The sequence below is a fragment of the Muricoccus pecuniae genome (assembly GCF_014199205.1).
Lineage (GTDB): Bacteria > Pseudomonadota > Alphaproteobacteria > Acetobacterales > Acetobacteraceae > Roseomonas > Roseomonas pecuniae.
In genome coordinates, this window is record NZ_JACIJD010000021.1 from 1 (window position 1) to 55,506 (window position 55,506).

The following is a 55,506-nucleotide window of genomic DNA, read 5'->3' on the forward strand; positions in this document are numbered from 1 at the left end:
AAACGGATACATCACCCACGCGGGGTGGAGCAGCCCGGTAGCTCGTCAGGCTCATAACCTGAAGGTCACAGGTTCAAATCCTGTCCCCGCATCCAGACAAGGCCCTCACGACGTATGTCGTGGGGGTTTTTTGTTGCGTGTCGACGGGAGCTACTTGAGGGGGCTGCCACTCCGGACTGCCCGTACGGTTGGACGAGCGTAAACAGCCCGGACACAACCTGCCCACGTTGGGATGCTTCACGACGGCGAGCTGAACGCCATTAACCCAGCCAGCACCAACGGGATTGCCAATGCAGCCAGCACGGTCTGGGCGGCAGTGATGCCCGCCATCAGTGGCGCATCGCCGCCAAGCTGGCGCGCCAGAATATAGGCGGACGACGCGGTAGGCATCGTCTGGAACAGAAGCACTACCACCAACGGCGCTCCTTCAAGCCCGAAGGATAGCGCTGCCAGCAGGGCTGCCAGCGGCATCGCCAGGAACTTCGCGATGGACGAACTCGCGATCGCTCCCGCCCAGGACCGCGCGGCCCCGAAATCAAGGGCTGCGCCAACGCAGAGAAGGCCCAATGGCAGCGATGCCGCGCCCAAGCTGCGCAGTGCCGGGTCCAGTCCGGCTGGGAGACCGATGCCGGTTGCCTGCAGGAGAATTCCACCGGCACAGGCGAGGATGAGCGGGTTGGTGGCGATTAGGCGGCCGATCCCGGTCGCGCTCATTCGTGCATTGCCGAAACGGGCAAAGGCGAGGATGCAGAGCACGTTGACCGTGGGCACAATGGCCGCGTTGCAGATGGCCGCGAGGGCTACCCCCTGTGCCCCGAACAGCCCCGCCGCCAAGGTGATCGCGATGTAATTGTTGAAGCGTATGCCGCCCTGGAACACCGAGGTGAAGGCCGGCCCGTTCATGGGCAGAAGCGGTCTCACCGCCACAAGAAGCAGCGCGACGGCGAGAGTGGACAGCACCAGCGTTGCTGCAAGCTGGAAGACCGGCAATGCATCCAGCCGGGCCCCTGCGAGGCCATGGAGAAAGAGCGACGGGAGCAGGACAAAGTAGCAGAGGCGCTCGGCTGCGGGCCAGAAGCTCTCCTCCAAGAAGGCGTAGCGGCGCAAGAGGTGACCGAATCCGATCAGCAGGACAACCGGCATGAGGGCGAGCAGCACGGCGCCACTCACGGCCTCTTCCCCATCTTCGACAAGATCATGCCTCCACGACCCCCTGCTGACCCGGAACATGATCCCGGATCGTATTTCAGGTGTCGAGTTCGGGGCGCTGGTGTCCCCCCTCGTGGGTGGACAAGGCCTGCAACCGGTGAAGGAACCAGACCTGATTCTGCTCCATGAGGGCGAGCAGCCGGTGCGCTTCGGCGAGCAGGTGCGTCTGGCGCAGCGCCGTCATCTGAGAGATGGACCCACGCCTGCGCTCGATCCGGGCAGCGTTCTCCCGCACCAGCCTCGACGCCCGCTCACGGCTGCTTTCTTCCGCCGGCATGTCGCGTCACCAGTGATGGAATCGACGATGGCGGGCACCGGCGTCCGGGCCCGCCAATCTTTCATCGAGCAGCCCCGGTACTAGCCCGGGAAGGGAGCGCCGCCCACTGGGGCGGCGCCTTCTCTCAAATCCCCGCCTTGACGCCCTGGGCTGCCCGCGCGGCGAACTTGCGAACGATCGGCTCAAGGTTGTCCTCGCACCACTGCGCCATGCGCTCCTCCTCTTGGAGGGACTGCTTGAGCGCGGTGGGGGCGCGCGTGTCGCCCGCGATGTCGGCGAGGACGAGGAGCGACTTGTAGGAGGCGATCTCGAAGTGCTCGAAAGCATAGTTGGCGAGCGAGTTCTTCAGGATCTCGTCCTGCATGGGCGCGTGCGCGAGCGCCGCCATGTTGCCCATCAGGCCCGTGATGAAGTCCTTCACGGAGGAGTTCGACGTGCCGAGGCTCTCCAGGATAGCGTCCAGCCGCTCGCGCTGCTGCTCGCTCTCGGTGATGTGCCGGCGGAGAGCCTGCTCGACCTCGGGGTAGTTCTCGATGCGCTCGACCTGGCGTGTGAGCAGTTCGATTGCCTGCGTCTCCAGGGCGCGGGCATTGACCAGACCGGTCACGTAGAGATCACGGGAGCTTTCCTGCATGATGGCTGTCCTTTGCTGTGAGTGTAAAAAATCTCGGCCGACGTTACGGGCCGCTAGGCGGCCTGCTTCTCGCCTTCCAGGGCGGCGGGCAGGATCGAGCTGCGTGTCACCTCGGTGAGCTGCTCGTCCTGAGCCTTTTCCTCCGCCAGAGTCGCCGCGAGGAGGTCAGCTACCTGCTTCTCGCCCATTGCCTTCGCGAGCTCGACCATCGTGCCGTAAGCAGCGATCTCGTAGTGCTCGATGCGCTGCTGGCTGGCAACGATCACGAGATCGAGCACTGGCCCTTTGTCCTGCTCTTCCATCTCGTGCTGCGCCTCCTCCACGAGGCCGCGCATCGCCTCGCAGACCTTACGGCCGGGGCGCGCGTTGAGGGCGCCGAGTGCCTGTTCGACACGATCGCGCTGTTCCTCTGTCTGCCCGATATGCGCCTCGATCCCCTCTTTCAGCTTGGGCTCGGACACCTTCCTCAGCGTCTTGCGCAGGATCTGGATGGCTTGTTTCTCGGCGCTGAAAGCATCTTTGAGCTGGTCGATCAGCATGGTCCGCAGCTCGGTCATATTGCCAAAGTCTCCTGATCAAGGCTTCGCTCGACAGCGAGCCTAACGAACGCCGCTTCGCAGCAGCGGTTTGGAGTGGCCGGAAATAAGAACGTGTTGCTTGTACCTTCGAATGGCAGCCGCTTCGCTGTCACTGGCAGGATTCTGATCTGCTATTCTGAAAACGTCTAAATTTTCGCCTCGCTGCGCCAATATTCAAAGTTCCTTGCCGGCGATGCTGGGCCGCTCTCCAAAGATTCTCGCAACCACCGTTGTCGGCAGGCCTGAAATCCTGCCCCGTCCGCCGGTGCCTCAGGGCGCCCCCGACGAGTTCTACCGCGCTCGCCTTCGGCTAACCTGCTCGTGAAGCATCGATGAGACTTGGCATCCTCATCGCCGGCCTTGCGTTAGCACGCCGCGCGATGCCGCCGCATCGCGAAAACCCTCTGCTGAAATGGTTCTCCTCCGCGATACGCAAGCACTTGTGATGTGGTCATTCCCTGGGACGATGTGCTCAAAGGTCTGTGTCTTGCATCCTAGGTTAAGCTGTCGCCGGAGGTGTCGCCGCAAGAGAGGGTTCGCTCATCGGTGTGCTCTAGCCAAAAGGGAGTCCTCATGTTCTTCGCCAACCCTCGCCTTCAGTATCCGGTCCGCGTCGATAAGCCCAATCCAGTTTTTGCGCGCGCGCTGCAGCAGGCTATCGGCGGCGTCGAGGGCGAGATCAGGGTGATGATGCAGTACCTCTTCCAGTCGTGGGGCTCCCGCGGCCCGATGAAGTACCGCGACATGCTGCTCAACACGGGCACCGAAGAGATCGGCCATGTCGAGATGCTCTCCACGGCCGTCGCAATGAATCTTGAGGGCGCGCCGCTCTCCTTCCAGGAGGAGGCATCGCGCGATCCGATCGGCGGCGCGGTGCTCAACGGCATGAACCTCCGCCACATCCTCTCGACGGGGCTTGGCGCCACGCCGGAGAACTGCAACGGCGTGCCGTTCAACGCGAGCCACGTCTACGCAAGCGGCAATCTCGCTGCCGACATGTACGCGAACGTCGCGGCCGAGGCGACGGGCCGTGCGCTTGCCACGCGCCTCTATGGCATGACGGACGATGCCGGCATGAAGGACATGCTCTCCTTCCTGATCGCCCGCGACACGATGCACCAGCAGCAGTGGCTCGCGGTGATCGAGGAGCTGGGTGGGATGGAGGCGCAGCTTCCCATCCCGAACAGCTTCCCGCAGTCCCAGGAGAAGAGTGAGTTCGCCTACGCCTTCTTCGTCCACGACGCCGACGGCAAGGTGCCCGAGGGCCGCTGGACGAGCGGCCCTTCCCTCGACGGCAAGGGCCAGTTCGAGCCGATGCTCTCCAAGCCGCTGGGCGAGGTTCCCCAGCTCGCCCCCGCACGCCCCGATGGTGGCGCGCAGACCGAGCAGACCTCCACCACGCCCCCGGCCGGCGTCACCAATCCGTGAGAGCGGCCCAGCCCGTTCTCGCTCCCGGCCGCGTCACCGACGCGGCCGGCTTTCTCCCCCTGAGCTGAGGAGTGTTCCCCATTCCCCCCTTGTCGCACGGCGGTACGGCACCGAAGCCCCTACTCATTTGCTTCTCTCATCTCCGGTGGGACTTCGTGTTCCAGCGACCGCAGCATCTCCTCTCCCGCGCTGTCGCCTCGCATCGCGTGCTGTTCATCGAGGAGCCGATCTACCAGCCCATGGAGGCTGGCCTCCCCCGGATGCAGCTGCGCCGCACCGCGCAGGACGTGCTCGTGGCGACGCCGCTGCTTCCCCAGGGGCTGGACGAGGTCCGGGCGGATGCCGCCCAGCGTGACCTGCTCGACGCGCTGCTCGATGGTCCCGAGGGCGGGAAGGACATCGCGATCGCCTGGTACTACACGCCGATGGCGCTCTCCTTCTCCGGGCACCTGCAGCCGGCCGTCACCGTCTATGACTGCATGGACGAGCTCTCCGCCTTCCGCGGCGCGTCCCCGGGCCTGCGCCTGCTGGAGCGCCGCCTGATGCAGCGCGCGGACCTCGTCTTCACCGGCGGCCGCAGCCTGTACGAGGCGAAGCGCGGCCTGCATCCCAGCACCCATCTCTTCGCGAGCGGCGTGGACGTGCACCACTTCGCCCCCGCCCGGAACGGCACGCCCGAGGGCGGCGAGCCGGAGGACCAGGCCGGCCTCCCGCATCCCCGCCTCGGCTGGTTCGGCGTCATCGACGAGCGGATGGATCTCGGCCTCGTCGGCGCGGTCGCCGAGCGCCGGCCGGACTGGACCGTCATCATGGTCGGCCCGGTGGTGAAGATCGATCCCGCCAGCCTTCCGCGCGCGGCCAACATCCACTGGCTCGGCGGCAAGGGGCACCAGGATCTCCCGCGCTACCTCGCGAACTGGGATGTCGGCTTCATGCCCTTCGCCATCAACGAGGCGACGCGCTACATCAGCCCGACCAAGACGCCCGAATATCTCGCGGCCGGCGTGCCCGTAGTGTCCACCCCGGTGGCCGACGTCGTGCGCGACTACGGCGAGGCGGGGCTGGCGGAGATCGCGAGCACGCCCGACGAGGTGGTCTCGGCCGCCGAGCGCCTGATGGCGCGTCCGCGCGCCTCCTGGCTGCCGCAGGCCGACCAGCGCCTCGCCCAGATCTCCTGGGACTCCCTCTGGGCCCGCATGGCGGGTCTGATCAATCAGGTCTCTTCCCGGCGCTCTGCGGCCGGCTCGCAGACCCGTGCAATGACGAGCTCGAATGCTGCCCCCGATGTTTGATTGGCTGATCGTTGGTGCCGGCTTCGCGGGGTCCGTCCTCGCGGAGCGGCTGGCCTCGGTTCGCGGCGAGAAGGTCTGCGTGATCGACCGCCGCGACCATATCGGCGGCAACGCCTATGACGAGCTGGACGCGGCGGGGATCCTCATCCACCGCTACGGCCCGCACATCTTCCACACGAACAGCGAGGCGGTCTTCGCCCATCTCTCGCAGTTCACGAAGTGGCGGGCCTATGAGCACCGCGTGCTCGCGCGGCTGGCGGACGGCATGCTCGTGCCCATGCCGATCAACCGCACGACGGTGAACCGGCTGAACGCGCTGAGCCTGACCACGGAGGATGAGGTCGAGGCCTTCTTCTCCGCCCGTGCCGAGGCGGTGCCGGAAATCCGCACCTCCGAGGACGTGGTCGTCTCGCGCGTCGGGCGGAAGCTCTACGAGACCTTCTTCCGCGGCTACACGCGCAAGCAATGGGGTCTCGACCCCTCGGAGCTGGACCGTTCCGTGACCTCCCGCGTGCCGACGCGGGCGGACAACGACGACCGCTACTTCACCGACACCCACCAGTTCATGCCGCTGGATGGCTACACCGCCATGTTCGCGCGGATGCTGGAGCATCCGAACATCACGGTGATGACGGGCACGGACTATGCCGCGGTGAAGGACAAGCTCTCCTTCCGGCGGATGGTCTGGACGGGGCCGGTGGACGAGTTCTTCGATTTCCGCTTCGGCAAGCTGCCCTATCGCTCCCTCGTCTTCCAGCACGAGACGCATGACCGGGAGTGGTTCCAGCCCGTCGGCACGGTGAACTTCCCCGGCGAGGAGGTGCCCTTCACGCGGGTGAGCGAGTACAAGCACCTCACGGGCCAGGTTCACCCGAAGACGAGCGTGACCTACGAGCTCCCCGCGGCCGAGGGCGACCCCTACTACCCCGTGCCGCGGCCCGAGAACGCCGCGCTCTACAAGCAGTACGAGGCGCTGGCGGACGCGACGGAGAACGTGTGGTTCGTCGGCCGCCTCGCCACCTACCGCTACTACAACATGGACCAGGTGGTGGCGCAGGCGCTGGCGACCTTCAAGCGCATCGAGACGGCGGTGCCCCGCACAGGCGACGAGGCCTCCGCCGTGGCCGCGGCCGACTAGGAGGGCTGGGCGTGCCGGACAGCGTGCAGGAAGGGCTCTTTCCGAGCTTCTTCCTGGGTGGCTTCGAGTGCTCGACCCATCGCCGGCACGACCGGAAGCGGCTCGACCTCGTCGCCTCCACCCGCCACGACGACTTGGCGGAGGAGGACTACGCCGCGCTGGCCGTACACGGCATCCGCGGCGCGCGCGACGGCGTCCGCTGGCATCTCGTCGAGGCGGAGCCCGGGCGCTACGACTGGTCGAGCGTGCTGCCGCAGATGCGCGCGGCGCGGAAGGCCGGCGTGCGCGTGGCCTGGGACCTCGCCCATTACGGCTATCCCGACCACATCGACCCCTGGTCCGAAGGGTTCGTGGAGGGGCTGGCGCGCTACGCCGCCGCCTTCGCCCGCCTCGCGCTGGAGGAGGAGGGGCAGCCGCCGGTCGTCTGCGCGGTGAACGAGATCTCCTTCTGGGCCTGGGGCGGCGGCGATACCGGGCATTTCAACCCGGGCACGAAGCACCGGGGCGAGGAGCTGAAGCGCCAGCTCATCCGCGCCTCGCTCCGCGCCGCCCGGGCCGCGCGGGAGGCAGTGCCGGGCACGCGCGTCATCGCGGTCGATCCCCTGATCCGCGTCGTGCCGGTCCGTCCCGAGGACCGCGAGGGCGCGGAAGGCCATAGCGGCTCGCAGTGGCAGGCCTGGGACGCGCTGGTCGGCCAGTGCTGGCCGGAACTGGGCGGGGGGCCGGACGGCTTCGACGTGATGGGCGTGAACTACTACTGGAACAACCAGTGGGAGCATGGCGGCCGGACGATCGAGCCCGGCGACCCCCGCTTCCGCCCCTTCCGCGAGATCCTGGCCGATGCCTGGAAACGCTATGGGAAGCCGATTTTCCTGGCGGAGACGAGCATCGAGGGAACGCCGCGCGCGGCCTGGTTCCGCTATGTCTGCGCCGAGGTGCGCGCGGCGATGCGGGCCGGCGTGCCGGTCGGCGGCATCTGCCTTTATCCCGTCGTGAGCCATCTCGGCTGGGACGACGACCGCTACTGCCCGAACGGGCTGTTCGAGCTGGAGGCGCCGGGCGGGGTGCGGCCGCGCCACGCGCCGCTCGCCGAGGAGCTGCGCCGCCAGAGGGCGCTGTTCGATGAGATGGCGCGCGGCCACTCCGTGCCCGAGGATCCGGACGCTCTCTCCGAACTCTCCGTCGTGCTGCGGCAGGTGGAGGAGGAGCGGCAGGTCATCCGCGAGGCCGAGAGCGCGGAGGTCTCGCGAATCGCCTGACGGCTTCCCGGTTTTTCCCGGTCCGCCGGGCCGGGAAGGGAACGTTCCGGCTGACGCCGCTGCGCCGGATCGGCGGAATGTTCAAGTGTGATCTACAGAAAATCCCTTTCCCTCTCTTCACAAAACCCGGCGGGGCGCCGTATGAGCGCGGATGCCATTGCCCTCTCCGGTTCCGCACCCGGCCGTCGGAGGTGCGGCGAGGCATCCACATAGGGTGTTTGTATGTCAAAGAAGTTCCTGACGGACGTCATTCAGCAGTCCGCCGACCTGACCGGTGTCGCCGCCGGCCGCCTCGCGGCCGACATCATCGCCGCGATCAAGGAGCAGATCGTCGAGAACGGCCGCTTCTCCCTGCCCGACTTCGGCTCCTTCACCGTGCGCGAGACGCCCAAGCGCACCGCGCTGAACCCCCGCACCGGCGAGAAGGTCGCGGTGAAGGCCGGCGCCACGGTGAAGTTCAAGGCCGCGCCCTCGTTGAAGGTCGCCGCCTTCGCCGGCGCGAAGAAGGCCAAGCGCAAGGCGGCGCGCACCAAGGCCGAGTAGGCCCGCCACCATGCCTTCCCGCGGGCCCTCCAGCGGGGCCCGCAGGCCTCGCGCGCCACGCGCGCCGGAGACCTCGCTCTACGAGGCGGTGAAGGCGCATCTGGAGGGGCTGGGCTACGAGCCGAAGGGCGAGGTCTGCGGCTGCGACGTCGTCGCCCTTCGCGCGGGCGAGCCGCCCTTCCTCGTGATCGCCGAGATGAAGACGGGCTTCACCCTGGAGCTGCTGCTCCAGGGCGTGGACCGCCTCTCCCTGGCCGACGAGGTGTGGCTGGCGATCCGGGCCGCCCGGCGCGGCCATGCCGCGGACCGGCGGGTCCACCGGCTCTGCCGCCTCCTCGGCTTCGGCCTGCTGGCCGTCGATCCCCAGGCCTCGCGCGTGGAGGTCCTGGCCGAGCCCGAGCCCTACCGCCCCCGCCGCAACGCCCGTCGCCGCGCCCTGCTGCTGCGCGAGCACAGGCGCCGCAGGGGCGACCCGAACCGGGGCGGCGCCTCCCGCGTCCCGATCATGACGGCCTACCGGCAGGGGGCGCTGGACATCGCGCGAGCGCTGCGGGAGGGGCCGGGGAGGGTGCGAGACCTCTCGGGAAGGGTGCCGGAGGCGGCGCGCGTCCTGCAGCGCAACGTCTATGGCTGGTTCGAGCGCGTCGAGCGAGGAACCTACCGCCTGACCCCGGCGGGTCTCGCGGCGCTCGATTCCGCGCAGGGCTGAGCGGCCCGCTCAGGCGAGCGGCAGCGGGCCGTCATTCTTCACCTCCTCCATCACCGCATAGGTCCGTGTCTCCCGTACGCCGGGGAGGCTGAGCAGCACGTCGCCGAGGAAGCGCCGGAAGGCGGCCATGTCGGCCATGCGCGTCTTCACGAGATAGTCGAAGCCGCCGGCCACCATGTGGCACTCCAGCACCTCCGGCGCCCGGTTCACCGCTTCCGCGAAGCGGGTGAAGATGTCCGGGGTGGTCTTGTCCAGCAGCACCTCGACGAAGACGAGCAGGCCGAAGCCCAGCCGCTGCGGGTCGAGCCGCGCCCCGAAGCCGGTCACGAAGCCCTCCTTCAGCAGCCGCCGCATCCGCTCGCTGGTCGCGGTGGGGGAGAGGCCGATTCGGTCGGACAGCTCCAGATTCGTGATCCTCCCGTCCCGCTGCAGGATATCGAGGATTCGGCGGTCGATTCGGTCGATCTGCTGCATGTTTCGCGCCTCTGACGCCGTTGCGGTGTGGATTATCGGGCAACTCGGCCGGAATCCTCCATACTGATGCGCCGCGCCTGACCTTAGGCTGTGCCGGCCGGCACCCTTGGCCGGCAAAGGGACCCCGACGTGAGCAGCAGCCCCCTGTCCTCCGCCGTCCTCGAGCGCGGCACGCAGCCCTTCGGCGCCCTGGCCGGCCCGGTGCGGCCCCAGCCGCCCCTGCGCGCCGCGATCACCGCCGCCTACCGCCGACCGGAGACGGAGTGCCTCTCGCCGCTGATCGAGGCCGCCACCCTGCCGCCGGGCATGGCCGCGGCCGCCGGGCGCACCGCCCGCGCCCTGGTGGAGGCGCTGCACGCCCAGCCCGCGCGCGGTGGGGTGGGGGGCCTCGTGCGCGAGTTCTCCCTCTCCAGCGGGGAGGGGGTGGCGCTGATGTGCCTCGCCGAGGCGCTGCTCCGCATCCCCGATGCCGCCACCCGCGACGCGCTGATCCGGGACAAGATCGCGGGCGGCGACTGGCGCTCGCATGTCGGGCGCTCGCCCTCGCTCTTCGTCAACGCCGCCACCTGGGGGCTGGTCGTCACGGGCAAGCTGACGGCGACGGTGAACGAGACGGGGCTGGGCGCGGCGCTCACCCGCCTGATCGCGCGCGGGGGCGAGCCGCTGATCCGCCGCGGCGTGGGCATGGCCATGCGGCTGATGGGCGAGCAGTTCGTCACGGGCCAGACGATCGCGGAGGCGCTGGCCAACAGCCGCGCGATGGAGGCGAAGGGCTTCCGCTACTCCTACGACATGCTCGGCGAGGTGGCGACGACGGCGGAGGACGCCGCGCGCTACCTCCGGGACTATGAGGGGGCGATCCACGCCATCGGCCGCGCTTCGGCCGGGCGCGGGCTCCATGCCGGGCCGGGCATCTCCATCAAGCTCTCGGCGCTTCATCCCCGCTACAGCCGCGCGCAGCGGGAGCGGGTGATGGCGGAGCTGCTGCCGCGCGTCCTCGGCCTCGCCGAACTCGCGCGCCGCTACGACATCGGCATCAACATCGACGCCGAGGAGGCGGACCGGCTCGACCTCTCCCTCGACATCCTGGAGGCGCTCTGCCTCGCGCCCTCGCTCGCCGGGTGGAACGGCATCGGCTTTGTCGTGCAGGCCTACGGCAAGCGCGCGCCCTTCGTGCTCGACTGGATCATCGACCTTGCCCGGCGCAGCCGCCACCGGGTCATGCTGCGCCTGGTGAAGGGCGCCTACTGGGACAGCGAGATCAAGCGCGCGCAGGTGGACGGACAGTCGGACTTCCCGGTCTTCACGCGCAAGATCCACACGGACGTTTCCTACCTCGCCTGCGCGCGGAAGCTGCTGGGCGCGCCCGACGCGGTCTTCCCACAATTCGCCACGCACAACGCCCAGACGGTCGGCGCCATTCACGCCATGGCGGGGGAGGCGTTCGAGAGGGGCGACTACGAGTTCCAGTGCCTGCACGGCATGGGCGAGCCGCTCTACGAGGCTGTCCGCGCGCGCATCGGCCGCCCCTGCCGCATCTACGCCCCCGTGGGCACGCATGAGACGCTGCTCGCCTATCTCGTCCGCCGCCTGCTGGAGAACGGCGCCAACTCCTCCTTCGTGAACCGCATCGCCGATCCCGCCGTGCCGGTGGAGGACCTCATCACCGATCCCGTGGAGGCCGCGCGCGCCGTCCATCCCGTCGGCGCACCGCATCCACGCATCGCCCCCCCGCGCGACCTGTTCGGGGAGGAGCGCCCGAACTCCGCCGGGCTGGACCTGAGCGACGAGGACACCCTCGCCTCGCTCTCCGCCACCCTCGCCGCGGGCGCCGGTGCGCCGCTGCGCGCGGGCGCGCCCCTGCGCGCGGGCGGGGAGGGGCCTGGCCGCGAGATCCGCAACCCCGCCGACCGGCGCGACCTCCTGGGTCATGCGGTGCACGCGACGCCCGAGGCGGTGCGCGAGGCCCTCTCCCGCGCGGAGGCCGCCGCGCCCGCCTGGGCCGCGACCCCGCCCGCCGGGCGCGCCGCCATCCTCGCCCGCGCCGCCGACCTCATGGAAGCGCGCATGGCCGAGCTGATCGGCATCATCGTGCGGGAGGCCGGGAAGTCGCTCCCCAACGCGGTTGGCGAGGTGCGGGAGGCCGTGGACTTCCTGCGCTACTACGGCGCGGCCGCGCGGGGCTTCGACAACGCCACGCATCGCCCGCTCGGTCCCGTGGCCTGCATCTCGCCCTGGAACTTCCCGCTGGCGATCTTCACGGGGCAGGTGGCGGCGGCGCTGGCGGCGGGGAACGCGGTGCTGGCCAAGCCCGCGGAGGAGACGCCGCTGATCGCGGCCCGCGCCGTGGGGATCCTGCACGAGGCCGGCCTGCCGGCCGACGCGCTCCAGCTCCTGCCCGGCGAGGGCGATGTCGGCGCCGCGCTGGTGGGCGACCCCCGCATCTGCGGCGTGGTCTTCACCGGCTCCACGGAGGTGGCGCGGCTGATCCAGCAAGGGCTCGCCGGGCGCCTGGGGCCGGATGAGCGGCCCGTGCCGCTGATCGCCGAGACGGGCGGGCAGAACGCGCTCGTCGTGGACAGCTCCGCCCTGGCCGAGCAGGTGGTGGCCGATGTCATCGCCTCGGCCTTCGACAGCGCGGGCCAGCGCTGCTCCGCCCTGCGCGTGCTGTGCGTGCAGGAGGATGTGGCGGAGCGCGTGCTGTCGCTGCTGGGCGGCGCGCTGGCAGAACTCCGCCTCGGCAATCCCGACCGGCTCTCCACCGACATCGGCCCCGTCATCACCGGGGAGGCGCGGGAGGGCATCCTGCGCCATATCGGGGCGATGCGCGCGAGGGGCCACGCGGTGCACTCCCCCCCGCTGCCCACGGAATGCGCCCACGGCACCTTCGTTGCCCCCACCATCATCGAGATCGGCGCCATCTCCGACATCGGGCGCGAGGTCTTCGGCCCCGTGCTGCACGTGCTGCGCTATGGTCGGGACGGGCTGGACGCCTTGGTGGATGAGATCAACGCCACCGGCTACGGCCTGACCTTCGGCGTCCATTCCCGCATCGACGAAACGATCCGCCGCGTCACGGCGCGGGCGGGGGCCGGCAACATCTACGTCAACCGCAACCTCATCGGCGCGGTGGTGGGGGTGCAGCCCTTCGGCGGGCACGGGCTCTCCGGCACCGGGCCGAAGGCGGGTGGGCCGCTCTATCTCCGCCGGCTTCTCGCGGCCTGCCCGATGGGGACGGGATTCGCGGAGGCGGGGATGCCCGCCGGGCCGGAGCCGGCCGCGCTGCGCGCCCTGTGCGACCTGGCCGGGGCCCGCCATCCCGATCTGGCCGAGGCGCTGGCCCGGATGGCCGCGCTCACCCCTGCCGGGGCGGAGATCACCCTTCCCGGGCCGGTGGGGGAGGACAACCGCTACGGCCTGGCCCCGCGCGGCACGCTGCTCCTCATGCCCTCCACGGAGCGGGGCCTCCTCCTGCAACTCGGCGCCGCGCTGGCGACGGGGAACAGGATCCGCCTGCACGCGCCCGAGGCGCTGCTGGCGGCGCTGCCCGGGGCGCTGCGGCCTCTCGTCTCCGTCGTGCCGCATCCGGACGCCGCGGGCTGTGCCGCCGTGCTCTTCGAGGGCGAGGCGGAGGCGCTGCTCACCCTCAACGGGGCGCTCGCCGCGCAGGAGGGACCGATCGTGCCGGTGCTCGTCGCGCCCTATGCCCTGGAGATGCTGGTGCTGGAGCGCTCCGTCAGCACCAACACCGCCGCCGCCGGGGGTAATGCGAGCCTGATGGCGATTGGCTGATCAGGCATAGGTCTGCGGCCGCCGCCGGGCGGCCAGGGCCTCCAGCACCGCCAGCTGGCGCGGCAGGCAGACGCGGCGGAGGTCGTAGCGCTCCTCCACCGTGCGGCGCGCGGCCGCGCGCAGCGGGGCGAAGCGGGCGGGGTCGGACAAGGCCTCGACCAGCCGCCGGGCGAGGGCGTCGTGGTCGAAGAGGTCCGTCAGCAGCCCGTTCCTGCCGTCCTCCACCACCTCCCGCACCGGCGGCGTGTCCGAGCCGATGAGGAGGACGCCGCAGGCCATCGCCTCCAGCACGCTCCAGGAGAGGACGAAGGGCACGGTGAGGTAGACATGCGCGGCCGAGACCCGGAACAGCGCGTGCAGCGCCGGATGCGGGATGCGGCCGAGGAAGTGCACCCGCGCGGGGTCGAGCGGCCCGACCTCGGCCAGCATCGCCTCCCGCCAGTTCGCCGCACCCTCGGGCGCGCGGCCGTAGCTCGCCTCGTCCCCGCCGACGATCACCACCCGCGCCGCAGGGCGGGCGGCCAGCAGGGCGGGGAGGGCGCGCATGAAGGTGGGGAAGCCCCGATAGGGCTCCAGACCCCGCGCGACATAGGTCACCACCTCGTCCCCGGGGCGCAGCACGGTGCCGTCGGGCAGGTCGAAGCGCGCCTCGGGATCGGGGCGGCAGACCGCGGTGTCGATGCCCTCGTGGACGAGGCTGATCCGCTCCTGGAACCAGCCGGGGAAGCGCGCGCGCTGCCAGCGCGTGGGCGCCATGCCCCAGTCCGAGGCCCCGATGGCGGAGGCGAGCGGCATGTTCATCGCGCGCACGCGCACGGCGTCCTGCACGGTGGAGGGCTTGCCGGGCTCGTAGCCGACATCGGCGCCCGTCGCGCTGTAGAAGAACTCGGCGTAGAGCAGCAGCGCCGCCTCGGGGAAGATGTCCTTGAGGAAGAGCGTGTCGCCCCAGCCGATATGGCTGAAGGTCACGTCCGGCACGAAGCCGCCCCGGCGCAGCTCCAGCGCGTGCCGCGCCACCAGCTCCGCCCGCGCGACGGCCGCCGCCGCCGGGCGCGCGCGGGGCGGCACGGCCTCGGCTGGGGGAGGGGGCGGGTCGTAAACCCGCAGAGTCACGCCCTCCGGCACCGGGAACTGCCGGGCCCCGATGCCGACGACCTTGTTCCCCGGCCGCGCGGCGAGGGCGGGCAGGAGATGCGCGTACTGCCCGGGGAAGTTCGGGTGGACCAGCAACACCTTCATCGGGGGAGACGAACCTTCCGGGGAGGCCTGGCGGCGCCGGGAGCGGGCCGGGGGCGGGGAATCATTGCCCCTCCGATCCTAGCACGCCTCCCCCGGCCGGCCACGCCCCCCTCCCCACGGGGCCGGCCCGCTACAGGCCGGTCGTGGGATAGGGCGGCACGCCCATCTCGTCCGGCGGCGCCCCCTCGCGGGCCGAGAGCGCGCGGTCGAGGTAGTGCGCCGCGCTGATGAGGGCGAGATGGGTGAAGGCCTGCGGGAAGTTGCCGAGATGCTCCCCCGCCGGCCCCAGCTCCTCGGCGTAGAGGCCGAGATGGTTGGCGTAGCCGAGCATCTTCTCGAAGAGGAAGCGCGCCTTCTTCACGTCGCCCGCCCGCGCCAGGCACTCGACATACCAGAAGGAGCACATGTTGAAGCTGCCCTCGATGCCGTCCAGCCCGTCCACCGAGGAGTCCTCGTAGCGGCGCACCAGGCTGTCATCCACCAGGCGCCTTCCCACAGCGTCGAGGGTGGAGAGCCAGCGCGGGTCGGTCGGGCTGATGAAGCGCATCAGCGGCATCAGCAGGCAGGCGGCGTCCAGCGTCGTGCCGCCCCGGCTCTGCACGAAGGCGGCCCCGACGGGATCCCAGAAGTTCGTGTGGATGTCGTTGTAGATGGCGTCCCGCGCGCGCAGCCAGCGCTCCAGCGGCGCGGGGAGGGAGCGCTTGCGCGCGAGGCGCAGCGCGCGGTCCAGCGCCACCCAGCACATCAGCCGGGAGTGCAGGAAGTGGCGGCGCCCGCCGCGCACCTCCCAGATGCCCTCGTCTGCCTGCTCCCAGTTGGCCGCCACCCAGTCCATCGAGCGCGTCACGCCCTCCCAGGCCTCGTGCGAGATCTGCTCCCCGTACTTGTCGGAGAGATAGGCGGCGTCCATCAGCTCCCCGTAGATGTCGAGCTGGAGCTGCCCGGCCGCCCCGTTGCCGATGCGCACGGGGGCGGAGCCCTGGTAGCCCCGGAGATGCGGCAGGATCGTCTCCGTCAGCTCCTGATGGCCGTCGAGCCCGTACATCAGCTCCAGCCTGCCGTGCTCGCCGGAGCCCTTCTCCAGCGCCGCCAGCCAGCGCATGAAGGCGATCGCCTCCGCCGTGTGGCCGATGCGAAGGAAGGCGTAGACGGTGAAGGCCGCGTCCCGGATCCAGGTGTAGCGGTAGTCCCAGTTGCGCGCCCCGCCGATCGTCTCGGGCAGGCCGAAGGTGGGGGCCGCGACCATCGAGCCGTGCTCGGCCGAGGTCATCAGCTTCAGCACGAGGGCGGAGCGGTTCACCGTGTCCCGCCAGCGCCCGCGATAGGTGGAGCGCGCGGTCCAGCGGCGCCATGAATCGGCGGTGCTCTTGAAGCACTCCGCCACATCGTGCGGGTCGGCGGGGAGGGCGTTCCCCTCCGCCGCGTCCTCCAGCACGAAGGCGGCGGCCTGCCCGGCGCGGAGCTCGAACTCGGCCACGGCGTCGCCGCCCTCGATCCGCAGCGGCACGGTGGCGCGCAGGCGCAGAGCCGTCCCCTCCGGCCCCTCGAAGACGAGGGTGCCGCCCTCCTCCCGCAGCGTGTGGGTGGCGCGGGCGTAGTCGAAGCGCGGGGCGCAGCGCATGCGGAAGCGCATGGGGTCGCGCACCGCCTTCGCGCGGCGCACCAGCCGCTGCGTCGGGCCCAGCGCCATGTAGTCCGAGATCTCCGCCACGCCCTCATGCGAGAGGAAGCGGGTGAGGAGGATGTTCGTGTCGGGCAGGTAGAGCTGGCGGTGGCGCGCGCCGTTCAGCGCGGGGCGCAGCTCGAACTGGCCCCCGCGCTCGTCGTCGAGGATGGAGGCGAAGACGCTCGGGCTGTCGAAGCGCGGCCAGCAGAGGAAGTCCACCGTCCCGTCCAGCCCGACCAGCGCCGCCGTGCGCAGGTCCCCGACGATGCCGTGGTTCTCGATCGGCTCTCCCATCATCCGTTCCCGACGAAGCCGGGATAGAGGCTCATCCCGCCATCGACGAAGAGGGTGGTGCCGGTGACGTAGTCGGCCTCGTCCGAGGAGAGCCAGGCCACGGCGCGCGCCACGTCCTCCGGCTCCCCGATGCGGCCGTAGGGGATGAGGCGCAGCAGGCGCTCCAGCGCCTCCTCCGTCTCCCAGGCGTCGCGGTTGATGGGGGTGCGGATGGCGCCGGGGGCGACGGCGTTCACCCGGATGCGGTCGGGCGCCACCTCCTGGGCGAGGGTCTGCATCATCATGTGGATGCCGCCCTTGGAGGCGGCGTAGTTCACATGCCCCGCCCAGGGGATGACCTCGTGGACGGAGGACATGCAGACGATCGTCCCCCGCGCGCCGGCGGGCCGCCCGGGGCCGCGGCGAAAGGCGCGGATCGCCTCCCGGCAGCAGAGGAACTGGCCGGTGAGGTTCACCCCGATCACCGCCTCCCAGTCCTTCAGCGACATCTCCGCCACCGCGGCATCCTTCTGGATGCCGGAATTGGCGACGAGCAGGTCGATCCCGCCCAGCGCCGAGACGGTGCCCTCCACCAGCCCGACCGCGCCCTCCTCGGAGGAAACATCCCCGCCCAGGGCCACGGCCTGCCCGCCGGCATCCCGGATCTCCCGGGCCAGCGCCTCGGCCGGCTCCGCCTTCGAGTGGTAGTTCACCGCGACCGCCGCCCCCGCCCGGGCCAGCTCCCGCGCGACGGCGAGCCCGATGCCGGATGAGGCGCCGGTGACGAGGGCGCGCCGGCCCTCAAGGAGCAGGCGGGCGGGGCGGTCGGGGGCTGCGGTCATCGGAGTTCCATGGGGCGGGGAAGGGCAGGGCCCGAGCCGTCCAACGCCCGCCGCGGGCCGGGGTTCGATGCCGTGGCTGCGGGGGCGTGTTCCGGTTCGTCTCCGAGTCGAGGCCCGAACGCCTGTCGAACGCGGCGGGCCGGGGTGACAGGAGAATCAAAGGCCTTCCCCGAGTCGCGCGAACGAATCGGTGACGGACGTTCTGGTGGGGGAAACCACAATCCCTGGTGGCCCCACCCCTCCTCGCACCACAAGAGGGTTCGCGTGGTGTTCCCGGCAGCGACTCGGCCGCCCCCGCCCCGATCCCTGCTCGGGCCTGCCCCGCGGCCGTTTCGCCTTTCCCGCCGCGCCGCCCCGCGCTATCCGCCGGGCCATGGCCACCCTCCCCATCCGCCGCGCCCTCCTCTCCGTCTCCGACAAGACGGGGCTGGTGGAGTTCGCCCGCGCCCTCGCCGCCCAGGGGGCGGAGATCCTCTCCACCGGCGGCACGGCCAAGGCCCTGCGCGAGGCGGGCATCCCCGTGGTGGAGCTCTCCGACCACACGGGCTTCCCCGAGATCCTGGACGGGCGGGTGAAGACCCTCGTCCCCGGCGTCCATGGCGGCCTGCTCTTCCGCCGGGACCTGCCGGAGCACGTGGCGCAGGTGGAGAAGCACGGGATCGCGCCGATCGACCTCGTCCTCGTCAACCTCTACCCCTTCGAGGCCACCGTCGCACGCGGGGCTTCCTATGAGGACTGCGTCGAGAACATCGATATCGGCGGCCCCGCCATGATCCGCAGCGCGGCCAAGAACCACGCCCATGTCGCCGTGCTGACCGAGCCGGAGCAGCTGATCGAGGTGGCGCGGGAGATCGCCGAGACGGGCGGCACCTCGCTCTCTACCCGCAAGCGGCTCGCCGCCGCCGCCTATGCCCGCACCGCGGCCTATGACGCCGCCATCTCCCGCTGGTTCGCGGGGGAGCTGGAGCAGGACTTCCCGCCCCGCCTCTCCATCCCCGGCATGCTGAAGCAGACGCTGCGCTACGGCGAGAACCCGCATCAGAGCGCGGCCTTCTACCTCGACGGCACGCGCCGCCCCGGCATCGCCACCGCCGACCAGGTGCAGGGCAAGGAGCTGTCCTACAACAACCTCAACGACACCGACGCCGCCTTCGAGGCGGTGGCGGAGTTCGAGGAGCCGGCGATCGTCATCGTCAAGCACGCCAATCCCTGCGGCGTGGCGATGGCGGCGGACCTCAACGCCGCCTGGGATGCGGCGCTGCGCTGCGACCCCGTCTCGGCCTTCGGCGGCATCATGGCCGCCAACCGCCCGCTGGACGCGGAGGCCGCCGAGCGTATCACCTCCATCTTCACCGAGGTGGTGATCGCGCCCGACGCGGACGACGCCGCGCGCGCGATCTTTGCCCGCAAGAAGAACCTCCGCCTGCTGCTGACGCGCGGCCTGCCCGACCCCGCGGCGCCGGGCCTGACCTTCCGCAGCGTCGGCGGCGGCTTCCTCGCCCAGTCGCGCGACGCCGGCCGCGTGGCGGTGGCCGACCTCCGCGTGGTGACGAAGCGCCAGCCGACACCGCAGGAGATGAACGACCTCATCTTCGCCTTCCGCGTCTGCAAGCACGTGAAGTCGAACGCCATCGTCTATGCCAGGGGCGGCGCGACCGTGGGCATCGGCGCGGGGCAGATGAGCCGGGTGGATTCCGCCCGCATCGCCGCCTGGAAGAGCGCCGAGGCCGCGAAGGCTGCGGGACTCGACACGCCGCTCGCCCAGGGCTCCGTCGTGGCCTCCGACGCCTTCTTCCCCTTCGCCGACGGCCTCCAGGCCGCGGCGGCGGCCGGGGCGACGGCGGTGATCCAGCCCGGCGGCTCCATGCGCGACAACGAGGTGATCGCGGCGGCCGACGAGGCCGGGCTCGCCATGGTGATGACGGGGATGCGGCACTTCCGGCACTGAAGGGGGGCATCCCCCCTTCCCCAACTCTCGGCGGGGCGGCAGAACCGGGGGATGAGCGCCGCCCCGAGCCTTGCCCCCGACCTCGCCGACAGCCTGCCCAGCCATATCCGGGGGGTGGGCACCAGCCAGATCGGCCTCGTCGCCGACCGGGGGCGCGACGACCCGGAGGTGGTGAAGCTCTGGATCGGGGAGGGCGACCTGCCCACCCCCGACTTCATCACCGAGGCCGCGCACCGCGCCATGCTGGCGGGCGAAACCCGCTACACCTATTCCCGCGGCCTTCCCCGGCTGCATCAGGCGCTGGCCGACTACCACCGCCGCCACTGGGGCGTGGAGGTGGCGCCGGACCGATTCGCCATCACCGCCGGCGGCATGAACGCCATCATGCAGGCCTGCCAGGCGCTGATGGAGCCGGGCGACGAGATCATCATCCCCACCCCGAACTGGCCGAACCTCGCCGAGGCCGCGCGGGTGAACGGCGCCGTGCCCGTCACCGTCCCCTATCGCAGCACGGGCGACGGCCGCTTCACCCTGCCGCTGGAGGATATCGAGGCGGCGATCACGCCGCGCAGCCGGGTCGTTGTGGTGAACTCGCCCTCCAACCCCACGGGCTGGGTGATGCCGATGGCCGAGATGCGGGCGCTGCTCGACCTCGCCCGCCGGCGGGACCTCTGGATCATCTCCGACGAGGTCTACGCCCACTTCACCTACGGCAACGCGATCGCCCCCTCCTTCCTCCAGCTCTGCACGCCGACCGACCGGCTGATCGTCACCAACACCTTCTCCAAGAACTGGGCGATGACGGGGTGGCGCGCGGGCTGGATGGTCTATCCCGCGGGGCTGGCGGACACCTTCTCCAAGCTCGGCCAGTACAACACGACCTCCATCCCCACCTTCATCCAGCACGCCGCCGTCGCGGCGCTGGAGGAGGGGGACGGCTTCATCCGCACCATGGTCGGCCGCTGCGCCGAGAGCCGCGCCATCATGGTGGACGGCCTCTCGCGCCTGCGCGGCGTCACGGTCTTCCCGCCCGAGGGCGCCTTCTACATCATGGCCCGGGTGGAGACGGGGGAGACGAGCCTCGACCTCGCCTTCCGCCTGCTGCGGGAGGCGAAGGTGGGCGTCGCCCCCGGCACCGCCTTCGGGCCGGAGGGCGAGGGCTTCATCCGCATCTGCTTCGCCGTCAGCCCCGCCCTCGCGCGGGAGGCGGTGGCGCGGCTCACCCGCGTGCTGGGCGAGAAGTAGCGCGCCCGGCGCCGGGCCGGCGGCCTGGAGCGGCCTCCGTTCGCCATGGCTCACGGCAACCGCTCCAGCCTCTTGCTCTGTCGCATTTCCCGAGCCGCCGGATGCTTCCACCCGGCTTGAGAATGCTCTAGCCCGCCGTCGCCCGGCTCCGCGCGATGATCCCCGTGGTGGAGCGCCCGGGGACGAGGTCGATCAGCGCCACGCGCCCGCCGCGCGCCCGCACGACATCGCCGCCCACGACGTCCTCCTCCCGGTAGTCCGCGCCCTTGAACAGCACGTCCGGCTGGAGGCGCCGGATCAGCTCCAGGGGCGTGTCCTCCGCGAAGGCGAGGACGAGATCGACGGATCCCAGCGCCGCGATCACCGCCAGCCGGTCCTCCAGCGCATTCACCGGGCGCGTGGGGCCCTTCAGCCGCCGCACGCTGTCATCCGTGTTCAGCGCCACCACCAGCCGGTCGCATTTCGCCCGGGCGGCCTGGAGCATGGTGACATGGCCGCGGTGGAGGATGTCGAAGCACCCGTTGGTGAAGCCGATCTCCAGCCCCCGCCGGCGCCATGCCTCGATGACCGGGATCGCCCGCCCCGGCGAGGGGGCAATCTTGCCCTCGATGCCGCCGTCGCCCGGTGCATCCGCCTCCAGGGCCGCGGCGAGTTCCGCGATGTCGAGCGTGGCCGTGCCGAGCTTGCCCACCACCACCCCGGCCGCTGCATTGGCGATCCGCATGGCGCGCGGCAGCGGGTTCCCGGCGGCGACGGCGAGCGCCAGGGCGGCGATCACCGTGTCCCCCGCGCCGGAGACGTCGAACACCTCCTTCGCGTGGGCGGGCACGGTGTGGACGCCGCCCCCGGCCTCCACCAGCAGCATCCCCTTCTCCGAGCGGGTGACGAGGATGGCGCCCACCCCGGAGGGGCCGAGCAGGGCGCGGGCGGCGGCGGCCAGCTCCTCCTCTGTCCCCGTCGGGCCAGGGGCGGCGGCGCGCAGCTCCTTCAGGTTCGGCGTCAGCAGCGTGGCCCCGGCATAGAAGCCGAAATCCGGCCGCTTGGGATCGACCAGCACGGGCAGGCCGAGGCGGCGGGCCGCGCCGATCGCGTGGCGCACGACATCCTCGCGCAGCAGCCCCTTGGCGTAGTCCGAGAGGACGAGGGCGTGGCAGCCCGGCAGCAGCGCCTCCACCCGCTCGCGGATGGCGGCGGCCTCCGCGTCCGCGATCGGGCCCGTTTCCTCCTCGTCCAGGCGCACGACGTGCTGGTGGCCGGCGATGATCCGCGTCTTGGCGATGGTCGGGCGCAGGGAGCAGGTGGTGGTGGCGTCCACCAGCCCCGGCGTGCCGGCGATCAGCGCCGTGACCTCCCGCCCCGCGGCATCGGCGCCCACCACGCCCACCAGCACGGCCTCGCCGCCGAGGGAGGCGATGTTGCGCGCCACGTTCCCCGCGCCGCCGAGCATGGCGCGGTTCTCACCCATCCGCACCACGGGCACGGGCGCCTCGGGCGAGATCCGGTCGATCCGCCCGTAGTGGAAGCGGTCCAGCATCACGTCGCCCAGGCACAGGATGCGCCGGCCGGTGAAATCGATCATGCCACGCCCCTCCTGCCCGGGCCGTCCGCGGGTTCCGCGGACTCCGCGGGGGAGATAGCGGGTTTCTCGCCGCGCGTCCCCGGCCCGGCGGCGGTGAGGATGCCGGCGGTGAGATGGTAGAGGCTGCTCGCCGGCGCCGGGCCGGGCAGAGGGCGGCCCTCCGGGTCCAGCCGCTCGAACCACAGGCCGGGCGGCGCGCCGCCGAGATGCCGCCAGAGCGCCGAGAGGGCGCGGGAGAGTCCCGCCTCCGTCGCGTCCGGGCGCAGGGCCTCGGATTTCAGCCGCTCCGTCTGCGGCCAGAGGCGCGAGCCCGGCGCCTTCACCGCCCCGTCGCTCCAGAGCTCGTCGCGCAGCGTGCCGAGGGCGGGGTTCACCCCGTGCCGGTCCACGAAGCCGAGCAGCCCGGGGAGGGCCACCCCGCCGGGCCCGCCCAGCGCCTGGCCCCCCCATTGCAGCAGCCAGACCCATTCGCAGTGATGGCCGGGCTCCACCGCGTGGCGCCCGCCATCCTGCAGCGGCACCCAGGCCTCGTCGTAGTATTCGGCCAGGGTGCCGGTGGCGGGGTGGAAGAAGCGGGTGGCGAAGAGCCCCGCCATCTCCCCTGCCCGGTCCCGGAAGGGGGGCTCCCCGAACGCCTCCCAGGCGGCGAGGCAGGCCTCCAGCATGTGCATGTGCGGGTTCTGGCGGCGCGGCAGGGAAGGGGGCAGGCCCTCGACATAGCCGCCCATCGGGTGCCGGAAGCGCGCATCCAGCAGGGCGAGCAGGGCCAGCGCCTCCCGCCGCAGCGGCTCCGGCGGCAGGACCCGCGCGGCGCTGGCAAGGGCGAGCAGGACGAAGGCGTGGTCGTAGAGGTCGCGGTGGTCGTCCCGCACCGAGCCGTCGAGGCCGAAGAGCCGGGCATAGCCCCCATCCTCCTGCCGCGCGCGGCGCCGCAGGAAGTCCACGCCCAGCTCAACCGCCTCCGCCGCGCGGGGCAGGCCGGCGGCATGGGCCTCGGCGAAGACATAGACCTGCCGCGCCGCCACGCGCAGCCGGCGGAAGTCGGCGGTGCAGTGCGGCGCGTCCAGCTCCAGCGATTCGTGGAAGCCGCCGCGCGGCCAATCCACGCCCCTCTCCAGCCAGAGGGGCCAGGAGAGGTCGCGCAGCCAGGTCAGGGCATCACGGAGGGTCGGCATCGCCCCCGGGGCTTAGCCGAAAAAGATGGACAGGACGTATCCCCTCAGGCCGGGAAGATGCGCGCGGCCTGCGCCTCGAGCGCGCAGGGCTCCCCGCGGCGGGGCAGGGGGGCGTCCGGCGCCGCCACCGCGTCGAAGGAGCCCCGGGGGCCCGTGACCACCAGCCGCGTGCCGGGCCCGGCCGGGCGGAGGGCGCGGAGGGTGAAGGGGCCGTCCGGCGCCGCGCGCGCCAGCAGCTCGTGCGGGCGGATGAAGGCGAGCGCCCGCCCCTCCGGCGCCTGGACGGGCAGGGGCGGCAGGGCATCGCCCTCGAAATGCGCGACGCCGGCCCGCACCGTGCAGAGGAGGCGGTTCGCCTCGCCGAGGAAGCCGGCCACGAAGGCGTCCGCCGGGTTCTCCAGCAGCGCGTCCGGCGTGCCGAACTGCGCGATCCGGCCCGCGCGCATCACCGCCACGCGGTCCGCCACCTCCATCGCCTCGTCCTGGTCGTGGGTGACGAGGATGGTGGTGATGCCCACCTCCTCCTGCAGGCCGCGCAGCCAGAGGCGCAGGTCCTTGCGCACCTGGGCATCGAGCGCGCCGAAAGGCTCGTCCAGCAGCAGCAGCGAGGGCTCGATGGCCAGGGCGCGCGCCAGCGCCACGCGCTGCCTCTGCCCGCCCGAGAGCTGGTCGGGGTAGCGCCGCTCCATCTCAGGAATCTGCACGAGGGAGAGCAGCCGCCGCACGCGCTCCGCGATCTCGGCCGCGGGCGGGCGGTTCCGCCGCCGCACGCGCAGCCCGAAGGCGACGTTTGAGAAGACGTCCATGTGGCGGAAGAGCGCGTAGCTCTGGAAGACGAAGCCGATGCCGCGCTCGCGCGCCGGCACCCCCGCCATGTCCCGCCCGCCGATCGCGACGCTGCCCGCATCCGCGTGGTCCAGCCCGCCGAGGATGCGCAGCAAGGTCGTCTTGCCGCTGCCCGAGGGGCCGAGGAGCGCCACGAACTCCCCCGGCCGCACGGAGAGGCTGACGCCGTCCAGCGCCGCGGCGCCCGGGCCGAAGCGCCGCGCGACATCCCTGATCTCGACGCCCGTACCGCTCATGCCCGCATCATCGCCCGGTGCCGCGCGGGGTCAATGCACCATCTCCCGCCGCCCGGAGAGGCGCTCCAGCACCGTCTTCGCGACGAGCGTGACGAGGGCCAGCAGCGCGAGCAGCGCGGCGACGGCGAAGGCCGCCGCGAACTGGTACTCGTTGTAGAGGATCTCGATGTGCAGCGGCATCGTGTTCGTCTCCCCCCTGATATGGCCGGAGACGACGGAGACGGCGCCGAACTCCCCCATCGCGCGCGCGTTGCAGAGGAGCACGCCCGAGAGCAGCGCCCATTTGATGTTGGGCAGCGTGACCAGCCGGAAGGTCTGCCAGCCGCCCGCGCCCAGAGTCGCCGCCGCCTCCTCCTCCGCGCGCCCCTGTTCCTGCATGAGCGGGATGAGCGTGCGCGCGACGAAGGGGAAGGTGACGAAGACGGTCGCCAGCACGAGGCCGGGAAGGGCGAAGACGATCTGGATGTCCCGCGATTGCAGCCACGGTCCGAACCAGCCCTGCGCCCCGAAGAGGAGCACGAAGACCATGCCGGAGATGACGGGGGAGACGGAGAAGGGCAGCTCGATCAGCGCGGTCAGCAGCCGCTTGCCCGGGAAGTCGTACTTCGCCACGCACCAGGCCGCGGCGATGCCGCCGATCGTGTTCACCGGCACGGAGATGGCCGCCACCAGCAGGGTGAGGCGGATCGCGGCCATCGCGTCGGGGTCGGCATAGGCGTCCAGCACCGTGCCCCAGCCGCGCCGCAGCGCCTCGGTGAAGACCGCGGCCAGCGGCAGGGCGAGGAAAACCGTGAGCAGCAGGAAGGCGAGGATCGCCACCCCCCATCGGAGCGGCGCCGGATCGCGCGCGGCGGGGCCAGGGGTCAAGCGGCCGGCCTCACCCGCGCCGCCCCGGCCGCAGCCATGCCTGGACGAGGCCGAGCAGCAGCAGCGCGAGGAAGGAGACCGCCAGCATCGCCAGCCCGATCGCCGCCGCGCCGGCATAGTCGAAGGCCTCCAGCCGCTGCACGATCAGCAGCGGCGCGATCTCGCTGACCATGGGGCGGTTGCCGGCGATGAAGATCACGCTGCCATACTCGCCCACGGCGCGGGCGAAGGCGAGGCCGAAGCCCGTCAGCAGCGCGGGCGCGAGGGCGGGCAGCACCACCCGCACGAGCGCCTGCGCGCGCCCGGCCCCCAGCGTCGCCGCCGCCTCCTCCGCCTCCGTGCCGAGGTCGCGCAGCACGGGCTCGACCGTCCGCACCGCGAAGGGAAGGCCGACGAACATCATCGCGACGAAGACGCCGAACGGGGTGTAGGCCACCGCCACGCCGATCTCCTTCAGCGGCGCGCCCAGCCAGCCGTTCGGCGCGAAGAGCGCGGTGAGCGCGAGCCCCGCGACGGCGGTGGGCAGGGCGAAGGGCAGGTCCACCATCGCGTCCAGCAACCGCCGCCCGGGAAAGCGCATCCGCACGAGCACCCAGGCCACGAGCAGCCCGAGCGGCAGGTTCGCGAGCGCCGAGAGCAGCGCCGAGCCGAAGGAGAGGCGCAGCGCCGCCAGCACCCGCGCGTCCGACAGCGCGCGGATCACGCCCGACACGCCCAGCTCCCAGGGCCGCAGCGCCAGCGCCGAGAGCGGCACGAGCACGATCAGCGACAGCCAGGCGAGCGTCACGCCGAGCGAGAGGCCGAAGCCCGGCAGCGGGTCGCGATGGGCGCGGGCCGTGGTCAACGCGCGGGCCGGTAGGCGCGGTCGAAGCTGCCGCCATCGGCGAAATGCGCGCGATGCGCTGCCGCCCAGCCGCCGAACTCCCCGTCCACCGTGACGAGGTTCATCTCGGGGAAGCGGATCGTGGCGGCGGAGAGCGCCGCCGGGTCGCGCGGGCGGTAGAAGTTGCGCGCCGCGATCTCCTGCCCCTCGCGCGTGTAGAGATGGCGCAGATAGGCCTCGGCCAGCGCGCGCGTGCCGCGGCGCTCCACGTTGCGGTCCACCACCGCCACCGAGGGCTCCGCCAGGATGGAGACGGAGGGGGCGACGATGTCGAACCCGCCCTCGCCGAACTCCTTCATGGCGAGATAGGCCTCGTTCTCCCAGGCGAGCAGCACGTCGCCCTGGCCGCGCTGGACGAAGCTGGTGGTCGATCCGCGCGCGCCCGTGTCCAGCACGGCCACCCCGCGCATGAGCCTGCCCAGGAACTCCTCTGCCGTGGCATCGGACCCGCCGGGCTGGCGCCGTGCCCAGGCCCAGGCGGCGAGGTAGTTCCAACGCGCCCCGCCCGAGGTCTTCGGATTGGGCGTGACGATGCTCACCCCGTCCTTCACCAGGTCCCCCCAGTCCCGCAGCCCCTTCGGGTTCCCCTTGCGCACGAGGAAGACGATGGTGCTGGTGTAGGGCGCGCTGTTGTTGGGCAGGCGCGTGATCCAGTCGCGCTCGATCAGCCCGCGCTCGGCGATGGCGTCGATGTCGTAGGCGAGGGCGAGGGTGACGACATCCGCCTGCTGCCCGTCGATCACCGTGCGCGCCTGCGCGCCCGACCCGCCATGGGAGGTGTTCACCCGCACGCGCTGCCCGCCGTTCTCGCTCGCCCAGCGCGCGGCGAAGGCGGCGTTGAAGGCGCGGTACAGCTCCCGCGTCGGGTCGTAGCTCACATTGAGCAGCGTCGGCGTGGACTGCGCCCGGGCGCCGCCCGCCGCGAGGGCTGCGGCGCCGAGCAGGGTGCCGGCCAGGCTGCGGCGCGATTGGATGATGTTCATCGCGTCTCCTCTGCCGCCGGGCTGGTGCGGCTCGCCCTCGTGGCGGGAGGGGGAGCTTGGAGTGCCGGGAGAGGCGGCGGAATTCACCATTCCGTCAGCGCGCCGCTCAGCACTGCACAGGAATAGGTTGTGGAATTGCGGTGACGGGCCGGGAGGTTCCCCTGCCCGCCAGTTTGCCCGACCATTCCCGCAATGCAGAGCGCCGATGCCACGGTCCGGCTGGACCACCTCTCCGCCACCGCCGCCCGCGCGGAAACCCCGGCCGGGGCGGGGCGGATTGTCTGGCACGAATGGGGCGAGGGACCGCCCGTCGTGCTGCTCCATGGCGGGGCCGGGTCCTGGCGCCACTGGGCGCGCAACATCGGGCCGCTGGCGAGGCGCCGCCGCGTGCTGGCGCCCGATCTCCCGGGCCTCGGCGAATCGGACCTCCCGCCGGCCGGCACGGAGCTGCCGGGATACGCCGCCCTCGTCGCGGAGGGGATCGCCGCGCGGCTGGGCGGGGGCGCCGCCTACGACCTCGTCGGCTTCTCCTTCGGCGCGACCATCGCCGGCCTCGTCGCGGCGCGGGGCGGCGGGGCGGCCTCCCTGACCCTGCTCGGCGCCGGCTCGCTCGGCCTGCCGCGGCAGCCCGTGCCGCTCGTTCCCGTGCGTGACCGGGTGGGGGAGGACAGGGCCGCCGCGCACCGGGAGAACCTCGCCCGGCTGATGATCCACGACCCCGCCCGTATCGACGCCGAGGCCCTCGCCATCCAGGCCTGGAACAGCGACCACGCCCGCTTCCGCAGCCGGAGCGTGACGGGCCCCGCCTCCCTGCGCGACGCGCTGGAGGGGAGCCGGCTGCCGCTCCGCGTGATCTACGGGGAGCATGACGCGATCGTGGTGCCCCATCTGGCGGATCGGATCAGCTTCTTCCGCGCGCGCGGCGCGGAGCCGCTGGTGGTGCCCGGCGCCGGGCACTGGGTCGCCTTCGAGGCGGCCGGGGCGGTGAACGCCGCCCTGGCCCCCGGGACTTAAGAGCAGGGCTACTCCGCCCGCCCCCGCGGCGCGCCCTCCGCCGGCTGCTCCGGCGCCCCGGCGTCGCGCGGCGACGCGGCATCGCGTGGCGACGCGGCATCACGCGGTGATGCGGATTCGCGGGGCGGCGGGGCGGGGGGCTCCGGGGCGGGGCGGGTGGTCTCCCGCGCCGGGGCCTCGGCCGGGGGAGGGGCGGGCGGCGGCGTCACCTCGCGCGGCGGCGGCTCCGCGGGCGGCTCGGCCGGCGGGCGCACCGTCTCGCGCGCCGGGGCGGATGGCGGGGGCGCCGGGGGCGGCGGCACCTCGCGCGCGGGCGGGCGGGGCGCCTCCTCTGAGCGCGGCTCGGCCGGGGCGCGTTCCGGCACCGGCGCGGTGACGGGCATCACCACCACGGAGACGCTGCGGGCCACGGTGTTGCCGGTGGTGCGGCTGAAGCCGGCGACCCGCGCCTCGGAGCGCAGCCGGGACTCGGGCAGCCCCGCCGCGCGCAGGGCCTCGCGCACCGCGCGGGCGCGGCGGGCGGCGAGTTGCACGCTCGTCTGCTGCCCGCCCTCGCGCCGGGCATGGCCGAGGATGCAGGCGTTGCGGTCCGGCTCGCGCTTCAGCAGCGCGACGGCGGCCCCGAGATTGGCGCGGGCGGCCTCGGTGACCGTGTCCCGCCCGGCGGCGAAGGGGATCTCGAAGACGTCGTCCTCCAGCTCCTCCGCCCCGGCGCAGCTGAAGGGCGGCGGCGGCCGGCCGGGCGCCTGGGCGAGGGCGGGGCCGGCGGCAAGGGCGAGGAGAAGGGCGGCGGCCCCCAGGGGTAGGAGCGGGGGCAGGCGCGGGGGCAAGGGCATCAGAGGGCGGCTCCGGTGGCGGCGAGGGCGCCGGCGTCGCTCAGCCGGTGCAGCAGGGCGGGGGCGTCCACCGCGGGATGGGCGGCCCGGAGCGCGTCCTCGTCCACCTCGCGCCGGGCGAGGATCCAGTTCGCGGCCTCCGCCTCGGGCGGGGTAAGGGGAAGGGTGGCGGAGGGGGTCTTGAGCACCCAGTCCGCGCCTCGGCGCACGGGCTTCGCCCCGGTCGGGAGGACGCGGAAGCCCGCCCCGCCCCCCTCCGGCGCCGCCCCCGCCGCGCCTTCCGGCTCCAGCCCGCGGGCGGCGAGGAGGTTCACCCCGCCGCGGGGATAGCGCGCCTCCGCCACGTGGCGGGCGAGGACCTGGAGGACCTGCGGGTCCCGCGCCAGCTCGGCGAGCCGCTGGCCCAGCTGGGCGGCGCGGCTGGTGAGGGCGAACTGGGCGGCGGGCGTGCCGTCCTGCCGCGGCAGGGGCTGGCGGAACAGGGGCTCCTGCAGCGCCCGCTCGGCCAGCATGTTGGCGAGGTCGAGCCCGATCGGCGCGTGGACGCCATAGGCGACATGGACCGAGGCCGGGCCCTCGGCCAGGGCGTCGTGGTACCAGCCGCGGGGGAGGTAGAGCAGGTCTCCCGCCTTCAGCAGCACCTTCTCCCGCAGGGTGCCCCGGGCGCGCTCGTGATGCGCCTGGCCGAGGCTGCGGAAGGCCGGGTGGGGGATGGGGTAGTCGGCGCGGCCGGACCAGATGTTCCAGGTCTTCTCGCCCTCCACCTGCACCGCCCAGACGTCGTGGGTGTCGAAATGGGTGGGGAAGGCCTTATGGGCCTGGAAGGAGATGTAGACATTCGCCTGGGCGCGGCCGAACCCCGCTCCCTCCAGCGCCTCCGACACGCTCGCCAGCCCGGGGGTGAGGCTGTCCACGTCGTTCAGCACGACGGAGGCGCCCTTGGCCACCCATTCGCGCAGGCGCCCGGCGTCGGGCTGCATCACCGGCGTGTTGTCGCGGCCCGTGGCGCGGATGCAGTAGGCCTCGGGCGGGACGGGCTGGATGTCCATCTGCAGCTTGAGGGACTGGCTCGACCAGATATGGGTCTGGTTCAGCAGCCGGTCGATCACGGACCAGGAGAGGACCCCGGCGAACTTTCCCGCCCCGCCCTTGATGTGCACGGGTTGCCTGTCGTGGAACTCCGCCAGGAACCGCGCGGGGTCCATCGGGGCGAGGAGGTCGGCGAGGGTGAGCTGCATGGCCCCGCCAAGTTAGAGGCGATCGGGGCGGGGCGGCCAGGGGAGGCGGCTGCGAAAAGATTTCCGCCGGGCGAAGGGAAGGGCCCGCCCGCGCTTGCGCGCCGCGCCCGCCTTCCCGATCCTCCCCCGCGCGGAGGAGAGACGCGATGCCCGACGACCTGAAGCCGCCCCCGGCGCCCCCCTCGGGGCCCGGAGCCATGGACGGCATGCGGGAGGTGCTGCTGGCCGAGGCGGAGGCGGCGCTTGCCCGCCTCGCGCCCGGCCTGCCGTCCACGGGCCGCGCCCTGCTGCGCGCCCTGGCCGGTGCGATCCCCCTGGCCGAGCTGGCCGGCATGGCGCCCGAGGCGCTGGCGGCCGATGCCGCCTCCCTGCACGCCCTGGCCGGCACGCGGCGGAAGGGGGAGGCGAAGCTGCGGCTCAGCCCTCCCGCCGCCGACGGGCGCGGCGCCAGGGCGGTGGCCGAGATCGTCACCGACGACATGCCCTTCCTGGTGGAGAGCGCGCTGGCGGCGCTCACCCTCTCCGGCCGGGCGGTGCGGCGCCTGCTGCACCCCATCCTCGGCGTCTCGCGCGATGCGTCGGGGGTGCTCACCGCCATCGGCCCCGCGGCGCCGGGCGGGACGAACGAGAGCATGATGCGGATCGAGATCGCCCCCGGCGCCGCCCGGCGCCTGGGCGCGGGGGCGCCGCCCGTCGCGGACTGGCCGGGGGTGGAGGCGGCGCTCGCCCGCGCCCTGGCCGAGGTGCGGATGTCCGTGACGGACTTCCCCGCCATGCTCGCCCGGCTGAAGGAGGCCGAGCTGGAGCTGGCCGGGGCGGCGGAGGGGGAGGAGGCGATCGCCTTCCTCCGCTGGCTGACCGAGGACAATTTCGTCCTGCTCGGCCACCGCCTGCTGCGGGTGCCGGCCGAGGGCCCCATGGTGGCCGAGGACGGGCTGGGCCTGCTGCGCGACCCCGGGGTGGTGGTGTTCGACGCGCTGCGCGACCTCTCGGCCGTGCCCGGCCCCGTGCGCGCCTCCCTCGCCCAGCCCGTGGCGCTGACGGTGGCCAAGGGGAACCTCCGCGTCCGCGTCCACCGCCCCAGCCATGCGGACGTGATCGCCACCCGCATCCTCGCCCCCGATGGGCGGGTGACGGGCGTGCGGCTCTTCATGGGGCTGTTCGCGGCCACCGCCTATAACCGCAGCCCGCGCTCCATTCCTTGGCTGGCGCCGAAGGTGCGGCGGGTGCTCGCGGCCTCCGGCGCCGCGCCGGACAGCCACGATTCCCGCGCCTTCCAGTCCGTGCTGGACACCTGGCCGCGCGACGAACTGTTCCAGGCGGAAGAGGCGGAGATCCTGGCCGGCGCCCGCGTGGCGGTGGACCTGACCATCCGCCCGCGCCCGGCCCTCACCCTGCGGCGCGATCCCTTCGGGCGATTCGTCTCCGCCATCGCCTGGCTCCCGCGGGAGAGCTTCGACACGCGGCTGCGCGAGCGGGTGGGGCGCATCCTCGCCGCCGCCTTCAACGGGCGGCTCTCGGCCTTCTACATCGCCCTCGGCGACACGCCGCTGGCGCGCATCCACTACGTCATCGGCACCCGGCCGGAGACGCCCTTCGAGGTGGACCTCCCCGCGCTGGAGGCCGCCATCGCCCGCGCCGCGCGCGGCTTCCCCGAGGCGCTGGCCGAGGCGCTGGCCGAGGAGGCCGGGGAGGCCGAGGGCGCGCGCCTCGCCGCCCGCTGGTCCGGCGCCTTCCCCGCCGCCTATCCGGAGGTCTCCACCCCCTCCCAGGGCGTGGCCGACCTGCGGCTGGCCGAGGCGGCGCTGGGGGCGGGCGGGCCCGTGGCTGCCATCGCCCGCGCGCCGGGCGAGGGGCCGCGGCGGCTGGTGCTGCGCCTCGCCAGCCCCGGCGCGAAGCTGGCGCTCGCCGACATGCTGCCGCTCTTCGAGAGCCTCGACCTCCGCGCCATCGAGGAGCAGCCCTGGCGCCTCTGCCCTTCCGGCGTCGATCCCGTCGCGCTGCATGTCTACGGTGTGGAAGCCGGCGCCGAGATGCCGGAGAGCCGCTTCGACGAATTGCTGGACGCCCTCTCCGCCCTGCTCGCGGGGCGGGCGGAGGCGGACGGCTTCAACCGGCTGGTGCTGCGCGCCGGCATCACCTGGCGCGAGGCCTGGCTGCTGCGCGCGCTCTTCCGCTGGTGCAAGCAGGTGGGCTTTGCCTTCCCCCAGCCCGCGGTTGAGGCGGCGCTGGCCGCGAACCCGGAGGCCGCGCGCGTTCTCGTCGCGCTCTTCAACGCGCGCTTCGATCCCGATGCGGCGGATCGCGAGGGAGCGGAGACGCGGGCCGCCGCCGAATGGTCGGCGCTGATCGAGGGCGTCACGGACCCCGATGCGGACCGCATCCTCTCGCGGCTCCGCACCGCGCTCGATGCCGTGCTGCGCACGAACTACTTCCAGGGGCGCGACTACCTCTCCCTCAAGATCGAGAGCGCACGGGCTGGCGAGATGCCCGATCCGCGCCCCTGGCGGGAGATCTTCGTCTCCGCCATGCACATGGAGGGCTGCCACCTCCGCGCCGGGCCCGTCGCGCGCGGCGGCATCCGCTGGTCCGACCGGCGGGAGGATTTCCGCACGGAGATCCTCGGGCTGATGAAGGCGCAGCGGCTGAAGAACGTCATCATCGTGCCGACGGGCGCGAAGGGCGGCTTTATCCTGAAGGGCAATGTCCCGCCCATGGGCGAGCGCGAGGCCTTCATGGCCGCGGGTGTCGCCGCCTACCGCACGCTGATCCGCGCGATGCTGGACGTGACCGACAATCTCGGCGCGGACGGCGCTGTGGTGCCGCCCGCGCGCGTGGTGCGGCGGGACGGGGACGACCCCTACATCGTCGCCGCCGCCGACAAGGGCACGGCCACCTTCTCCGACATCGCGAACGGGCTCTCGGGCGAGTATGGCTTCTGGCTGGGCGACGCCTTCGCCTCCGGCGGCTCGGCGGGATACGACCACAAGGAGATGGGCATCACCGCGCGCGGTGCCTGGGTGATGATCGCGCGCCACTTCGCCGAGCGCGGCATGGACATCCAGCGCGATCCCTTCACCTGCGCGGGGGTGGGCGACATGTCGGGCGACGTGTTCGGCAACGGGCTGCTGATCTCCCGGCGGACGCGGCTCGTCGCGGCCTTCGACCACCGCCACATCTTCATCGATCCCGACCCCGATCCCGAGACCTCCTTCGCGGAGCGCGAGCGGCTCTTCCGCCTGCCCCGCTCCTCCTGGGCGGATTACGACGTGCGCCTGGTGAGCGAGGGCGGCGGCGTCTTCCCGCGCAATGCGAGGTTCATCCCGCTCTCGCCCCAGGCGCGGGCGCTGCTCGGCATCGAGGAGGAGCGCGCGGAGCCCGCGGCGGTGATGCGCGCCATCCTGCGCGCCGATGTGGACCTGCTCTATTTCGGCGGCATCGGCACCTATGTGAAGGCGAGCACGGAATCCCAGGCCGAGGCCGGGGACCGCGCGAACGACCCGCTGCGCGTGGACGGGCGGGAGATCCGCGCGCGCGTGCTGGGGGAGGGCGCCAACCTCGCCATCACCCAGGCCGGGCGCATCGAGGCCGCGCGCCTTGGAAACAACGGTGCGGGCGTCGCGCTCGACACCGACGCGCTGGACAACTCCGCGGGGGTCAGCACCTCCGACCACGAGGTGAACATCAAGATCCTGCTCGCCGAGGCCGAGCGGGGCGGGAAGCTGACGCGGCGCCAGCGCGACGACCTGCTGGAATCCATGACCGACGAGGTCGCCTCCCTCGTGCTGGCGGACAATGCCGCGCAGTTCGGCGCCCTCTCCCTCGAGCAGGCGGCGGGCGCCGAGGCGCTGCCCGCCCAGGCCGCGCTGATGAGCCGGCTGGAAGCGGCGGGGCTGCTGGACCGCGCCGTGCTCGGCCTGCCCTCGGCGGCGCGGATGGCCGAGCGGATCGGCACGGGCGACGCGCTGACCCGCCCCGAGATCGCGGCGCTGCTGCCCGTGGCCAAGCTCTGGCTGGTGGAGGCGGTGGAGGACGGCGCGCTGCCGGACGACCCCGCGCTCATCCCCCTGCTCAGGGGCTATTTCCCGCACCCCCTGCAGGAGCGCTTCCCCGAGCTGATCGAGACGCACCGGCTGCGCCGCAACCTCATCGCGACGATGCTGGCCAATGCCGCGGCCAACCGCCTCGGCCCGGCCGGCCTCTCGCGGCTGGCGGGGGAGGGCGACCCGGCCGCCGTCGCCCGCGCGGCCTGGCTGGCCGACCGGCTCTTCGGCATCGGCGCGGCGGCGGATTCGCTCGATGCCGCCGCCATCCCGCCCGAGGCGCGGCGCTCCGCGCTGCTGGCCATCCGGCGCCTGCACGAGGATGCCGCGCGGGCGCTGATGGACGACACCGCCGCCCCGCTGGGTGAGGCGGAGGCCCTGCTGCAACCGGGCGTCTCCGCCCTGATCGAGGCCGTGCCGGTGCCGGAAGGGGACCCGCTTCCCCCGGCGGCGGCGCGGCTGGTGGCGGGGGCCGGCCCGCTCTCCGCCGCCATCGGCATCGTGCGGCTGGCGGCCAGCGCGGGGGTGCCGCCCGCCGGGGCCGCCGCCGCCTGGGACGCCGCCGGGCGCGATTTCGGGCTGGAGGCGCTACGGGCCGCCGCCCGCGCCGCCCCCGCCCCCGGCGCCTTCGGCCCGCGCGCGCGGGGCGCGCTGCTGGAGGATCTCGGCGCGCTCCAGGCCCGGATCGCCCGCGCCGCCCTGGCCGGCGAGGCGCCGCGCCCGGCCGAGGCCGCGCTGCGCCTGGCGCGGGAAGCGGCGGGGCAGGGGGAGCTGGCGGCCGTCTCGGTGGCGCTGCGGGCGCTGGAGCGGGCCATGCCGCTTTGAACCGGCGCGAGCTGGCTTGGGCCTTCTACGACTGGGCCAACAGCGCCTTTCCCACCGTCGTCACCACCTTCGTCATCGCCACCTGGTTCGCCCAGGGGCTGGCGCCCGACCCGGCGACGGGGCAGGCGCAGTGGGGGTGGATGCAGACGGGGGCGGGGGTCGCCATCGCGATCCTCTCGCCCGTGCTCGGCGCGGTGGCGGATGCGGGCGGGCGGCGGCGCCTCATGCTCGCCCTCTGCACCCTCGCCACGGCCTGCCTCACCGCGGCGATCTGGTTCGCGCCCGGCTTCACCGACCCGGCGCTGCTCGTCCTCGCCCTCGTCGGGCTGGCGACGGTGGCCTTCGAGGTCGGGACCGTCTTTTACAATGCGATGCTGCCGGAGGTGGCGCGGCCCGGGCGGATGGGGCGCGTCTCCGGCCTCGCCTGGGGGCTGGGCTATGCGGGCGGGCTGGCCTGCCTCGTCCTCTGCCTCTTCGGCCTCGTCCGGCCCGATCCCTCGCCCCTCGGCCTGGACCGGGCGGCGGGGGAGCATATCCGCGCCGCGGCGCTGCTGGTCGGCGCCTGGATCCTCTTCTTCGGCTGGCCGGTGCTGCTCGCCTATCGCGACCCGCCCGGCGCGCGCCCCTCCTGGGGCCGGGCGGCGCGGGAGGGGTTGCGGGAGATCGGGGCGGTGCTGCGCGGCCTGCCCGCGCGCCCGGCGATGCTGCGCTTCCTCGTCGCGCGGCTCTTCTACACGGACGGGCTGAACACGCTCTTCGCCTTCGGCGCCATCTTCGCCGCGGGCGTCCACGGGATGCCGTTCGAGCGGGTACTGATCTTCGGCATCGCGATGAACGTCTCCGCCGGTCTCGGCGCCGCGCTGGGCGGGCTGGTGGAGGACCGGCTGGGATCGAGGCGCACCGTGCTCGCCTCCCTCCTCGCCCTCGTCGTCATCGGAACGGCGCTCGTGCTCGTGGAGAGCACCGCGCTCTTCTGGGCGCTGGCCCTCGTGCTCGGCCTCTTCTTCGGCCCGGCGCAGGCGGCCTCGCGCACGCTGATGGCGCGGCTGGCCCCGCCGGGGGAGGTGGCGGCGCATTTCGGCCTCTTCGCCCTTTCCGGCCGCATCACGGGCTTTCTCGGCCCTGCCGTGCTGGCGGCGGTGACGGAGGCGAGCGGCAGCCAGCGCGCGGGCATGGCGACGACCGCCGCCTTCATGGCGCTCGGCGCCGCGCTGCTGCTTGGGGTGCGGGAGCCCGCGCGTCAGTAGCGCCGCCGCCGCGCCGCGGCGACGAGCGGCACGGTGGCGAGGATGATCCCGGAGACGAGCGCCCCGATCGCGAGCAGCCCGCCCGTCGTCACCCGCGTCTCCGCCTTGATCGTGAGGTGGTTGCCCACGCGCAGGTCGAGGCTCGCGCTGTGCCCCGAGGGCTTCTCGTCGGCCATTCTGAATATCCCCCTCTCCGGTGGCGGTGCGTCAGCCATCCGTCTCGCGCCCCCAGGCGCGGAGATCGGCGACGAAGGATTCCGGCGCCTCCATCGCCGCGAAATGCCCCCCGCGCGGCTGCTCCGTCCAGCGGCTGACGGCATAGCCCCGCTCCACCCAGCCCCGTGGCGGGAAGGGGCTGCGCGGGTCGGGATAGGCGGCGAGGGCGGTGGGCACTTCCACGCGGCGCCCGGGCGGCATCCTGCGGATGCCCTCCGCCGCGGCGCCCGCGTAGAACCAGGCCGCGGTGGTGAAGGCGTCGTTCATCACATAGGTCATGATGTTCGTGAGCAGCCGGTCGGTGCCGAAGACGGCCTCGAAAGGCCGCTCGCGCAGGTCGGCCCAGTCGTGGAAGCGCTCGGCGATCCAGGCGGCCTGGGCTAGCGGATTGTCCTGCATCGCATAGGCGAGCGACTGCGGCTTCGTCCCCTGCAGCTGCGCATAGGCGCCGAGCCTTTGCTGGCTCGCATCGAAGGCGGCTTTCCAGGCGGTCTCCTCCGCCATCTCGGGTGAGGCATCGGGCTGGACGAGCACGTAGTTCAGATGGATCGCCCTGACCGAGGCGGTGTGCTCGAGGGCGAGCCAGGCCGAAACCGCCGCGCCCCAGTCCCCGCCCTGGGCGCGGTAGCGGGGGTAGCCGAGCCCGCGCATCAGCGCATCGAACATCCGGGCCGCCGTGCGGGCGCCGACCGGCGCGCGCGGCTTGCCCGAGAATCCGAAGCCGGGCAGCGAGGGGATGACGAGGTCGAAGGCGTCCCGCGCCTCGCCGCCATGGCGGGAGGGGAAGGCGAGCGGGCCGATCACGTCCAGGAACTCCACCACCGATCCCGGCCATCCGTGGGTGAGGAGAAGCGGCCGCCGCCCCTCCGCCTCGCCGACGACATGGATGGCGTGGATGTCCAAGCCTTCGATCCGGGCGAGGATCTGCGGGTGGCGGTTCAGCCCGGCGGCCGCGGCCTCCGCGTCATAGCCCTCGATCCAGTGGTCGCGCAGGGCGGCGAGGAAGGTGGGGTCGCAGCCGTATTCCCACCCTGCCATCTCTGGGACGCGGGGAAAGGGCGTGGCGCGCAGCCGCTCGCGCAGCCGGGCAAGCTCCGCCGGGGGCCATACGACCTGGAACGGGCGTGATTCCATCCGGCTTCTCCCTCTGCCGTCCCCTGCAACGCCGCAGGCGGCGCGGGGATTTCGGGGCGGGGTTCGGCCCTTCCGCCGCCGCGAGAGGGCGGTCTATGCTCCCGCCAGAGGAAAACAGTTCAAGGAGTTCGGACGATGGGACAGATCCCGCGCCGAGGATTGATGGCGGCAGGGCTCGCCCTCGCCGCACCCCGCATCGCTCTTGCCCAAGCTGGGGCCCAAGGCGGGCAGATGGCCATCGGCACCGGGACCACGGGCGGCGTGTATTACCCGCTGGGCGGCGCGCTCGCGAACCTCATCTCCCGCCAGATGCCGGGCATGTCCGCGACCGTGGAGGTGACGGGCGGCTCGGTCGGCAACCTGCAGCTCCTCGGCGCCAACCGCGTGAGTCTCATCTTCAGCCAGGTGGACGCGGCGGTGGACGCGGTGCGCGGGCAGGACCGCTTCCGCGGGCGCCCCGTGCCGGCGCGCGCCATCGCGGTGATCTACACCAACCGCATGCAGGTGGTGACGGTGGCGAGCACGGGCATCAAGTCGATCGCCGACATCAAGGGCAAGCGCATCTCCACCGGTGCGCCGGGATCGGCGACCGAGGTGATGGCGCTGCGGCTGATCGAGGCGGCGGGCCTCGACCCCGCGAAGGACTTCCGCGCGCGCGAGCGCCTCTCGCCCGCCGAATCCACCAATGCGGTGAAGGACGGCAAGCTCGACGCCTACATGTTCGTCTCGGGCATCCCGACGAGCGCGATCACCGATCTCGGCGCCAGCCCCGGCGTGCAGCTCCAGATGATCGACCATGACGAGTTCACCGCGAAGATCGTGGAGAAGTACGGCCCGGTCTACTTCAACGAGGTGATCCCCGCCGGCACCTATCCCGGCCAGACAGCCGACAACAGGCAGATGTCCGTCGCCAACGTCCTGGCCGTGCGCGAGGAGATGCCGGCCGAGATGGTGAGCAAGCTGCTGCGCATCACCTGGGACGGCCGCGAGGACCTGGCCCGCACCCATGCCGAGGCGCGCAACTTCACGCTGGCGGGGCAGAAGACCGCCTCTGCCGGCATTCCCTGGCACCCCGCGGCGGAAGCCTTCTGGCGCGAGACGGGCGCGAATCTCGGCTGATGCGCCCAGGGGAGAAGGCAGGAAAGCAGGCGGCGGAGCTGGCCGCCCCGTCCGACGGACCGCCGGGCGCCGCGTCCACCCTCGGCGCGGGGTTGCCGCCGGAGGTGGCGCCGGGCTCGCTCGACGCCGCCACCACCGCGCGGGTGGAGGCGCTGATCGAGGAGGAGGAGGGCGCGCAGCACCGCTTCCGCGGCGCCCTCGCCTGGGTCGGCACGGCGATGGCGCTGGCGATGAGCCTGTTCCATCTCTGGGCCGCTTGGGACATCGTGCCCACCACCACGCTGCGCTTCGTGCATGTGGGCTTCGCCCTGGCGCTGGGCTTCTTCCTCTTCCCCGTCGCACGCCGCTTCCGACACCGCTTCATGCCCTGGGACGCCGTGCTGATCGCGGCCGGACTCTACGTCACCTGGTATCTCATATCCGGCGGCGACGACCTGCAGGACCGCGTCATCTTCCCCGAGCCGATGGACCTCGTCGTCGGCTGGATGCTCGTCGCCCTCGTGCTGGAGGTGACGCGCCGCACGACGGGATGGGTGATGCCCGTCGTCGCGATCGTCTTCATCGCCTATGCCTTCCTGGGCAACCTGCTGCCCGCGCCCTGGACGCACCGGGGCTATGATTCCGAGCGGCTGATCCCGCATCTCGCGGTGGGGCTGGACGGGATCTTCGGCACGGCGGTGGATGTCTCGGCCACGCTCATCATCCTCTTCACCATCTACGGCGCGATTCTCCAGCTCTCGGGGGCGGGGAAGTTCTTCGTGGACTTCTCCTTCTCCGTGATGGGCGGCAAGGCGAGCAGCGCGGGGCGCACGGTGGTGCTCTCCTCCTTCCTGCTCGGCGGTCCCTCGGGCTCGGGCGTGGCCACCACCGTCACCCTCGGCACGGTGGCCTGGCCGATGATGAAGAAGGTGGGATACCGCGCCGCCGATGCGGGCGGGCTGCTGGCGGCGGGCGGGCTGGGCGCCATCATCTCGCCTCCCGTGCTCGGCGCGGCGGCCTTCCTCATCTCCGAATACCTCAAGATCGGCTATCTCGACGTGCTCCGCATGGCGCTGATCCCGACCTGCCTCTACTACGCCTCGCTCCTCTTCATGGTGGAGCTGGACCAGCGGCGGCTGGGGGCGGCGGGGAAGACGGTGGAGGTGCCGGCGGCGACGCCCGCGCGGGAGCTGGTGCGGAAATACGGTTTCCACTTCTCCTCCCTCGTCGCGATCATTGTGTTCATGGTGATGGGCTACAGCTCCACCCTGGCCGTGCTCTACGCGATGGTGGTGGCCGTCGTGCTCTCCTTCCTCCGGCGGGACACGGCGCTGATCCCGCGCAAGCTGATCGAGGCGCTCGCGATCGGCGCGATCCAGTCCGTCGGCATCGCCGCCACCTGCGCCTGCGCCGGCATCATCGTGGGCGTCATCACCCTCACCGGCCTCGGGCTGAAGTTCTCGGACATCGCGATCCAGGCGGCGAACGGATCGGTTCTCGGCACCGCGCTCTTCACCGGGCTGATCGTCTGGATCATCGGCCTCGCCGTGCCGGTGACGGCGAGCTACATCATCTGCGCCGTCGTCGCGGCGCCGGCGCTGACGAAGCTCGGCGTGCCGGACTACGCCGCGCACATGTTCGTCTTCTACTACGCCGTGCTGAGCGAGGTCTCGCCGCCCACCGCCCTCTCGCCTTTCGCGGCGGCGGCGATCACGGGCGCCGGGCCCTACTCCACCACGCTCCAGGCCTGGAAATACACGCTCCCCGCCTTCGTCCTCCCCTTCGTCTTCGTGACGGATCCCGAGGGCGTGGGGCTGCTGCTCTCGCTCACGCCGAGCATGACATGGCTGGACGTGGCCTGGCAGATCCTGCTCGCGACCGCCGGGCTCGCGGCGCTGGCGGCGGCCTGCCAGGGCTTCTTCCGCCGCGCGCTCAACGGGCTGGAGCGGGCGGGCTTCGCCCTGGCCGGGCTGCTGCTCGTCTTCCCCGCGCTGCTGGAGGGCGTGATGCCCTGGCTGCCCGCGCCGCACCTCATCGGGCTGGCGCTGGCGGCGGGGCTGCTCGCCTGGCAGGCGAGGGGGCCGGCGGTGGCCTGAGGCGCGGGGCCCCGGCCTCCGCCGTCAGGCGTTCAGCTCGTTCTTCACGAAGCGGCCGGCCTTGAGGATGGCGGGCATGTGGCGGCCCTGGCCGGTGAGGAGGGAGAGGTCGGCCAGCGGGTCGCCGTCCACCACGACCAGGTCGGCATGGGCGCCGGGCTGGATCGTGCCGAGCCGCCCCTCCTGCCGCAGCACCTTCGCCGCGTTGACGGTGGCGGAGCGGATCACCTCGATGGCCGGCAGCACCCGGCCGCGCAGGATGAACTCGTCGGACTGGTGGCGGTGCATCTCGCCCAGCAGGTCGGAGCCGTAGGCCATCATCACCCCGGCCTCGTGCAGCGTGGCCAGCGCTTCCATCCCCTGGCCGCGCACGGCCTCGATCTTCGCCACCGAGGCCGGGGGCAGGCCGAGGGAGGCGCCCTCCTTGGCGAGCCAGTCGAAGGTGACGTTGGTGGGCACGACATAGGCGCCGCGCTCGCGCACCAGCCGTGCCGTCTCCGGCGTGATGAGGTTGCCGTGCTCGACGGAGACGACGCCGAGCTCCACCGCGCGGCGGATCGCCTCGTCCGTGTAGAGATGGGCCGCGACATAGGTCTGCGCGTTGCGCGCCTCCTCCACCGCCGCGCGGATCTCGTCGTCGGAGAAGCCGAGGAAGGCGATGGGGTCGGTCGGCGAGGAGACGCCGCCATTGGCCATCACCTTGATGAACTGCGCGCCGGCCTTGATCTCCTCCCGCGCGACGCGGCGCACGGCGTCCACCCCGTCCACCACGCGGCCGAGGGTGCCGGCCTTCTCGCCGTAGTAGTCCACGTCGCGGTGATGATAGCGGCCGCGATAGTCCGTGTGGCCGCCGGTCTGGGACAGCGCCTTGCCGCAGATCACGAGGCGCGGCGCCTCGATCAGCCCCTCCTCGATCGCCATGACCAGCCCGTGATCCGCGCCGCCGAGGTCGCGCACGGTGGTGAAGCCGCGCATGAGCATGTCGCGCATGATCCGCGCCGAGCGCAGCGCGACGAGGGTGTTCGGCAGCTCCGCATTGGCGCCGAGATCGGCCGTGCTGGCGATGACATGGACGTGGCAGTCGATCAGCCCCGGCATCAGCGTCCGCCCGCCGAGATCGACGCTGCGGGCGGAAGGGGCCGAGATCGGGCGGTCCGACACCTCGCGGATCTCGCCTCCCTCGACGAGGACGTGGTGGTCGGCCAGCGCCGTCCCGGCCCGGCCGTCGAGGATGCTCGCGTTCTGGAAGAGAATGGCGGTCACGATGGCCCTCCGGTCGGCCGGCGCCTCCGCGGAGGGTGCGGAGGTGGAAGAGGCGAGGGACCGCTCCCGGGCCGGGAAGGCCGCGCGCCCGTCGGTCCCGGCGGGCGGGGAGGCTCGCCCCGGGGCCCGGGGGCGTCAAGCCTGCCCCGCCCCGACCATGGGCCGGCCCGCCTGAAACCACGCGGCCCCGCGGCCCTTCTCCACGCGCAGGGGCGTGGGCCCCGGGGAGAGGAAGGGGCTTGCCCATGCCCGACGGAGCGACCGGCGCCGCGGCGCCCGATGCGGCCTGGATCGCGGCGCGCCGGGCGGCCTTCGGCGCCGCCCTCGACGGCTTCGATCCCGCCCTCCCCGTGCTGGTGCTGGGCCATCACGACGCGGACGGCCTCTCCTCCGCCGCCATCCTCGCCCGCGCCCTGGAGCGGGCGGGGCGGGAGGTGGAGGTGCGGGTGCTCGGCCGCGGGGAGAATGCCTGGTCGCCGGAGATGGGGGAGGAACTCCGCGCCCGCCGCATGGGCGGGCTGATCGTGGCCGATCTCGGCACGCGGGCGGAGCCGGTGCTGCCGGGCATCCCGACCGTGCTGGTGGACCACCACGTCCCCACCGGCATCCCGGAGTCGGCCACCCTCATCGGCGGCTACGGGCTTCACCCGACGCCCACCACCTCCCTGCTCGCCTGGTGGTGCGCCGGCGCGGTGGCGGAGGCGGAGGACCTGCTCTGGCTCGCCGCCCTCGGCATCATCGGCGACATGGAGGAGGGGGCGGGCTTCGCCGAGCTGGCGGAGGCGCGCGCCCGCTACGGCATCACGGCGCTGCGCGACGCCACCTCCCTCGTCAACGCCCCGCGCCGGGCGAGCAGCGGTGATGCCGGGCCGGCGCTGGCGCTGCTGATGAAGGCGGACGGGCCGAAGGCGGTCCTCTCTGGTGCCTTTCCGGAGACGGAGATCCTGCGGGCCGCCAAGGCCGAGGTGGGGGCCGCGCTGGCCGAGGGCCGCCGCGCCGCGCCGCGGATCAAGGGGGAGGTGGCGGTCATCCCGCTGGATTCGGCCTGCCAGATCCATCCCCTCATCGCCCAGCAGTGGAAGGGGCGGCTGAAGGACAAGATCGTGATCGCCGCCAACCGGGGCTACCGGCCGGGCTGGGTCCATTTCGCGGCGCGGACCGGGGAGGGCAGGGACCTCATCGCCTTCTTCCGCGACCACCGGCCGGAGGGCGCGGACCCCGTGCATTACGGCAACGGCCACGCCCAGGCCTCGGGCGGCGCGCTGCCGCCCGAGATCTGGAACCGCTTCGTCGTCTCTCTCGGCTTCGGGGCCGAGGCGCAGGTGCCGGGCTGATCGGGTTGCGCGGGGTTGCGGCCGGGGCGGGAACCCCGGCCACCACGGCCCCCTACATGACGGCGGGCGGCATCCCGCCGGGCCCCGGGCCGATCGGCGGGATGTCCGGCCCCGTGGGGATGGAGCCGGGGCCGATCGGCTCCGTCCCCGGAATCTCGGGCCCCGGGCTGCCGGTGCCAGGGATCTCGGGCCCCGGCGCCGGCGGCGAGATGTCGGGCGCGGGGACGGGGCTCTCGGGAATGGTTGCCGGGCCGGGGGCGGGCGAGGGGTCGGGCGGGACGATCTCGGGCGTGTCTGACATGGGCATGGCTCCTCTGCTCCCGGACAACGCCGGAGGGGCCCGGTTGTTAGATCGGTTGTTGGATAGGTTAACGGGCAAGGCCTCGACTCGATCCGCCCCCGCCGCTATGGCCCGGGGCCATGGCCCCTGCCGCTTTCCCCTCCGCCCTCGACCGGCTGCCGGAGGCGCGGCGGCCCCGGCTTCTTCTCTCCCTGCTCTGCCTGCTGATGTGGGTGCCCGGCCTCTTCTCCCTGCCGCCGGGGGACCGGGACGAGTCGCGCTTCGCCCAGGCCAGCCGCCAGATGGTGGAAACCGGCGACTACGTGCGCATCCGCAACGGGGAGGTGGAGCGGAACAAGAAGCCCGTCGGCATCCACTGGGCCCAGGCCGGGATCGTCCACGCGATGGAGGCCGCCGGGCTGCCGGCGCGGGGATGGATCGGGAGCTACCGGCTGGCCTCGGCGATCGGGGCCTGGCTCGCGGTGCTCGCCACCTTCTCCCTCGGCCGGGCGCTGGTGGGGCGGCGGGCGGCCTTCCTTGCCGCCGCCATGCTCGCGGCCTCGCTGCTGCTGGTCGTCGAGACGCATATCGCCAAGACGGACGCGGCCCTGCTCGCCGCCATCACCGCCGCCATGGGGCTGATGGGCCGGGCCTATCTGGCGCCGGCCACCTTCTCCGCCCGCGCGGCGCTCGGCTTCTGGCTTGCCCTCGGGGCCGGGGTGCTGCTCAAGGGGCCGATCGCGCCGATGGTGCCCCTGCTGACCGGGCTCACCCTCTTCGCCGCCGATCGCGGCTGGCGCAACGGCGCGCCCTGGCTCCGTGCCCTCCGCGCGGGATGGGGGGTGCCGCTGATGATCGCCTGCGCCCTGCCCTGGCTGGTCGCCATCGGCATCGCGACGGAGGGGCGCTTCTTCTCCCAAGCGCTGGGCGACGACATGCTGAACAAGGTCGGCTCGGGCGAGGAGGCGCATTGGGGCCCGCCGGGCTACTACCTCCTCTCCTTCGGGATCGCGGCCTTCCCCGGCGCCTTCCTCGTGCTGCGGGCCCTGCCCGGGGCCTGGGCGGCGCGGATGCGGCCGGGCACGCGCTTCCTGCTCGCCTGGGCGGCGCCGACCTGGCTGCTCTTCGAGGCAGTGGCGACGAAGCTGCCCCACTACGTCCTGCCCGCCTATCCCGCCCTGTTGCTGCTGGCCGCCGCCTGGGCCTGCGACCCCCTCCGCCGCCCGGCGCCGCGATGGCTCGGCTGGATCGGCTGGGGGGCGCTGTTCGGCACGGGGATCGGGCTGGCCATCGGCGCGGTCGGGCTGCCGCTGCTGGCCGATGGGCGCCTCCTTCCCGCCGGGCTGCTGGCCGTGCTGGCGATCGGGCTGATGCTCTGGTCCGTGACGCGCGCCGCGCGGGCGGGCGAGTGGGCGAGGGCCGGGCTCCTATCCGCCCTGCTCGCCGTGCCGCTCTTCTGGTCCGCGCTGGGCGGGGTGCTGCCGCATCTCACGGCGCCCTGGGTCTCGCCCCGCATCGCCGCGCTGGTCGCCGCCGAGGGCGTGCCGGCGGAGCGCTTCGGCATCGCCGGCTATCACGAGCCCTCCGTCGTCTTCGCCACGGGCACCGCGACGCGGCTGCTGGGGACCGGCGCTGCCGCTGCCGGCTTCCTGGCAGGCGGGCCGGACCGGGTGGTGGCGGTGGAGGGCCGCGAGACCGCCCGTTTCGAGGCCGAGGCCGCCGCCATCGGGCTGCGCCCCCGCGCCGTGGGGCGGGTCGAGGGCTTCAACTATGTCCGCGGCCGGCAGGTGGCCGTCACCCTTTTCCGGGCGTCCTGAACCATGGTTGAAACAGTCGCGGAGATCATGGCGCGGACGGGCGTCCTCGGCATCTTCCTGCTCATGCTGGCGGAGAACCTGTTCCCGCCCATCCCGTCGGAGGTGATCATGCCGGTCGCGGGCTTCGCGGCCGCGCAGGGGAGGCTGGACCCGCTGGCCGTCTTCCTCGCCGGCCTCGCCGGGGCGGTGCTGGGCAATGCCGGCTGGTACGAGGCCTCTCGCGCCGTGGGGCAGGAGCGGGTGGAGCGCTTCGCCGACCGCTGGGGCCGCTATCTCGGCATCACGGGGGAGGACGTGCGGGGCGCCTCAAACTGGCTGACCCGCTGGGGTGCCGCGGCGGTCTTCCTCTGCCGCTGCCTGCCGGGGCCGCGCACCCTCATCTCCGTGCCCGCCGGCATCGCGCGGATGAACCGCTGGGTCTTCTACCCCGCCACCATCCTCGGCACGGCCCTCTGGACCGGCTTCCTCATGCTCGCGGGCTGGTGGTTCCAGGGGCGGTGGGAGCAGATCGGGCAGTGGATGGAGCCGGTCGGGGTCGGCGTCGCGGCGGCGGCCGTGCTCGCCTATGTCTGGCACCTCTGGCGCACCCGGAAGCGCTGGAAGCGGGAGGGATAGGGCGGCCTCACCGCCCCTGGAACACGGGCCGCCGCTTCGCGTTGAAGGCGGCCACCCCCTCCTGGAAGTCGGCCGTCCGGGGGAACTCGTCCAGCTCGGCCCGGTCCGCCTCGGTGAGGGGGAGGGGGCCGCGCAGGGCGCGCAGGGCGCGCTTGTGAAAGCGGTTGGCCAGCGGCGCCCCCTGGGCGATCCGGCCGGCCAGGGCGAGGGCCTCGGCCCCCACCTCCCCGTCGGGCACGAGGCGGGTGAGCAGGCCGCGGGCCAACGCCTCCTCCCCGGTCAGGGTGCGGCCCTCGACCAGCATCTCCATGGCCACCGCGTGCCCCGCGATCCGCAGCAGCGCGTCCAGCCCCTCATGCGGGTAGTAGAGGTTCAGCATCCGCGCCGGGATGCCCATGCGCGTGGAGGGGCCACCCACGCGGAAGTCGCACATCAGCGCCAGGCCGCAGCCGCCCCCCAGCGCGTGCCCCCGCACCGCCGCCACCACGGGATGGGCGCAGCGCTCGATGGAGAGGAAGGCGGCCACCAGGGCGTCGTTATAGGCGCGCTCCCGCTCCTCCGTGCCGCGCTCCCCGGCGAAGGCGGTGACGTCGGCGCCGGCGGAGAAGGCGTCCTCCCCCGCGCCGCGCAGGACGACGCAGCGCAGGTCTCCCTCGGCCGAGAGCGAATCGAACAGGCCGGCGAGGGCCTGCCACATGGCCAGGGTCAGGGCGTTGCGCCGCGCCGGGCGGGCGATGGTGAGGGTGGCGATGCCGCCGTCCCGTTCGAGATGCAGGTCCGGATGGTTCATGGCCGGCGCAGCCTGGGCGGGGCCGGTCCGGCGGGCAAGGCCCCCCCAGGCCAAGCGAGGGGGCAGGCGAGGGGGCCGCCGCATGGGCCGACCCCATGGGGCAACCGGGTGGGAGCAGCGCCGTTGCTTCGCCTGAACCCAACCGGGAGAGGAGAGACCGATGGCCGAGGCGCAGACCGAGCACGAGCAGCGCGAGAAGGTTCGCGAGATGATCAAGGACGTGCAGACGGCCGTGCTCGTCACCCATGGCGACGGCGAGCAGCTGCGCGGGCGGCCGATGGTGGCGGCGGCGCTGGACCCCGATGGCAAGACCCTCTGGTTCTTCTCGGGCAACAGCACGGAGAAGACCGAAGAGATCTCGAGGAATGACCGGGTGCTGCTCTCCTACTCCGATCCCTCGAAGCAGAACTACGTCTCCGTCTCCGGCAAGGCGCGCGTCATGCGTGACGTCGCGAAGCAGAAGGAGCTGTGGCAGGAGACGATGAAGACCTGGTTCCCCGGTGGCCCGGAGGATCCCAAGATCGCCCTCATCGCCGTGGAGATGACGGGTGCGGAGTACTGGGACAGCCCCTCCTCAACCCTGCTGCACGCCTATGGCTACGTGAAGGCGACGCTGACGGGCCAACCGCCCTCGGGCGGGGAGAACGAGCGGGTCTCCTTTACCTCCTAGTAGCACTTCCAGACTAAGGCGGCGTCAGCACCCTCGCGGGGTGCGCGCCGCTTCGGGGATGCCGGGGCCTGGCGTCCCTCCCCGCAGCGGGCGTACCGACGATCCAGAACGGGTCTGCCCGATCCTGCCCGCCGGGCGTGGAGGCCCTTTCTTGGATTCACTGCCCAACAACCCGGCGGCCCTTCGGCTCGCCTTCCGCCTTGCCCTGCTCGATGCCGTCCCGAAGGGCGGGACCCTCCCGGTGCGCCAGGCCGCGCTGCAGGCCGCGAGGAACCGGCTGGCGAGCTTTCTCAGCCGCAGCAGCGACACGGGCGACCTGCCCTCCGCCCTGCAGGGCATCCGGGACCGCGCCGCCCTCGCCGCCGCCCTGGAAGCAGGGTTCGAGGAAGCCCGCGAGATCCTAGCGCAGTCCGCGGAGGAAGGGCCGGCCCCGCCGGAATAGGGCCGCGCCGGCTCAGGCCTGCTTCAGCTCGATCAGCGAGCGGCGGATCTTCCGCCCGCGCCGGATGCGGTCCTCGATGAAGCCCGCCTCCCCCCAGCGGATCGCGCGGCCGAAGGCCTGGGCGTCCTCCGTCAGCCGTGCCAGCATCTCCAGCACCGCCTCGCGGTTGTTGAGGAAGATGTCCCGCCACATGTCCACGTCGCTGGCCGCGATCCGGGTGAAGTCGCGGAAGCCCGAGGCGGCGAAGCGCAGCACGGCCTCCCGCGTCTCCTGCGCCAGGTCGTCCGCCGTGCCGCAGATGGTGAAGGCGATGAGGTGCGGCAGGTGGGAGACGATGGCCACCACCTTGTCATGCGTGGCCGCATCCATCGTCTCGATCATCGAGCCCGCGCGCTCCCACAGCGCGCGGACCCGCGCCACCGCCTCGGGATCGGCGCCCGGCGGCGGGGTGACGATGCACCAGCGCCCGCGGAACAGCTCGGCGAAGCCGGCATCCGGGCCGGAATGCTCCGTCCCCGCCATCGGATGCGCGGGAACGAGATGGACGCCCTCCGGCAGCAGCGGCCCGAGGTCCCGCAGCACGCTGCCCTTGGTGGAGCCGACATCGCTGAGGATGCAACCGGGCGCGAGATGCGGCGCGATATGCGCCATCACCCCGGCATAGGCGCCGACGGGCACGCAGAGGATCACGCCGTCGCAGCCCTGCACGGCGCGGGCGGCGTCGCCCTCCACCACATCGGCGATGCCGAGCGCGCGGACCCGCTCCAGCGTGTGCTCGCTGCGCGCGGAGGCGACGAGGCTGGCGGCGATGTCGCCCCTCTCCCGCGCGACGCGCAGGATGGAGGAGCCGACGAGGCCGGGACCGATGATGCAGAGCCGCTGGAAGAGCGGGGCCTCAGCCATGACGGAAATCCGCGAGGGCTTCGAGCACCATGCCGCACTCCTCGGCGGTGCCGATGGTGATGCGAAGGCAGCTCGGCAGGGCGTAGACGCCGACGCCGCGCACGATCAGCCCGCGCGAGCGCAGATGCGCGTCGGCTGCCTTCGCGGCCTCGGTGCTGCCGAAGTCGACGAGGATGAAGTTGCCGTGGCTCGGATGCACCGTCAGCCCCAGCTTCTCGAGCCCCTGCGTCATCCTCGCGCGCCACTCGCTGTTGTGGCGCACGCTCTTGCCCACCCAGTCCGGCTCGGACAGGGCGGCGATGCCGGCGGCCATGGCGGGGGCGGAGACGTTGAAGGGGCCGCGCACGCGGTTCAGCACGTCGATGATCGCGGGCGGTCCGTAGCACCAGCCGAGCCGGATGCCGCCCAGCCCCCAGACCTTGCTGAAGGTGCGCGTCATCACCGTGTTGGTGCCCGCATCCACCAGCGCCTGGCCGGGGTCGTAGCCGGGGTCCTCGACATATTCGGCATAGGCGCTGTCGAGGATCAGCAGGATGTCCTCGCGCAGCCCTGCGCGGAGGCGGTTCACCTCGGACTGCGGCAGCAGCGCGCCCGTCGGGTTGTTCGGGTTGGCGAGGATCACGAGGCGGGTGCGCGGGCCGCAGGCGGCGATGAGGCCGTCCACATCGGCCACGAGGTTCTTCTCCGGCACCTTGATGACACTGCACCCCGCCCAGCGCCCCGTCAGCTCGTACATGAGGAAGCCGTGGGCTGACATGACAAGTTCTGTCCCCTCGCCGCCATAGGCGAGGATGAGCAGGGCCAGGATCTCGTCCGAGCCGTTGCCGGTGACGATGCGGGCGGGGTCGAGCCCGTGATGTCGCCCGATCGCCTCCCGCAGCGCGGTCGCGCCGCCATCGGGATAGCGGTGCGCCTCCCGCCCCGCCTCGGCGATAGCGGCGATGGCGGCCGGGGGAGGCCCGAAGGGGCCCTCGTTGGAGGAGAGCTTCACGATCCGGTTCACCCCCGGGACCTTCGATTCGCCCCCGACATAGGGCTCGACCGAGAGGATGGAGGGGCGGGGCATCACGGGCATGGCGGCATCTCCGTCAGGGGGCGGGCGGCCCTGCCGCCGCTGGAGCGGGCGGCGTGCCGCGGCGAGGGGTCAGGCAGGTTCGGGCTCGGGCTCGGCATAGCCGCCGATGACGGTGGGGCCGAGCGGGGCGAGGGCGGCGAGGCGCGGATCTTCCGCCCCGACCAGCCCCTCCACCTCCGCCAAGGCATGGGGGCCGCCGGCCGGGAGGATAAGGCGGCGCGGGGTGAGCCCGGCGGCGTCCAGGGCGGCCATCAGCGCGTCCCGCGAGGAGCCGGACGCGCGCTCCAGCCGGATCAGGCCGCGGTCGCGCGGGGTGGCGTCGGCGGCGAAGCGGGCGACGACCAGCGCGCCCGGCAGGGCCTGCCCCGGCCCGAGCAGGAAGGGCAGGGCGGCCACCACCTGCAGGCGCGGCGCGTCGAGCCCCACCCACCAGGCGGCCTTCGCCGGCTCCCCATCCACCGGGGCGGGCAGGACCGCGACGGGGGACTCCCCGGCCGAGAGGGCGGCCAGCGCGGGGGCAGGACCGGCATGGCAGCGCAGCGGCGTGTCCAGGCCGAAATGCCCGCGCGCGGCCGCCTGCGTCTCCGCCAGGGCGGCGACCGAGAAATCCGATTGCAGGCGGAGCGAGGAGGCGATCACCTCCCGCCACAGCCGCGCCACCGTCTCGCGCGGCATGGGGCCGCGGTGCCGGGCGAACAGCCGTCGCAGGATCAGCGCCTCCCGCCCCGGGCGGAAGCTCGCGCCGCCGGCCTTCATCCCCTGGGCCGAGAGCTGGGCCGAGAGCGCCGCCCGCCGCATCAGCAGGTCGTGCAGGGCGTCGTCGATGGCGTCGAACTCGGCGCGGGCGGCGGCGAGCGCGCTGGGCTGCACGACGGAAGGGTCGGCGAGGGCGGGGTCGGCGAGGCCGGGGTTGGCGAGGCCGGGGTTGGCGAGGACGGGGTCGGGCATGGGACCCGGGGGGTCTAGCGCCCCCTTGTGATGGCGCCAAGGCTGCCGGGCCGGCACGCCGCCTCACGCGCCGCCTTGCCCCCCCGTCCCGGGGCTCCTAATCCTCCCGGCCATGAGCGAGGTCATCCCCTCCCTGCCGGACGTGGAGCATCAGCGGGTCCTCTTCCCCGAGGGGCTGATGCTCGATTGCGGGGTGAAGGTCGCGCCGCTCGCCGTGGCCTACCGCACCTATGGCACGCTGAACGAGGCCCGGAGCAACGCCGTGCTCGTCTGCCACGCCCTGACCGGGGACCAGTACGTCGCCGAGACCCATCCGGTGACGGGAAAGCCGGGCTGGTGGGGCAATCTCGTCGGCCCCGGCCTGCCCGTGGACACCGACCGCTTCTTCGTCATCTGCGCCAACGTGCTCGGCGGCTGCATGGGCAGCTCCGGCCCGCCGGAGGAGATGACGGATGGGGAGGGGCGCGGCCAGGGCCGCCCCTGGGGCACCGATTTCCCGAGCGTGACCATCCGCGACATGGTCCGCGCCCAGAAGCGGCTGGTGGAGCATCTCGGCATCGGGCGGCTGCTGGCGGTGATCGGCGGCTCCATGGGGGGGATGCAGGCCCTGCAATGGGCCGCGACCTATCCCGAGAGCGTCTTCGCCTGCGCGCCCATCGCGACGGCGGCCCACCATTCCGCCCAGAACATCGCCTTCCACGAGGTCGGCCGCGCGGCCATCCATGCCGACCCCGACTGGTGCGGCGGCGCCTACTGGCGGGAGGGGCGGCTGCCCGCCCAGGGCCTCTCGGTCGCGCGCATGGTGGCGCACATCACCTATCTCTCGGAGAGCGCGCTGACGCGGAAGTTCGGGCGCCGGCTCCAGGGCGCGAAGGCGCTCACCTTCCTGGAGGACGTCTTCGCGGTGGAGAGCTATCTCCGCCACCAGGGCAGCACCTTCATCCGCCGCTTCGACGCGAATTCCTACCTCACCATCACCCGCGCCATGGACTATTTCGACCTCGCCGCCGACCATGGCGGGGACCTCTCCCTCGCCTTCCGCGGCACGCCGACGCGCTTCTTCGTCGCCTCCTTCTCCTCCGACTGGCTCTTCCCCACGGCGGAGAGCCGGGCGGTCACCCGCGCGCTGAACCGCGCCGCCGCGCGCACCTCCTTCATCGAGCTGGAATCCGACAAGGGCCACGACGCCTTCCTGCTGGACGAGCCGGAGTTCCACGCGGCCCTGGGCGGCTTCCTCTCCGGCGCGGCCGAGGCGGCGGGGCTCTGAGCATGGGAATGAAGCCGAAGGAGCCGATCCGCTACGTCGCCAAGAACATGCGGCTCGACCTCCGCCTGATCGCGGAGATGATCCCCGAGGGCGCGAAGGTGCTCGACATCGGCTGCGGCGACGGCGCCCTCATCGAGCACCTGACGCGCGAGAAGCGTGCCGATGCCCGCGGCATCGAGATCGACATGGCCGAGGCCACGCGCGCGGTGGCGGCGGGCCTCGCCGTGATCCATGGCGACGCCGATGCCGACCTCGCCCACTACCCCGACGGAGCCTTCGACTACGTCGTGCTCTCCCGCACGCTGCAGGCCGTGGAGAGGCCGCGGGAGGTGCTGCGGCAGATGCTGCGCATCGGCACCCACGCGATCGTCTCCTTCCCCAATTTCGGCCACTGGCAGATGCGCTGGCGCCTGCTCTGGACCGGGCGGATGCCGGACACGGACACCTGGAACCGCCCGTGGTACGAGACGCCGAATATCCACCCCTGCACCATCCTCGACTTCGTGGCCCTCTGCGAGAGGGACGGCTACGCCGTAGATGCCTGGCTGGCGGTGGACGAGCACGGCAGCCGCGCGCCCTGGCGCGAGAGCCTGCGGCTGGCGAACCTCTTCGGGGAGCAGGCCCTCTTCCTGCTGCGGCGGAAGGGCTGATTGCGCCATCCCGTCACGCCCGACGGGCGCTACTTCGTGGTGCGCGGCCGGCTCTGGCGCATGGCCGACCCCTCTCTGCCCGAGGAGCGCCGTGCGTTGCTCACCCGAGAACTGATGGCCGCCCGGCGCGCGGTGGGCACGGCCCTGCGATCGGGTGACGAGGCCGCGCTGCAGGCCGCGCGGGCCGGGGTGGACGAGGCCAAGCGCGCGCTCGGGGAGCGGGGTCCGCCCTGGTGGGAGGACGGGGCGCCGGACCTCAACAGGCACCTGGCGAAGAACACGCCCTATGCGGAATGGTTCGCCGGGATGGAGGGGGCATAGCCCTTCAAAAACAAGCGCCTGAGCACCATATGGGGTTCATGCGCCAGACCCTCGCGGGGCTTCCGGCCGACCCGTCCCCGCCAATTCCCCCCACCCTCCGCCGCCGTGTCGCCCGCCTGTCCCGGGCAGTGCGGGAGCGGCGCGCGATGGAGCTGCTCTATGGCGGCGCCTGGCGCGTCGTGCACCCGCACGCCATCGGGCGGATGGGCACGGGGAAGGTCGGGCTGCTCACCTGGCAGACCGCCGGCCTCGCCCGCGGTCCCGGCGATCCGGGGGAGGGGTGGCGCATGTTCGACGTGGCCCGGATCGAGGCGACGCGCGCGCTGCGGGCCCATTTCGCCCCGCGCCCGCGCGGCGGCCGGGCCTGGACGGCGGGAATCGACGCGCCCATGGCCGAGGTGCCGCCCCGGGCGGAGGCCCTGGCGGAACTGTCCGCCCCGGCCTGATCCCTTCTCAGGCCGCGCTCGTCCGGGCGATCGCGCCGCGCAGGAGACCAAGCACCTCCTGCGAGGCGATGGCCGCCCGGTTCTCCCGGGTGAACTGGGCGTAGTGCGCCTCGCGGGCCGCCTCCCGACCGACATAGGCCATGGCCCATTCGCCGAACTCCCGCGCCGGGGCGGGATCGCAGGCCAGGACCACGGTGCCTCGATGCCTCTCGTCGATCTGGATTCGCTCGAACACCTTCTCCACCGCGGCCCGGCTGCCCTCCAGCACTTGCGCGAAGCAGTCTTCGCTGAAGAGCAGGGCGCCGGTGATCCCGTCCCGCGTGTTGTTGCGCCTCGACGCATTGAGGATCTGCATGACCTCGCGCTCGTTCTCCGCCGCGGAGCCCGACAGGGCGCTCCGGCTGACATAGACCAGCCGGCAGAGCGGGGCCTTCCTCACTTCCGCGCTTCCTCCTCGATCCCTGCCAGGCGCTCGCCGAGTCGCGCGATCAGCTCCGCCACCTCGGTCGCCGGAACCGGCCTGCTGAGCAGGAAGCCCTGGGCCTCCGTGCAGCCCTCGCCGCGCACCCGCTCCATCTGCTCGGCCGTCTCCACGCCCTCGACGGTCGTCCGCATGCCCAGATTCGTGCCCAGGGCCGCGATGGCGCGCACGACCGCGGGATCATCGGCGAAGGCGCGGTCGATCTTCACCCGGTCGAAGGGGAAGCTGCGGAGCTGGGTGAAGGAGGAGTAGCCCGTGCCGAAATCGTCCAGCGAGACCTGCACGCCCAGCGCCTTGAGCGCGGCGAGCTGCCCGATGGCCGATCTGGATTCGCTGAGCAGGACGCTCTCCGTCACCTCCAGCTCCAGTCGCGAGCTCGGCAGGCCCGAGACCGAGAGCGCCGTGGCCACCTTCTTCACCAGCGTGCCGCTGGCGAATTGCGGCACCGCCACGTTGACGGCGACGGTCAGCGCATCGGGCCAGCGCATCGCTTCGGTGCAGGCCTCCCGCAGGACCCATTCGCCGATCTCGTCCATCAGCCCCAACTCCTCCGCCAGGGGCACGAAGCGGTCCGGCGGGACGAGACCGCGCTGGGGATGGCGCCAGCGGATCAGGGCCTCGAAGCCGGCGAGGCAGTTCTCCGCAAGGTCGACCTGGGGCTGGTAGAACAGCTCGAACTGGCCGAGGGCGAGGGCGGCGCGGAGATCGAATTCCAGCGCCCGGCGGGCCTCGGCCGCCTCCTCCAGCTCCTGCTCGAAGAAGTGGAACCGGCCCCGCCCGTCGGACTTGGCCTTGTAGAGCGCGAGGTCGGCGCGGCGCAGGACGAGCTCCGCCTCCGAGCCCGGCCGGGCGAAGGCGATGCCGATGCTCGCGCCGACATGGGCGATGCAGCCGTCGATGAGGTAGGGGCGGCCCAGCAGGTCCACCAGCCGGGCGGCGATTCGCGAGACCGCTTCCTGGCCGGCCAGACCTTCCAGCAGCACGGCGAACTCGTCCCCGCCCAGCCGGGCGGCGAGGTCGGCGTCCCGCAGGGCGGAGCGCAGCCGCACGCCGACATGGCGGAGCAGGGCGTCACCGGCCGCGTGGCCGAGGTTGTCGTTCACCCCCTTGAAGCGGTCGAGGTCGATGAGCAGCACCGCCAGTTCCTGCGGTGCCGGCTGCAGCGGGGCGGGGCGGCCGAAGGCGAGCGCCTCTTCCAGCCGGGCGCGGAACTCGGCACGGTCGGCAAGCTCCGTCAGCGTGTCCCCGCGCCAGAGCGGGCGCGCGCAGGCCTCGCAGCGGCGCTCCTCGCTCCGCCTTGCGGATGGCCGCAAAGAACCCTCCATGACCGAACGGCCTCCGC

At 72.8% G+C, this 55,506-nt stretch carries 49 protein-coding genes and 1 tRNA gene; 24 read left to right on the forward strand and 26 right to left on the reverse strand.

Going from position 1 to position 55,506, the window contains the following annotated elements; genetic code table 11:
* The first annotated feature begins 18 nt into the window (after nucleotides 1-18).
* A tRNA-Met gene (locus FHS87_RS18320) sits at nucleotides 19-95 on the forward strand.
* Between the two features lie 142 nt (nucleotides 96-237).
* Here FHS87_RS18320 and FHS87_RS18325 read toward each other — a convergent pair.
* The 4 genes from FHS87_RS18325 to FHS87_RS18340 form a co-directional block, all read right to left on the reverse strand.
* Nucleotides 238-1,158 carry an AEC family transporter gene (locus FHS87_RS18325; RefSeq protein WP_312862041.1) on the reverse strand — a complete coding sequence of 307 codons (921 nt, stop codon included), beginning with the start codon at nucleotides 1,156-1,158 and terminating at the stop codon, nucleotides 238-240.
* An 88-nt stretch (nucleotides 1,159-1,246) separates the two neighbouring features.
* Complete coding sequence (locus FHS87_RS18330; RefSeq protein ID WP_184520844.1) at nucleotides 1,247-1,486, reverse strand: hypothetical protein; 240 nt, start codon at nucleotides 1,484-1,486, stop codon at nucleotides 1,247-1,249.
* 124 nt (nucleotides 1,487-1,610) lie between these two features.
* Nucleotides 1,611-2,120: a ferritin-like domain-containing protein gene (locus FHS87_RS18335; protein ID WP_184520845.1), complete on the reverse strand. Its 510-nt coding sequence runs from the start codon at nucleotides 2,118-2,120 to the stop codon at nucleotides 1,611-1,613.
* A gap of 53 nt (nucleotides 2,121-2,173) precedes the next feature.
* A complete protein-coding gene (locus FHS87_RS18340; RefSeq protein WP_184520846.1) occupies nucleotides 2,174-2,677 on the reverse strand; it encodes a YciE/YciF ferroxidase family protein in 504 nt (167 codons plus the stop codon).
* A 594-nt stretch (nucleotides 2,678-3,271) separates the two neighbouring features.
* Between FHS87_RS18340 and FHS87_RS18345 the strand changes: the two genes are divergently transcribed.
* From FHS87_RS18345 to FHS87_RS18370, 6 genes are all read left to right on the forward strand, one after another.
* Complete coding sequence (locus tag FHS87_RS18345; protein WP_184520847.1) at nucleotides 3,272-4,126, forward strand: manganese catalase family protein; 855 nt, start codon at nucleotides 3,272-3,274, stop codon at nucleotides 4,124-4,126.
* 155 nt (nucleotides 4,127-4,281) lie between these two features.
* On the forward strand, nucleotides 4,282-5,418 hold the full coding sequence (locus FHS87_RS24510; protein WP_221300104.1) for a glycosyltransferase: 1,137 nt from the start codon (nucleotides 4,282-4,284) through the stop codon (nucleotides 5,416-5,418).
* Nucleotides 5,411-6,556 (forward strand): UDP-galactopyranose mutase, encoded by a 1,146-nt coding sequence (gene glf / locus FHS87_RS18355; protein WP_184520848.1) that lies wholly within the window; start codon nucleotides 5,411-5,413, stop codon nucleotides 6,554-6,556. Before FHS87_RS24510 ends, glf begins: the two co-directional genes overlap by 8 nt.
* Nucleotides 6,557-6,567: 11 nt before the next feature.
* The gene (locus FHS87_RS18360; protein WP_221300105.1) at nucleotides 6,568-7,815 is read left to right on the forward strand and encodes an arabinogalactan endo-1,4-beta-galactosidase; all 1,248 of its coding nucleotides are present in this window, start codon (nucleotides 6,568-6,570) and stop codon (nucleotides 7,813-7,815) included.
* Nucleotides 7,816-8,037: 222 nt separating this feature from the next.
* Entirely contained in the window at nucleotides 8,038-8,358 is a 321-nt protein-coding gene (locus FHS87_RS18365) for an HU family DNA-binding protein (protein ID WP_184520849.1), read from the forward strand.
* A gap of 10 nt (nucleotides 8,359-8,368) precedes the next feature.
* Entirely contained in the window at nucleotides 8,369-9,067 is a 699-nt protein-coding gene (locus FHS87_RS18370; RefSeq protein ID WP_184520850.1) for a DUF2161 family putative PD-(D/E)XK-type phosphodiesterase, read from the forward strand.
* Between the two features lie 9 nt (nucleotides 9,068-9,076).
* Here FHS87_RS18370 and FHS87_RS18375 read toward each other — a convergent pair whose 3' ends face one another.
* Complete coding sequence (locus FHS87_RS18375; RefSeq protein ID WP_184520851.1) at nucleotides 9,077-9,541, reverse strand: Lrp/AsnC ligand binding domain-containing protein; 465 nt, start codon at nucleotides 9,539-9,541, stop codon at nucleotides 9,077-9,079.
* Between the two features lie 129 nt (nucleotides 9,542-9,670).
* Here FHS87_RS18375 and putA point away from each other — a divergent pair, with 129 nt between their 5' ends.
* On the forward strand, nucleotides 9,671-13,333 hold the full coding sequence (gene putA / locus FHS87_RS18380) for a trifunctional transcriptional regulator/proline dehydrogenase/L-glutamate gamma-semialdehyde dehydrogenase (protein WP_376766445.1): 3,663 nt from the start codon (nucleotides 9,671-9,673) through the stop codon (nucleotides 13,331-13,333).
* Here the strand turns inward: putA and FHS87_RS18385 are convergent, their stop codons facing one another.
* From FHS87_RS18385 to FHS87_RS18395, 3 genes are all read right to left on the reverse strand, one after another.
* Complete coding sequence (locus FHS87_RS18385) at nucleotides 13,334-14,572, reverse strand: glycosyltransferase (protein ID WP_184520853.1); 1,239 nt, start codon at nucleotides 14,570-14,572, stop codon at nucleotides 13,334-13,336.
* A gap of 130 nt (nucleotides 14,573-14,702) precedes the next feature.
* Nucleotides 14,703-16,532, reverse strand: a complete 1,830-nt coding sequence (locus tag FHS87_RS18390) for a glycoside hydrolase family 15 protein (RefSeq protein WP_246418521.1) — start codon at nucleotides 16,530-16,532, stop codon at nucleotides 14,703-14,705.
* Nucleotides 16,532-17,353: an SDR family oxidoreductase gene (locus FHS87_RS18395; protein WP_184520855.1), complete on the reverse strand. Its 822-nt coding sequence runs from the start codon at nucleotides 17,351-17,353 to the stop codon at nucleotides 16,532-16,534. Before FHS87_RS18395 ends, FHS87_RS18390 begins: the two co-directional genes overlap by 1 nt.
* Before the next feature lie 373 nt (nucleotides 17,354-17,726).
* On the opposite strand from FHS87_RS18395, the gene purH reads away from it, so the two are divergent.
* Nucleotides 17,727-19,301: a bifunctional phosphoribosylaminoimidazolecarboxamide formyltransferase/IMP cyclohydrolase gene (gene purH / locus FHS87_RS18400; RefSeq protein ID WP_184520856.1), complete on the forward strand. Its 1,575-nt coding sequence runs from the start codon at nucleotides 17,727-17,729 to the stop codon at nucleotides 19,299-19,301.
* A 51-nt stretch (nucleotides 19,302-19,352) separates the two neighbouring features.
* Nucleotides 19,353-20,546 (forward strand): pyridoxal phosphate-dependent aminotransferase, encoded by a 1,194-nt coding sequence (locus tag FHS87_RS18405; RefSeq protein ID WP_184520857.1) that lies wholly within the window; start codon nucleotides 19,353-19,355, stop codon nucleotides 20,544-20,546.
* Nucleotides 20,547-20,673: 127 nt separating this feature from the next.
* Here FHS87_RS18405 and rfaE1 read toward each other — a convergent pair whose 3' ends face one another.
* From rfaE1 to FHS87_RS18435, 6 genes are read right to left on the reverse strand one after another with little or no spacing between them, the layout of a single operon-like run.
* On the reverse strand, nucleotides 20,674-22,122 hold the full coding sequence (rfaE1, locus tag FHS87_RS18410) for a D-glycero-beta-D-manno-heptose-7-phosphate kinase (protein WP_456306623.1): 1,449 nt from the start codon (nucleotides 22,120-22,122) through the stop codon (nucleotides 20,674-20,676).
* On the reverse strand, nucleotides 22,122-23,300 hold the full coding sequence (locus FHS87_RS18415; RefSeq protein WP_184520859.1) for an AGE family epimerase/isomerase: 1,179 nt from the start codon (nucleotides 23,298-23,300) through the stop codon (nucleotides 22,122-22,124). The genes rfaE1 and FHS87_RS18415 overlap by 1 nt, the downstream gene beginning before the upstream one ends.
* A 44-nt stretch (nucleotides 23,301-23,344) precedes the next feature.
* Nucleotides 23,345-24,382: a sulfate/molybdate ABC transporter ATP-binding protein gene (locus FHS87_RS18420; RefSeq protein ID WP_184520860.1), complete on the reverse strand. Its 1,038-nt coding sequence runs from the start codon at nucleotides 24,380-24,382 to the stop codon at nucleotides 23,345-23,347.
* A 30-nt stretch (nucleotides 24,383-24,412) separates the two neighbouring features.
* A complete protein-coding gene (gene cysW, locus FHS87_RS18425) occupies nucleotides 24,413-25,249 on the reverse strand; it encodes a sulfate ABC transporter permease subunit CysW (RefSeq protein WP_184520861.1) in 837 nt (278 codons plus the stop codon).
* Nucleotides 25,250-25,259: 10 nt separating this feature from the next.
* A complete protein-coding gene (gene cysT, locus FHS87_RS18430; protein ID WP_221300107.1) occupies nucleotides 25,260-26,093 on the reverse strand; it encodes a sulfate ABC transporter permease subunit CysT in 834 nt (277 codons plus the stop codon).
* Complete coding sequence (locus FHS87_RS18435) at nucleotides 26,090-27,115, reverse strand: sulfate ABC transporter substrate-binding protein (RefSeq protein WP_184520862.1); 1,026 nt, start codon at nucleotides 27,113-27,115, stop codon at nucleotides 26,090-26,092. Before FHS87_RS18435 ends, cysT begins: the two co-directional genes overlap by 4 nt.
* Nucleotides 27,116-27,307: 192 nt before the next feature.
* On the opposite strand from FHS87_RS18435, the gene FHS87_RS18440 reads away from it, so the two are divergent.
* Nucleotides 27,308-28,129, forward strand: coding sequence for an alpha/beta fold hydrolase (locus tag FHS87_RS18440; RefSeq protein ID WP_184520863.1), 822 nt, complete (start codon nucleotides 27,308-27,310; stop codon nucleotides 28,127-28,129).
* A gap of 8 nt (nucleotides 28,130-28,137) precedes the next feature.
* On the opposite strand, the gene FHS87_RS24320 is transcribed toward FHS87_RS18440, so the two are convergent.
* Both FHS87_RS24320 and FHS87_RS18450 read right to left on the reverse strand, forming a co-directional pair.
* Nucleotides 28,138-28,965: an OmpA family protein gene (locus FHS87_RS24320; protein WP_184520864.1), complete on the reverse strand. Its 828-nt coding sequence runs from the start codon at nucleotides 28,963-28,965 to the stop codon at nucleotides 28,138-28,140.
* The gene (locus FHS87_RS18450) at nucleotides 28,965-30,203 is read right to left on the reverse strand and encodes a cupin domain-containing protein (protein ID WP_184520865.1); all 1,239 of its coding nucleotides are present in this window, start codon (nucleotides 30,201-30,203) and stop codon (nucleotides 28,965-28,967) included. The genes FHS87_RS24320 and FHS87_RS18450 overlap by 1 nt, the downstream gene beginning before the upstream one ends.
* A gap of 146 nt (nucleotides 30,204-30,349) precedes the next feature.
* Between FHS87_RS18450 and FHS87_RS18455 the strand changes: the two genes are divergently transcribed.
* Nucleotides 30,350-35,071, forward strand: a complete 4,722-nt coding sequence (locus FHS87_RS18455) for an NAD-glutamate dehydrogenase domain-containing protein (RefSeq protein WP_184520866.1) — start codon at nucleotides 30,350-30,352, stop codon at nucleotides 35,069-35,071.
* Complete coding sequence (locus tag FHS87_RS18460) at nucleotides 35,068-36,318, forward strand: MFS transporter (RefSeq protein WP_184520867.1); 1,251 nt, start codon at nucleotides 35,068-35,070, stop codon at nucleotides 36,316-36,318. The genes FHS87_RS18455 and FHS87_RS18460 overlap by 4 nt, the downstream gene beginning before the upstream one ends.
* Here FHS87_RS18460 and FHS87_RS18465 read toward each other — a convergent pair.
* Together FHS87_RS18465 and FHS87_RS18470 are read right to left on the reverse strand one after the other, a co-directional pair.
* Entirely contained in the window at nucleotides 36,312-36,494 is a 183-nt protein-coding gene (locus tag FHS87_RS18465; protein WP_184520868.1) for a hypothetical protein, read from the reverse strand. The genes FHS87_RS18460 and FHS87_RS18465 overlap by 7 nt on opposite strands.
* A 31-nt stretch (nucleotides 36,495-36,525) precedes the next feature.
* The gene (locus FHS87_RS18470; protein ID WP_184520869.1) at nucleotides 36,526-37,668 is read right to left on the reverse strand and encodes an epoxide hydrolase family protein; all 1,143 of its coding nucleotides are present in this window, start codon (nucleotides 37,666-37,668) and stop codon (nucleotides 36,526-36,528) included.
* Nucleotides 37,669-37,830: 162 nt separating this feature from the next.
* On the opposite strand from FHS87_RS18470, the gene FHS87_RS18475 reads away from it, so the two are divergent.
* Both FHS87_RS18475 and FHS87_RS18480 read left to right on the forward strand, forming a co-directional pair.
* Entirely contained in the window at nucleotides 37,831-38,787 is a 957-nt protein-coding gene (locus tag FHS87_RS18475; protein WP_246418526.1) for a TAXI family TRAP transporter solute-binding subunit, read from the forward strand.
* Nucleotides 38,787-40,862 carry a TRAP transporter permease gene (locus FHS87_RS18480; protein WP_184520871.1) on the forward strand — a complete coding sequence of 692 codons (2,076 nt, stop codon included), beginning with the start codon at nucleotides 38,787-38,789 and terminating at the stop codon, nucleotides 40,860-40,862. Before FHS87_RS18475 ends, FHS87_RS18480 begins: the two co-directional genes overlap by 1 nt.
* Nucleotides 40,863-40,886: 24 nt before the next feature.
* Here the strand turns inward: FHS87_RS18480 and FHS87_RS18485 are convergent, their stop codons facing one another.
* Nucleotides 40,887-42,125: a metal-dependent hydrolase family protein gene (locus FHS87_RS18485; RefSeq protein ID WP_184520872.1), complete on the reverse strand. Its 1,239-nt coding sequence runs from the start codon at nucleotides 42,123-42,125 to the stop codon at nucleotides 40,887-40,889.
* Nucleotides 42,126-42,370: 245 nt separating this feature from the next.
* Here FHS87_RS18485 and FHS87_RS18490 point away from each other — a divergent pair, with 245 nt between their 5' ends.
* The gene (locus tag FHS87_RS18490; RefSeq protein ID WP_184520873.1) at nucleotides 42,371-43,459 is read left to right on the forward strand and encodes a DHH family phosphoesterase; all 1,089 of its coding nucleotides are present in this window, start codon (nucleotides 42,371-42,373) and stop codon (nucleotides 43,457-43,459) included.
* Nucleotides 43,460-43,511: 52 nt separating this feature from the next.
* On the opposite strand, the gene FHS87_RS18495 is transcribed toward FHS87_RS18490, so the two are convergent.
* Complete coding sequence (locus FHS87_RS18495; protein ID WP_184520874.1) at nucleotides 43,512-43,760, reverse strand: hypothetical protein; 249 nt, start codon at nucleotides 43,758-43,760, stop codon at nucleotides 43,512-43,514.
* Between the two features lie 119 nt (nucleotides 43,761-43,879).
* Between FHS87_RS18495 and FHS87_RS18500 the strand changes: the two genes are divergently transcribed.
* Both FHS87_RS18500 and FHS87_RS18505 read left to right on the forward strand, forming a co-directional pair.
* Nucleotides 43,880-45,556, forward strand: a complete 1,677-nt coding sequence (locus FHS87_RS18500; RefSeq protein ID WP_184520875.1) for a phospholipid carrier-dependent glycosyltransferase — start codon at nucleotides 43,880-43,882, stop codon at nucleotides 45,554-45,556.
* A gap of 3 nt (nucleotides 45,557-45,559) precedes the next feature.
* Nucleotides 45,560-46,171 (forward strand): DedA family protein, encoded by a 612-nt coding sequence (locus FHS87_RS18505; protein ID WP_184520876.1) that lies wholly within the window; start codon nucleotides 45,560-45,562, stop codon nucleotides 46,169-46,171.
* A gap of 7 nt (nucleotides 46,172-46,178) precedes the next feature.
* On the opposite strand, the gene FHS87_RS18510 is transcribed toward FHS87_RS18505, so the two are convergent.
* Nucleotides 46,179-46,961: an enoyl-CoA hydratase/isomerase family protein gene (locus tag FHS87_RS18510; RefSeq protein ID WP_184520877.1), complete on the reverse strand. Its 783-nt coding sequence runs from the start codon at nucleotides 46,959-46,961 to the stop codon at nucleotides 46,179-46,181.
* Between the two features lie 160 nt (nucleotides 46,962-47,121).
* Here FHS87_RS18510 and FHS87_RS18515 point away from each other — a divergent pair, with 160 nt between their 5' ends.
* Both FHS87_RS18515 and FHS87_RS18520 read left to right on the forward strand, forming a co-directional pair.
* Complete coding sequence (locus FHS87_RS18515; protein ID WP_184520878.1) at nucleotides 47,122-47,631, forward strand: pyridoxamine 5'-phosphate oxidase family protein; 510 nt, start codon at nucleotides 47,122-47,124, stop codon at nucleotides 47,629-47,631.
* 151 nt (nucleotides 47,632-47,782) lie between these two features.
* A complete protein-coding gene (locus tag FHS87_RS18520) occupies nucleotides 47,783-48,073 on the forward strand; it encodes a hypothetical protein (protein WP_184520879.1) in 291 nt (96 codons plus the stop codon).
* Nucleotides 48,074-48,085: 12 nt separating this feature from the next.
* Here the strand turns inward: FHS87_RS18520 and FHS87_RS18525 are convergent, their stop codons facing one another.
* The 3 genes from FHS87_RS18525 to FHS87_RS18535 all read right to left on the reverse strand — a co-directional run bounded on the left by FHS87_RS18525 (nucleotide 48,086) and on the right by FHS87_RS18535 (nucleotide 50,999).
* Entirely contained in the window at nucleotides 48,086-48,976 is an 891-nt protein-coding gene (locus tag FHS87_RS18525) for a prephenate/arogenate dehydrogenase family protein (protein WP_184520880.1), read from the reverse strand.
* Entirely contained in the window at nucleotides 48,969-50,051 is a 1,083-nt protein-coding gene (hisC, locus tag FHS87_RS18530) for a histidinol-phosphate transaminase (RefSeq protein WP_184520881.1), read from the reverse strand. Before hisC ends, FHS87_RS18525 begins: the two co-directional genes overlap by 8 nt.
* Before the next feature lie 69 nt (nucleotides 50,052-50,120).
* On the reverse strand, nucleotides 50,121-50,999 hold the full coding sequence (locus FHS87_RS18535; protein ID WP_184520882.1) for a chorismate mutase: 879 nt from the start codon (nucleotides 50,997-50,999) through the stop codon (nucleotides 50,121-50,123).
* A gap of 112 nt (nucleotides 51,000-51,111) precedes the next feature.
* On the opposite strand from FHS87_RS18535, the gene metX reads away from it, so the two are divergent.
* Genes metX through FHS87_RS18555 form a run of 4 tightly spaced genes read left to right on the forward strand, consistent with a single transcriptional unit; the run spans nucleotide 51,112 to nucleotide 53,683 of the window.
* Nucleotides 51,112-52,266, forward strand: coding sequence for a homoserine O-acetyltransferase MetX (gene metX, locus FHS87_RS18540; RefSeq protein WP_184520883.1), 1,155 nt, complete (start codon nucleotides 51,112-51,114; stop codon nucleotides 52,264-52,266).
* Nucleotides 52,267-52,313: 47 nt separating this feature from the next.
* Nucleotides 52,314-52,916, forward strand: coding sequence for a methionine biosynthesis protein MetW (metW, locus tag FHS87_RS18545; protein WP_184520902.1), 603 nt, complete (start codon nucleotides 52,314-52,316; stop codon nucleotides 52,914-52,916).
* The gene (locus tag FHS87_RS18550) at nucleotides 52,917-53,237 is read left to right on the forward strand and encodes a hypothetical protein (RefSeq protein WP_184520884.1); all 321 of its coding nucleotides are present in this window, start codon (nucleotides 52,917-52,919) and stop codon (nucleotides 53,235-53,237) included.
* 38 nt (nucleotides 53,238-53,275) lie between these two features.
* Entirely contained in the window at nucleotides 53,276-53,683 is a 408-nt protein-coding gene (locus FHS87_RS18555) for a hypothetical protein (RefSeq protein ID WP_184520885.1), read from the forward strand.
* 7 nt (nucleotides 53,684-53,690) lie between these two features.
* Here FHS87_RS18555 and FHS87_RS18560 read toward each other — a convergent pair whose 3' ends face one another.
* Nucleotides 53,691-54,122 (reverse strand): BLUF domain-containing protein, encoded by a 432-nt coding sequence (locus tag FHS87_RS18560; RefSeq protein ID WP_184520886.1) that lies wholly within the window; start codon nucleotides 54,120-54,122, stop codon nucleotides 53,691-53,693.
* A complete protein-coding gene (locus FHS87_RS18565; RefSeq protein WP_184520887.1) occupies nucleotides 54,119-55,489 on the reverse strand; it encodes a putative bifunctional diguanylate cyclase/phosphodiesterase in 1,371 nt (456 codons plus the stop codon). The genes FHS87_RS18560 and FHS87_RS18565 overlap by 4 nt, the downstream gene beginning before the upstream one ends.
* Nucleotides 55,490-55,506: the final 17 nt, after the last annotated feature.

Coding starts and splice junctions, on each gene's coding strand:
- FHS87_RS18330 (WP_184520844.1), bottom strand. CDS start 1,486: ATGCCGGCGGAAGAAAGCAGCCGTGAGCGGGCGTCGAGGCTGGTGCGG.
- FHS87_RS18335 (WP_184520845.1), bottom strand. CDS start 2,120: ATGCAGGAAAGCTCCCGTGATCTCTACGTGACCGGTCTGGTCAATGCC.
- FHS87_RS18340 (WP_184520846.1), bottom strand. CDS start 2,677: ATGACCGAGCTGCGGACCATGCTGATCGACCAGCTCAAAGATGCTTTC.
- FHS87_RS18345 (WP_184520847.1), top strand. CDS start 3,272: ATGTTCTTCGCCAACCCTCGCCTTCAGTATCCGGTCCGCGTCGATAAG.
- glf (WP_184520848.1), top strand. CDS start 5,411: ATGTTTGATTGGCTGATCGTTGGTGCCGGCTTCGCGGGGTCCGTCCTC.
- FHS87_RS18365 (WP_184520849.1), top strand. CDS start 8,038: ATGTCAAAGAAGTTCCTGACGGACGTCATTCAGCAGTCCGCCGACCTG.
- FHS87_RS18370 (WP_184520850.1), top strand. CDS start 8,369: ATGCCTTCCCGCGGGCCCTCCAGCGGGGCCCGCAGGCCTCGCGCGCCA.
- FHS87_RS18375 (WP_184520851.1), bottom strand. CDS start 9,541: ATGCAGCAGATCGACCGAATCGACCGCCGAATCCTCGATATCCTGCAG.
- FHS87_RS18385 (WP_184520853.1), bottom strand. CDS start 14,572: ATGAAGGTGTTGCTGGTCCACCCGAACTTCCCCGGGCAGTACGCGCAT.
- FHS87_RS18390 (WP_246418521.1), bottom strand. CDS start 16,532: ATGGGAGAGCCGATCGAGAACCACGGCATCGTCGGGGACCTGCGCACG.
- FHS87_RS18395 (WP_184520855.1), bottom strand. CDS start 17,353: ATGACCGCAGCCCCCGACCGCCCCGCCCGCCTGCTCCTTGAGGGCCGG.
- purH (WP_184520856.1), top strand. CDS start 17,727: ATGGCCACCCTCCCCATCCGCCGCGCCCTCCTCTCCGTCTCCGACAAG.
- FHS87_RS18405 (WP_184520857.1), top strand. CDS start 19,353: ATGAGCGCCGCCCCGAGCCTTGCCCCCGACCTCGCCGACAGCCTGCCC.
- FHS87_RS18415 (WP_184520859.1), bottom strand. CDS start 23,300: ATGCCGACCCTCCGTGATGCCCTGACCTGGCTGCGCGACCTCTCCTGG.
- FHS87_RS18420 (WP_184520860.1), bottom strand. CDS start 24,382: ATGAGCGGTACGGGCGTCGAGATCAGGGATGTCGCGCGGCGCTTCGGC.
- FHS87_RS18435 (WP_184520862.1), bottom strand. CDS start 27,115: ATGAACATCATCCAATCGCGCCGCAGCCTGGCCGGCACCCTGCTCGGC.
- FHS87_RS18440 (WP_184520863.1), top strand. CDS start 27,308: ATGCAGAGCGCCGATGCCACGGTCCGGCTGGACCACCTCTCCGCCACC.
- FHS87_RS24320 (WP_184520864.1), bottom strand. CDS start 28,965: ATGCCCTTGCCCCCGCGCCTGCCCCCGCTCCTACCCCTGGGGGCCGCC.
- FHS87_RS18450 (WP_184520865.1), bottom strand. CDS start 30,203: ATGCAGCTCACCCTCGCCGACCTCCTCGCCCCGATGGACCCCGCGCGG.
- FHS87_RS18455 (WP_184520866.1), top strand. CDS start 30,350: ATGCCCGACGACCTGAAGCCGCCCCCGGCGCCCCCCTCGGGGCCCGGA.
- FHS87_RS18465 (WP_184520868.1), bottom strand. CDS start 36,494: ATGGCCGACGAGAAGCCCTCGGGGCACAGCGCGAGCCTCGACCTGCGC.
- FHS87_RS18470 (WP_184520869.1), bottom strand. CDS start 37,668: ATGGAATCACGCCCGTTCCAGGTCGTATGGCCCCCGGCGGAGCTTGCC.
- FHS87_RS18475 (WP_246418526.1), top strand. CDS start 37,831: ATGGCGGCAGGGCTCGCCCTCGCCGCACCCCGCATCGCTCTTGCCCAA.
- FHS87_RS18480 (WP_184520871.1), top strand. CDS start 38,787: ATGCGCCCAGGGGAGAAGGCAGGAAAGCAGGCGGCGGAGCTGGCCGCC.
- FHS87_RS18490 (WP_184520873.1), top strand. CDS start 42,371: ATGCCCGACGGAGCGACCGGCGCCGCGGCGCCCGATGCGGCCTGGATC.
- FHS87_RS18495 (WP_184520874.1), bottom strand. CDS start 43,760: ATGTCAGACACGCCCGAGATCGTCCCGCCCGACCCCTCGCCCGCCCCC.
- FHS87_RS18500 (WP_184520875.1), top strand. CDS start 43,880: ATGGCCCCTGCCGCTTTCCCCTCCGCCCTCGACCGGCTGCCGGAGGCG.
- FHS87_RS18505 (WP_184520876.1), top strand. CDS start 45,560: ATGGTTGAAACAGTCGCGGAGATCATGGCGCGGACGGGCGTCCTCGGC.
- FHS87_RS18510 (WP_184520877.1), bottom strand. CDS start 46,961: ATGAACCATCCGGACCTGCATCTCGAACGGGACGGCGGCATCGCCACC.
- FHS87_RS18515 (WP_184520878.1), top strand. CDS start 47,122: ATGGCCGAGGCGCAGACCGAGCACGAGCAGCGCGAGAAGGTTCGCGAG.
- FHS87_RS18525 (WP_184520880.1), bottom strand. CDS start 48,976: ATGGCTGAGGCCCCGCTCTTCCAGCGGCTCTGCATCATCGGTCCCGGC.
- hisC (WP_184520881.1), bottom strand. CDS start 50,051: ATGCCCGTGATGCCCCGCCCCTCCATCCTCTCGGTCGAGCCCTATGTC.
- FHS87_RS18535 (WP_184520882.1), bottom strand. CDS start 50,999: ATGCCCGACCCCGTCCTCGCCAACCCCGGCCTCGCCAACCCCGGCCTC.
- metX (WP_184520883.1), top strand. CDS start 51,112: ATGAGCGAGGTCATCCCCTCCCTGCCGGACGTGGAGCATCAGCGGGTC.
- metW (WP_184520902.1), top strand. CDS start 52,314: ATGCGGCTCGACCTCCGCCTGATCGCGGAGATGATCCCCGAGGGCGCG.
- FHS87_RS18555 (WP_184520885.1), top strand. CDS start 53,276: ATGCGCCAGACCCTCGCGGGGCTTCCGGCCGACCCGTCCCCGCCAATT.
- FHS87_RS18565 (WP_184520887.1), bottom strand. CDS start 55,489: ATGGAGGGTTCTTTGCGGCCATCCGCAAGGCGGAGCGAGGAGCGCCGC.